The organism is Micromonospora sp. NPDC048830 (genome assembly GCF_043198215.1).
Lineage (GTDB): Bacteria > Actinomycetota > Actinomycetes > Mycobacteriales > Micromonosporaceae > Micromonospora.
Window position 1 is genome coordinate 282,117 of record NZ_JBICUP010000001.1, and the last position, 55,192, is coordinate 337,308.

At 73.3% G+C, this 55,192-nt stretch carries 55 protein-coding genes, 1 tRNA gene, 1 pseudogene and 1 riboswitch (2 of these 58 only partly in view); of the genes and pseudogenes, 28 read left to right on the plus strand and 29 right to left on the minus strand.

The genetic code is table 11. From position 1 onward, the window contains the following. Positions 1-349, plus strand: partial view of an NlpC/P60 family protein gene (locus tag ACGFIZ_RS01355; protein ID WP_393414368.1) — the final stretch only. 668 nt of this gene lie to the left of the window's left edge; the window shows 349 of its 1,017 coding nt (coding positions 669-1,017); its start codon lies beyond the left edge, outside the window; the stop codon is at positions 347-349. A 63-nt stretch (positions 350-412) separates the two neighbouring features. Here ACGFIZ_RS01355 and ACGFIZ_RS01360 read toward each other — a convergent pair whose 3' ends face one another. Beyond that, on the minus strand, positions 413-1,495 hold the full coding sequence (locus tag ACGFIZ_RS01360) for an N-acetylmuramoyl-L-alanine amidase (RefSeq protein WP_393414371.1): 1,083 nt from the start codon (positions 1,493-1,495) through the stop codon (positions 413-415). Beyond that, positions 1,492-1,848 carry a hypothetical protein gene (locus ACGFIZ_RS01365; RefSeq protein ID WP_393414374.1) on the minus strand — a complete coding sequence of 119 codons (357 nt, stop codon included), beginning with the start codon at positions 1,846-1,848 and terminating at the stop codon, positions 1,492-1,494. Before ACGFIZ_RS01365 ends, ACGFIZ_RS01360 begins: the two co-directional genes overlap by 4 nt. Before the next feature lie 214 nt (positions 1,849-2,062). After that, positions 2,063-2,202, plus strand: a riboswitch (cyclic di-AMP (ydaO/yuaA leader). A 66-nt stretch (positions 2,203-2,268) separates the two neighbouring features. Between ACGFIZ_RS01365 and ACGFIZ_RS01370 the strand changes: the two genes are divergently transcribed. Then, on the plus strand, positions 2,269-3,255 hold the full coding sequence (locus tag ACGFIZ_RS01370; RefSeq protein ID WP_393414377.1) for an NlpC/P60 family protein: 987 nt from the start codon (positions 2,269-2,271) through the stop codon (positions 3,253-3,255). Positions 3,256-3,306: 51 nt separating this feature from the next. Here the strand turns inward: ACGFIZ_RS01370 and dcd are convergent, their stop codons facing one another. Next, positions 3,307-3,885 carry a dCTP deaminase gene (gene dcd, locus ACGFIZ_RS01375; RefSeq protein WP_393414380.1) on the minus strand — a complete coding sequence of 193 codons (579 nt, stop codon included), beginning with the start codon at positions 3,883-3,885 and terminating at the stop codon, positions 3,307-3,309. Between the two features lie 99 nt (positions 3,886-3,984). Between dcd and ACGFIZ_RS01380 the strand changes: the two genes are divergently transcribed. Further along, a complete protein-coding gene (locus ACGFIZ_RS01380) occupies positions 3,985-4,545 on the plus strand; it encodes a pyridoxamine 5'-phosphate oxidase family protein (protein WP_393414383.1) in 561 nt (186 codons plus the stop codon). A 71-nt stretch (positions 4,546-4,616) separates the two neighbouring features. Here ACGFIZ_RS01380 and ACGFIZ_RS01385 read toward each other — a convergent pair whose 3' ends face one another. Next, positions 4,617-5,600: a zinc metalloprotease gene (locus tag ACGFIZ_RS01385; RefSeq protein ID WP_393414386.1), complete on the minus strand. Its 984-nt coding sequence runs from the start codon at positions 5,598-5,600 to the stop codon at positions 4,617-4,619. Positions 5,601-5,837: 237 nt separating this feature from the next. Between ACGFIZ_RS01385 and ACGFIZ_RS01390 the strand changes: the two genes are divergently transcribed. Then, a tRNA-Gly gene (locus tag ACGFIZ_RS01390) sits at positions 5,838-5,911 on the plus strand. Between the two features lie 52 nt (positions 5,912-5,963). Here ACGFIZ_RS01390 and ACGFIZ_RS01395 read toward each other — a convergent pair. After that, on the minus strand, positions 5,964-6,119 hold the full coding sequence (locus tag ACGFIZ_RS01395) for a hypothetical protein (RefSeq protein WP_393414389.1): 156 nt from the start codon (positions 6,117-6,119) through the stop codon (positions 5,964-5,966). After that, a complete protein-coding gene (locus ACGFIZ_RS01400; protein WP_393414392.1) occupies positions 6,119-6,526 on the minus strand; it encodes a hypothetical protein in 408 nt (135 codons plus the stop codon). The genes ACGFIZ_RS01395 and ACGFIZ_RS01400 overlap by 1 nt, the downstream gene beginning before the upstream one ends. A gap of 286 nt (positions 6,527-6,812) precedes the next feature. Here ACGFIZ_RS01400 and ACGFIZ_RS01405 point away from each other — a divergent pair, with 286 nt between their 5' ends. Next, on the plus strand, positions 6,813-7,142 hold the full coding sequence (locus ACGFIZ_RS01405) for a hypothetical protein (RefSeq protein ID WP_393414395.1): 330 nt from the start codon (positions 6,813-6,815) through the stop codon (positions 7,140-7,142). A 153-nt stretch (positions 7,143-7,295) separates the two neighbouring features. On the opposite strand, the pseudogene ACGFIZ_RS01410 reads toward ACGFIZ_RS01405, so the two are convergent. The 4 genes and pseudogenes from ACGFIZ_RS01410 to ACGFIZ_RS01425 all read right to left on the minus strand — a co-directional run bounded on the left by ACGFIZ_RS01410 (position 7,296) and on the right by ACGFIZ_RS01425 (position 9,914). Next, positions 7,296-7,624, minus strand: a pseudogene (locus ACGFIZ_RS01410) (hypothetical protein). 249 nt (positions 7,625-7,873) lie between these two features. Continuing rightward, positions 7,874-8,401 carry a tyrosine-type recombinase/integrase gene (locus ACGFIZ_RS01415; protein WP_393414862.1) on the minus strand — a complete coding sequence of 176 codons (528 nt, stop codon included), beginning with the start codon at positions 8,399-8,401 and terminating at the stop codon, positions 7,874-7,876. Positions 8,402-8,607: 206 nt separating this feature from the next. After that, complete coding sequence (locus tag ACGFIZ_RS01420) at positions 8,608-8,886, minus strand: hypothetical protein (protein WP_393414398.1); 279 nt, start codon at positions 8,884-8,886, stop codon at positions 8,608-8,610. Positions 8,887-9,557: 671 nt separating this feature from the next. Then, complete coding sequence (locus tag ACGFIZ_RS01425) at positions 9,558-9,914, minus strand: VOC family protein (protein ID WP_393414401.1); 357 nt, start codon at positions 9,912-9,914, stop codon at positions 9,558-9,560. Between the two features lie 366 nt (positions 9,915-10,280). On the opposite strand from ACGFIZ_RS01425, the gene ACGFIZ_RS01430 reads away from it, so the two are divergent. Then, entirely contained in the window at positions 10,281-10,745 is a 465-nt protein-coding gene (locus tag ACGFIZ_RS01430; protein ID WP_393414404.1) for a PH domain-containing protein, read from the plus strand. 103 nt (positions 10,746-10,848) lie between these two features. Here ACGFIZ_RS01430 and ACGFIZ_RS01435 read toward each other — a convergent pair whose 3' ends face one another. Then, positions 10,849-11,148: a hypothetical protein gene (locus ACGFIZ_RS01435; RefSeq protein ID WP_393414407.1), complete on the minus strand. Its 300-nt coding sequence runs from the start codon at positions 11,146-11,148 to the stop codon at positions 10,849-10,851. Between the two features lie 191 nt (positions 11,149-11,339). Here ACGFIZ_RS01435 and ACGFIZ_RS01440 point away from each other — a divergent pair, with 191 nt between their 5' ends. The 3 genes from ACGFIZ_RS01440 (at position 11,340) to ACGFIZ_RS01450 (ending at position 13,098) form a co-directional block, all read left to right on the plus strand. After that, the gene (locus tag ACGFIZ_RS01440; RefSeq protein ID WP_393414409.1) at positions 11,340-11,900 is read left to right on the plus strand and encodes a GNAT family N-acetyltransferase; all 561 of its coding nucleotides are present in this window, start codon (positions 11,340-11,342) and stop codon (positions 11,898-11,900) included. Positions 11,901-11,966: 66 nt separating this feature from the next. Further along, positions 11,967-12,176 (plus strand): hypothetical protein, encoded by a 210-nt coding sequence (locus ACGFIZ_RS01445; protein WP_393414412.1) that lies wholly within the window; start codon positions 11,967-11,969, stop codon positions 12,174-12,176. Between the two features lie 31 nt (positions 12,177-12,207). Beyond that, on the plus strand, positions 12,208-13,098 hold the full coding sequence (locus ACGFIZ_RS01450) for an LLM class flavin-dependent oxidoreductase (RefSeq protein ID WP_393414415.1): 891 nt from the start codon (positions 12,208-12,210) through the stop codon (positions 13,096-13,098). Between the two features lie 73 nt (positions 13,099-13,171). Here the strand turns inward: ACGFIZ_RS01450 and ACGFIZ_RS01455 are convergent, their stop codons facing one another. From ACGFIZ_RS01455 to ACGFIZ_RS01465, 3 genes are all read right to left on the minus strand, one after another. Next, positions 13,172-13,591: an ASCH domain-containing protein gene (locus ACGFIZ_RS01455; RefSeq protein WP_393414418.1), complete on the minus strand. Its 420-nt coding sequence runs from the start codon at positions 13,589-13,591 to the stop codon at positions 13,172-13,174. Between the two features lie 285 nt (positions 13,592-13,876). Continuing rightward, on the minus strand, positions 13,877-14,170 hold the full coding sequence (locus tag ACGFIZ_RS01460) for a hypothetical protein (protein WP_393414421.1): 294 nt from the start codon (positions 14,168-14,170) through the stop codon (positions 13,877-13,879). 121 nt (positions 14,171-14,291) lie between these two features. Then, entirely contained in the window at positions 14,292-14,840 is a 549-nt protein-coding gene (locus ACGFIZ_RS01465) for a phosphoribosyltransferase family protein (protein ID WP_393414424.1), read from the minus strand. Positions 14,841-15,066: 226 nt separating this feature from the next. Between ACGFIZ_RS01465 and ACGFIZ_RS01470 the strand changes: the two genes are divergently transcribed. The 4 genes from ACGFIZ_RS01470 to ACGFIZ_RS01485 all read left to right on the plus strand — a co-directional run bounded on the left by ACGFIZ_RS01470 (position 15,067) and on the right by ACGFIZ_RS01485 (position 19,493). Further along, complete coding sequence (locus ACGFIZ_RS01470) at positions 15,067-15,696, plus strand: septal ring lytic transglycosylase RlpA family protein (protein ID WP_393414427.1); 630 nt, start codon at positions 15,067-15,069, stop codon at positions 15,694-15,696. Between the two features lie 122 nt (positions 15,697-15,818). Beyond that, positions 15,819-16,946: a PP2C family protein-serine/threonine phosphatase gene (locus ACGFIZ_RS01475; RefSeq protein ID WP_347666346.1), complete on the plus strand. Its 1,128-nt coding sequence runs from the start codon at positions 15,819-15,821 to the stop codon at positions 16,944-16,946. 206 nt (positions 16,947-17,152) lie between these two features. After that, on the plus strand, positions 17,153-19,009 hold the full coding sequence (locus ACGFIZ_RS01480) for an acyl-CoA dehydrogenase (RefSeq protein WP_393414430.1): 1,857 nt from the start codon (positions 17,153-17,155) through the stop codon (positions 19,007-19,009). Between the two features lie 214 nt (positions 19,010-19,223). Further along, entirely contained in the window at positions 19,224-19,493 is a 270-nt protein-coding gene (locus ACGFIZ_RS01485; protein WP_043961115.1) for a DUF6458 family protein, read from the plus strand. Between the two features lie 108 nt (positions 19,494-19,601). Here the strand turns inward: ACGFIZ_RS01485 and ACGFIZ_RS01490 are convergent, their stop codons facing one another. Continuing rightward, complete coding sequence (locus ACGFIZ_RS01490; RefSeq protein WP_393414433.1) at positions 19,602-20,132, minus strand: SixA phosphatase family protein; 531 nt, start codon at positions 20,130-20,132, stop codon at positions 19,602-19,604. Positions 20,133-20,248: 116 nt separating this feature from the next. On the opposite strand from ACGFIZ_RS01490, the gene ACGFIZ_RS01495 reads away from it, so the two are divergent. Next, on the plus strand, positions 20,249-20,536 hold the full coding sequence (locus ACGFIZ_RS01495; protein WP_393414436.1) for a DUF6458 family protein: 288 nt from the start codon (positions 20,249-20,251) through the stop codon (positions 20,534-20,536). A 92-nt stretch (positions 20,537-20,628) separates the two neighbouring features. Here the strand turns inward: ACGFIZ_RS01495 and ACGFIZ_RS01500 are convergent, their stop codons facing one another. Further along, positions 20,629-21,306: a hemolysin III family protein gene (locus tag ACGFIZ_RS01500; RefSeq protein ID WP_393414439.1), complete on the minus strand. Its 678-nt coding sequence runs from the start codon at positions 21,304-21,306 to the stop codon at positions 20,629-20,631. 85 nt (positions 21,307-21,391) lie between these two features. On the opposite strand from ACGFIZ_RS01500, the gene ACGFIZ_RS01505 reads away from it, so the two are divergent. From ACGFIZ_RS01505 to ACGFIZ_RS01515, 3 genes are read left to right on the plus strand one after another with little or no spacing between them, the layout of a single operon-like run. Continuing rightward, the gene (locus ACGFIZ_RS01505; protein ID WP_393414441.1) at positions 21,392-22,003 is read left to right on the plus strand and encodes an allophanate hydrolase subunit 1; all 612 of its coding nucleotides are present in this window, start codon (positions 21,392-21,394) and stop codon (positions 22,001-22,003) included. Further along, the gene (locus tag ACGFIZ_RS01510; protein WP_393414443.1) at positions 22,000-22,863 is read left to right on the plus strand and encodes a biotin-dependent carboxyltransferase family protein; all 864 of its coding nucleotides are present in this window, start codon (positions 22,000-22,002) and stop codon (positions 22,861-22,863) included. The genes ACGFIZ_RS01505 and ACGFIZ_RS01510 overlap by 4 nt, the downstream gene beginning before the upstream one ends. Beyond that, positions 22,847-23,596, plus strand: a complete 750-nt coding sequence (locus ACGFIZ_RS01515; RefSeq protein ID WP_393414445.1) for a LamB/YcsF family protein — start codon at positions 22,847-22,849, stop codon at positions 23,594-23,596. The genes ACGFIZ_RS01510 and ACGFIZ_RS01515 overlap by 17 nt, the downstream gene beginning before the upstream one ends. Before the next feature lie 28 nt (positions 23,597-23,624). Here the strand turns inward: ACGFIZ_RS01515 and ACGFIZ_RS01520 are convergent, their stop codons facing one another. Continuing rightward, a complete protein-coding gene (locus ACGFIZ_RS01520; protein WP_393414448.1) occupies positions 23,625-25,457 on the minus strand; it encodes an NHL domain-containing thioredoxin family protein in 1,833 nt (610 codons plus the stop codon). A 554-nt stretch (positions 25,458-26,011) separates the two neighbouring features. Then, complete coding sequence (locus ACGFIZ_RS01525; protein ID WP_393414451.1) at positions 26,012-26,221, minus strand: helix-turn-helix transcriptional regulator; 210 nt, start codon at positions 26,219-26,221, stop codon at positions 26,012-26,014. Positions 26,222-26,561: 340 nt separating this feature from the next. Between ACGFIZ_RS01525 and ACGFIZ_RS01530 the strand changes: the two genes are divergently transcribed. Further along, on the plus strand, positions 26,562-26,798 hold the full coding sequence (locus tag ACGFIZ_RS01530) for a hypothetical protein (protein WP_393414454.1): 237 nt from the start codon (positions 26,562-26,564) through the stop codon (positions 26,796-26,798). A gap of 170 nt (positions 26,799-26,968) precedes the next feature. Here ACGFIZ_RS01530 and ACGFIZ_RS01535 read toward each other — a convergent pair whose 3' ends face one another. The 5 genes from ACGFIZ_RS01535 to pdhA form a co-directional block, all read right to left on the minus strand. Continuing rightward, positions 26,969-29,764, minus strand: coding sequence for a hypothetical protein (locus ACGFIZ_RS01535; RefSeq protein WP_393414457.1), 2,796 nt, complete (start codon positions 29,762-29,764; stop codon positions 26,969-26,971). A gap of 344 nt (positions 29,765-30,108) precedes the next feature. Continuing rightward, a complete protein-coding gene (locus ACGFIZ_RS01540) occupies positions 30,109-30,246 on the minus strand; it encodes a hypothetical protein (protein ID WP_347666328.1) in 138 nt (45 codons plus the stop codon). Between the two features lie 220 nt (positions 30,247-30,466). Further along, on the minus strand, positions 30,467-31,939 hold the full coding sequence (locus tag ACGFIZ_RS01545; RefSeq protein ID WP_393414865.1) for a dihydrolipoamide acetyltransferase family protein: 1,473 nt from the start codon (positions 31,937-31,939) through the stop codon (positions 30,467-30,469). Between the two features lie 5 nt (positions 31,940-31,944). After that, positions 31,945-32,934: an alpha-ketoacid dehydrogenase subunit beta gene (locus ACGFIZ_RS01550; protein ID WP_393414461.1), complete on the minus strand. Its 990-nt coding sequence runs from the start codon at positions 32,932-32,934 to the stop codon at positions 31,945-31,947. Continuing rightward, positions 32,934-34,118: a pyruvate dehydrogenase (acetyl-transferring) E1 component subunit alpha gene (pdhA, locus tag ACGFIZ_RS01555; protein WP_393414464.1), complete on the minus strand. Its 1,185-nt coding sequence runs from the start codon at positions 34,116-34,118 to the stop codon at positions 32,934-32,936. Before pdhA ends, ACGFIZ_RS01550 begins: the two co-directional genes overlap by 1 nt. Positions 34,119-34,634: 516 nt before the next feature. Between pdhA and ACGFIZ_RS01560 the strand changes: the two genes are divergently transcribed. Then, on the plus strand, positions 34,635-35,243 hold the full coding sequence (locus tag ACGFIZ_RS01560; protein ID WP_393414467.1) for a hypothetical protein: 609 nt from the start codon (positions 34,635-34,637) through the stop codon (positions 35,241-35,243). 220 nt (positions 35,244-35,463) lie between these two features. Here ACGFIZ_RS01560 and ACGFIZ_RS01565 read toward each other — a convergent pair whose 3' ends face one another. Then, entirely contained in the window at positions 35,464-35,790 is a 327-nt protein-coding gene (locus ACGFIZ_RS01565; protein WP_393414470.1) for a hypothetical protein, read from the minus strand. Positions 35,791-35,983: 193 nt separating this feature from the next. Here ACGFIZ_RS01565 and ACGFIZ_RS01570 point away from each other — a divergent pair, with 193 nt between their 5' ends. Beyond that, positions 35,984-36,214 (plus strand): flavin reductase, encoded by a 231-nt coding sequence (locus ACGFIZ_RS01570; RefSeq protein WP_393414473.1) that lies wholly within the window; start codon positions 35,984-35,986, stop codon positions 36,212-36,214. A 20-nt stretch (positions 36,215-36,234) separates the two neighbouring features. Here ACGFIZ_RS01570 and ACGFIZ_RS01575 read toward each other — a convergent pair whose 3' ends face one another. The 3 genes from ACGFIZ_RS01575 to ACGFIZ_RS01585 all read right to left on the minus strand — a co-directional run bounded on the left by ACGFIZ_RS01575 (position 36,235) and on the right by ACGFIZ_RS01585 (position 41,112). Beyond that, the gene (locus ACGFIZ_RS01575; RefSeq protein ID WP_393414476.1) at positions 36,235-37,455 is read right to left on the minus strand and encodes a hypothetical protein; all 1,221 of its coding nucleotides are present in this window, start codon (positions 37,453-37,455) and stop codon (positions 36,235-36,237) included. 124 nt (positions 37,456-37,579) lie between these two features. Beyond that, on the minus strand, positions 37,580-39,268 hold the full coding sequence (locus ACGFIZ_RS01580; protein ID WP_393414479.1) for a GTPase: 1,689 nt from the start codon (positions 39,266-39,268) through the stop codon (positions 37,580-37,582). Continuing rightward, positions 39,265-41,112 (minus strand): ABC transporter, encoded by a 1,848-nt coding sequence (locus ACGFIZ_RS01585; RefSeq protein WP_393414482.1) that lies wholly within the window; start codon positions 41,110-41,112, stop codon positions 39,265-39,267. Before ACGFIZ_RS01585 ends, ACGFIZ_RS01580 begins: the two co-directional genes overlap by 4 nt. 195 nt (positions 41,113-41,307) lie before the next feature. Here ACGFIZ_RS01585 and dnaK point away from each other — a divergent pair, with 195 nt between their 5' ends. From dnaK to ACGFIZ_RS01615, 6 genes are all read left to right on the plus strand, one after another. Beyond that, positions 41,308-43,161: a molecular chaperone DnaK gene (gene dnaK / locus ACGFIZ_RS01590; protein ID WP_393414485.1), complete on the plus strand. Its 1,854-nt coding sequence runs from the start codon at positions 41,308-41,310 to the stop codon at positions 43,159-43,161. A 49-nt stretch (positions 43,162-43,210) separates the two neighbouring features. Next, positions 43,211-43,948, plus strand: a complete 738-nt coding sequence (grpE, locus tag ACGFIZ_RS01595; protein ID WP_393414488.1) for a nucleotide exchange factor GrpE — start codon at positions 43,211-43,213, stop codon at positions 43,946-43,948. Positions 43,949-44,028: 80 nt separating this feature from the next. Beyond that, positions 44,029-45,210, plus strand: coding sequence for a molecular chaperone DnaJ (dnaJ, locus tag ACGFIZ_RS01600; RefSeq protein WP_393414491.1), 1,182 nt, complete (start codon positions 44,029-44,031; stop codon positions 45,208-45,210). Between the two features lie 32 nt (positions 45,211-45,242). Then, positions 45,243-45,692, plus strand: a complete 450-nt coding sequence (locus tag ACGFIZ_RS01605) for a heat shock protein transcriptional repressor HspR (RefSeq protein WP_347666316.1) — start codon at positions 45,243-45,245, stop codon at positions 45,690-45,692. A gap of 161 nt (positions 45,693-45,853) precedes the next feature. Beyond that, positions 45,854-46,102: a hypothetical protein gene (locus ACGFIZ_RS01610; protein ID WP_393414496.1), complete on the plus strand. Its 249-nt coding sequence runs from the start codon at positions 45,854-45,856 to the stop codon at positions 46,100-46,102. A 307-nt stretch (positions 46,103-46,409) separates the two neighbouring features. Further along, a complete protein-coding gene (locus ACGFIZ_RS01615; RefSeq protein WP_393414499.1) occupies positions 46,410-49,937 on the plus strand; it encodes a BTAD domain-containing putative transcriptional regulator in 3,528 nt (1,175 codons plus the stop codon). A gap of 179 nt (positions 49,938-50,116) precedes the next feature. Here ACGFIZ_RS01615 and ACGFIZ_RS01620 read toward each other — a convergent pair whose 3' ends face one another. Continuing rightward, positions 50,117-51,325, minus strand: a complete 1,209-nt coding sequence (locus ACGFIZ_RS01620) for a cation:proton antiporter (protein WP_393414502.1) — start codon at positions 51,323-51,325, stop codon at positions 50,117-50,119. A 7-nt stretch (positions 51,326-51,332) separates the two neighbouring features. Next, entirely contained in the window at positions 51,333-51,833 is a 501-nt protein-coding gene (locus ACGFIZ_RS01625) for a cation:proton antiporter regulatory subunit (protein WP_393414505.1), read from the minus strand. Positions 51,834-51,865: 32 nt separating this feature from the next. Here ACGFIZ_RS01625 and ACGFIZ_RS01630 point away from each other — a divergent pair, with 32 nt between their 5' ends. Then, positions 51,866-52,960, plus strand: a complete 1,095-nt coding sequence (locus ACGFIZ_RS01630) for a hypothetical protein (protein ID WP_393414507.1) — start codon at positions 51,866-51,868, stop codon at positions 52,958-52,960. A gap of 363 nt (positions 52,961-53,323) precedes the next feature. Then, positions 53,324-55,192, plus strand: the 5' portion of a protein-coding gene (gene clpB, locus ACGFIZ_RS01635; protein ID WP_393414510.1) for an ATP-dependent chaperone ClpB. 723 nt of this gene lie beyond the right edge of the window; 1,869 of the gene's 2,592 nt are visible here — the first part of the coding sequence; it begins with the start codon at positions 53,324-53,326; the stop codon falls past the right edge of the window.

A 55,192-nucleotide genomic window follows, 5' to 3' on the forward strand; every position in this document is an offset into this window, starting at 1 on the left:
TGAGGCGGCCCGGATCGCCATCCGCACCGCCTGCGCCCAGGTCGGCGACCCGTACGTCTGGGGCGCCACCGGTCCGAACGCGTTCGACTGCTCCGGCCTGACCCAGTACGCCTACAAGGCCGCCGGCATCCACCTGACGCACTTCACGGGGGCGCAGTGGAACGAGGGCCGGGCCATCCCGCGCTCCGAGGCGCGTCCGGGCGACCTGGTGTTCTTCTTCAGTGACCTGCACCACGTCGGCCTCTACCTCGGCAACGACAAGATGGTGCACGCGCCCCGGGCCGGCAAGCCCGTCAACGTGAGCAGCATCAACTACATGCCGGTTGCCGGCTTCCGCCGCCCCGGCTGACGCCCACGCAACCACGGAAACGGCCCCCGCTCGAGCGGGGGCCGTTTCCGTGCGCGGTTGCGGTCAGCGCGGCGCGCCCACCGTCGCCGGCAGCACGTCGACGTCGTCCTGGTTGACGTACATCACCCGGTGGCCGAACTGGATCTGCACGTACCGGTTCTCGCCCCGGATCACCGTCCAGTCGCCCGGCGACGAGCCGTCGAAGGTGACGGCCCGGTAGTACTCGCCGGCCAGCACGCCGCCGACGGCGTACCGCTGGCCCGCCGGGAGGGTGTACTGCAGCGGCGAGATCGCCTGGTAGGGCACCCCGGCCGGGTACGCCTCCCGCTCCGGGTACGCCCGCCCGTACACCGGGATCGTGGCCTTGCCCGCCTTCGGGACCACCACGAAGCCCTGCGCCCACTTCGCCGTCGGCGCGGACGCCGGGTTGTGGAACCAGGCCTTCTGCCCGAGGTACCAGATCGCCGTCCAGTCACCCTGGACGTCCGCGAGGGCGTACGTCTGCCCGGTCGAGGCGCGGGCGCCGTGGTCGGAGATGTACATCGTGTTCGGCGTGCCGTTCGGGCGCAGCCCGCGGTCGTTCACCAGCGGCGCGTCGGCGCTCGGCGCGGTGCGCAGGACGACCGAGGACGAGCCGCGCAGCGGGCACGGCGCGATCGGCGGCGGCGGGCTCGGGACGCCGGGCGGCTGCCGGTTGCAGCCGGTGAACGCCGGCTGGTTGCTGGCGTAGTCGGGGTCGATGGTGACCAGCCCGGTGTGCGGGGTGCCGGTCGACTGGAACGGCGCCTTCAGCAGGTCGAAGTAGTGCGACCAGTTCCAGTACGGGCCCGGGTCCCAGTGCATGCCGGCCACCGTCGACGCCACCGTGCCGGGGACGTTGTCGTGGCCGAGGATGTGCTGCCGGTCCAGCGGGATCTGGAACCGCAGCGCGATGTGCCGCACCAGCTTCGCGGAGGTGCGGTACATCGCCTCCGTGTACCAGGTGCCGTGGCCGGCGAAGCCCTCGTGCTCGAGGCCGATGGACTTGGCGTTGACGTACCAGTTGCCGGCGTGCCAGCCGACGTCCTTGGCCTTGATGTGCTGGGCGATGTAGCCGTCCACCGAGCGCAGCGTGTAGTGCCAGCCCAGGTAGTCCGCCCGCTTCACCAGGTTGACGCTGGGGATTCGTCGACGTGGGCGCTGGCGGCCTCGGCCGAGGCGACCCGCTCGGCGTCGGTCAGGTGCATCGGGCCGAACCCGCCGCTCGTGCTCGGGCGGCCGGCGTGGGTGTCCCACCGGGACTCCAGGTAGGACACGCCGAGCAGGACGCTCTCCGGCACGCCGTACTCGGCCGCGGCGGCCGCGTACTGCTGCTGCCGGTCGGTGGGTGCGTCGGCGGACCCGGTGCCGAGCGGCTCGGCCGCGACGGGCCCGGCGGCGAAGGGTAGGACCGCGGTGGCCGCTGCCACCACGGCGGCGAGCAGGACGCGTCTGCTCGCCGGTAGGTTGGATCGGGGCATCGAACCTCCCGAGTGAGGGTCTGGGTGAGGCCACCCTCCCGCCGCCGCCCCAAGGGGTCAATACCTTTCCGGTTATCGATATTGCGTGAAGGAAAGCTACGGAGACCCCGGTCATACGGAGTGTCACAGCCCGTCGGGTTGCGAATCGGTAACGCCCGTCTCTACTCTGGTCAACCGTCGGCCGGTCACAGCGCCGCCCACACCGGGCGGTGACGGCCCGACACCGCCGAGTCGCCTCCGGGCGAGCCGGGGACCCAGGTACGCCGGGGTGAATCCGCAGCCTCGCTGCGGTAGGGCGCTCTCCCTTCCCGCCCGAACCCGTCAGCTAACCCGGTAGGCGGTACGGAAGAAGGAGAACGGAGCCCGGTGGCACACCATGCCCCGCGGCGCCCGTCGCGCCGGTCGGCCCACGCCGACCGGATGCCGGCTGCGCCGCGTCCACGCTGGTCACGCTTCACCACCGCCCTGGCCGCCCTCGCCGGCGCCGCCGTCGTCCTGGCCGGCGTCGCGCCCCCGGCCCACGCCGAACCGTCGGTCGCCGAGATCGAGCAGCAGATCGACCAGGACTGGAACAAGCTCGAACCGCTCATCGAGCGGCACAACGCCACCCGCCAGGACCTCGCCGCGAAGCGGAAGCAGGCCGACGCGCTCGCCCGGCAGATCGGGCCGTTGCAGCGTCAGGTGGACGAGGCGATGGCGAAGGTCAACGGCCTCGCCGTCGAGGCGTACAAGGGTGAGAATCTTTCGGCCGTGAACGCGCTGCTGGGCAGCCGCTCCGCGAGCCAGATGCTGGGGCAGCTGGAACTGCTCGACCAGTTCGCCCACCGCCAGCAGCGCGACGTCCAGACGGTCGTCGACCTGCGCGACCGGCTGGCCGCGAAGAAGCAGCCGCTGGACGAGATGGTCGCCCAGCTCACCCGCACCGAGGCCCAGCTCGCGGCGAAGCGCAAGCAGATCAACGCCGAGATCGACCGGCTGCAGAAGCTCCGGATCAAGGTGTACGGCAACGGTGGCGGCGGCTCGCTGCGGCCCGCCCCGTGCCCGGCGAGCTATCCGGGCGGCGGCGCCGGGATCGCCGTCAAGTTCGCCTGCGCCCAGATCGGCAAGCCGTACGTGTGGGGCGCCGCGGGCCCGAACGCGTACGACTGCTCCGGCCTGACGATGGCCGCGTGGGCCAAGGCCGGCGTCTCGCTGCCGCACAACGCGGCCCGGCAGCGGGCCGTGACCGCCCGGGTGAGCCGCGCCGACCTGCGCCCCGGCGACCTCGTCTTCTATTACGCCGACCTGCACCACGTCGGCATGTACGTCGGTGGCGGCTGGGTCGTGCACGCCTCCCAGGCTGGCGTCCCGATCAAGATGAAGCGCGTCGACGACGGCCAGGTCAACAGCTACGGCCGCCCTGGTTGACGGGTACGGGGCCCCTGCGGGACGGGGGCCCCTGCTCGCCGCCGGGCGGTGTCAGCGGGTGGGCCAGGTGCGCCAGTTCCGCCAGGACCGGCTCGGGGTCGGGCCGCGCTGCCCCTGGTAGCGCGAGCCGTAGACGGCCGACCCGTACGGGTGCTCGGCCGGCGACGAGAGCCGGAAGATGCACAGCTGCCCGATCTTCATTCCCGGCCACAGGGTGATCGGCAGGTTCGCCACGTTGGACAGCTCCAGCGTGACGTGCCCGGAGAAGCCCGGGTCGATGAAGCCGGCGGTCGAGTGGGTCAGCAGCCCGAGCCGGCCGAGCGAGCTCTTGCCTTCGAGGCGACCCGCGAGCTGGTCGCCGAGCGAGATCACCTCCAGCGTCGAGGCGAGCACGAACTCGCCCGGGTGTAGCACGAACGGCTCGCCGTCGGGCACCTCCACCGCCGACGTCAGGTCGTCCTGCTGAATCGACGGGTCGATGTGCGTGTAGAGGTGGTTGTTGAAGACCCGGAAGAGCTTGTCGAGGCGTACGTCGATGCTCGACGGCTGCACCAGACTCGGCTCGAACGGCTCCAGGGCGAGCGTGCCAGCGTTCAGCTCGCTGACGAGGTCGCGGTCGGAGAGCAGCATCGCAACACCATAGCGATCCTGGTGACAGCCGCTGCGACCGGTTCGGGGGACCTGCGTGTCGTGGTCGCTGATCGTACATTTGTTCGATAGGATGCCGGCATGGCTTCCTGGTCCGAATTCGCCGCTGACGAGCCACGACTCGCCGACGGGATCCGCCTCCTCATGCAGCAGTACGGGCCGGGCTTCGGCTACCTGGCCACCGTCCGTGCCGACGGCGGGCCCCGGGTGCACCCGGTGTCCCCGGTGATCACCGACGAGGGGCTCTTCTGCTTCGTCATCGACTCCCCGAAGCGGCGCGACCTGGAGCGCGACGGCCGCTACGCGCTGCACTCCTTCCCACCTGAGGACAGCGACGACGAGGCGTACGTGGCGGGGCGCGCCCGGCCCGTGACCGACCAGGCGCGGGTGGCCCGGTTGGCCGAGATCGGGCGGGCCGCGCCGCAGGTCGACTGGCGGCTGTTCGAGTTCACCGTCGACGTGGCGATGCTGACCCGGCGGGCGCACGGCGGCTCGTCCGCTCCTGGCGACGGCCCGGGCCGGCCGGCCGTGCAGGTCTGGCTGGACCCGGTGGCGGCGAGGCCCGCGGGCGGCGCCAGTGTCGACGTACCCGATCAGGGGCCGGCCCGGCGCGCGCAGGGCGCCCACCGCGCGGCGGCCTGACCCCCGAAGACGCCGGTGCCGGCCCCGTCGTAGGACGGAGCCGGCACCGGAGTGTCAGCAGCGGTGGTACGTCAGGCCGCGCGGTAGGCGTTCCACGCGGTCAGCATCCGGCTCGCCTGACCAGGGGTGAACTGGTACATGCACGAGTCGTAGGTGTAGTCCATGAAGTTGGTGATCGGGTCCAGGCCCGCCGCGGTGCAGGTGTCCCGCCCGGTGGGGCACTGGAACGCCGCCGAACCCTCGGCCGGGGTGTCGTCCACACTGTCGCCGGCGCCGGAGCAGCCGCCCTGGAAGGTGTGGTACAGGTTCAGCCAGTGGCCGACCTCGTGGGTGCCGGTGTCGCCCTGGTTGTAGTTGGTGGCGGTGCCACCCGGCAGCGACTCGCCCAGCACGACTACGCCGTCCGAGCTGCTCAGCTTCCGCTGCGGGAAGGTCGCCCAGCCGAGCAGGTCGTCGCTCAGCTCGCCGAGGTAGACGTTCAGCGTGTTCTTGCCGCCCTCCCGCAGGGTGCTCTTCATCGAGCGCTCGGCGGACGAGCCGTACACGATCGGGTACCAGGTCGGGTTGGTGACCCGGTTGATCTTCTGCAGCTGGAACGCGAAGGCGGTGGCCGCGCCGCCGGTGGCGCCGCTGTACGCCTGGTTCAGCACGCTGATCTGCTGGGTGATCATCGAGTCCGGGATGTTGCCACCGGCCCGGGTGCTGTCCCGCTGGATGACGTGGACGATGACCGGGATGGTCACGCTCGCCACCGGCGTGGCCCCGGCGCCGGGGCGGAAGTTGGCCCGCTCGCGCAGCGCGGCGGCCAGGTCCGCCTCGCGCTCACGGACCTGGGCGGAGGTCAGCTCGTTCGGCTCGTGCTTGGCGTGGCCGCCGGCCTTGATCCGGGCGTCCGTGTGGACGTCGGCCGGCTCGACGCAGGCGTCCGACGGGGCGGCGGAGAAGGCCGAAGCGGCCGGGACGACGCCCACCGCGGCGGTGCTGAGCAGCAGCGCGAGGGTCGTCGACGCGACGCCGGCGGTCCGCCGGGTCAGCAGGTTGGGACGGAGTCCCATGGGCCCACCTCTTTCTGACGACGCGACAGGGGGTATGTCACGCCGAGGCTGAAACGTGGAGGTGACGTTACATCCGATCGACGAATTTGAGAATGGGCATGTGTTGCTGGGATGAAAACTTCTGGGGGTTTTTCCTGATGGAATGTCATCTTTGGGGGTGCCGGGGGCGCCGGTGACGCGCCCGAGGGGGGTACCTGGTGCGGAGTGGCGGTGACCTCAGGTACAGTGGTGCCGCCTGCGGGTGTAGTTCAATGGCAGAACATCAGCTTCCCAAGCTGACAGTGCGGGTTCGATTCCCGTCACCCGCTCCACACACGAAGGCCCTGGCCAGGACGTCAGTCCCAGCCAGGGCCTTCGATGTTGCTACCGCTTCTTGCGCTGCCCGTGCCCGCTGCGTGCCCGATTCCGGGTCTGCTTGATCTGGGAGCTGAGCGCGTTCGCGATGTGTTCGTCACGTTCCTGCGCGGTGTGCTGGTAGATCATGGCCGCGCGGGTGGAGGCGTGGCCCATCCGGGCCATCAGGTCGGCGAGGCTGGCACCGGTGCGAGAGGCCAGGGTGTTTCCGGTGTGCCGCAGGTCTGGAAGTTGGAGCGGCGCAGGACAGCGCCCTTCGCTCCGGTGAAGATGAGCGCGTCCTGATCGTCACCGACGAAGTCGTCCAGGTGGGCGCGGATGTCGCGGCGGATCGCGTCGGGGACGGTGACGGTCCGAATGCCGGCATCGGTCTTGGGTGGCCCGAAGGCGAGGCTTCCGTCTGAGCGCTCGACCAGGGTCGCGCGGACCGTCACGGTCCTACAGCGCGGGTCGACGTCGCGGCGGCGTAGCGCGGCGAGTTCTCCGTAGCGGAGGCTCGCGAAGGCGGCGAGCAGGACCAGGGCGCGAAGCCGGCCGGGCACGATGTCGGCGAGCTGGAAGACCTGGGCCACGGTGGCGACAGGTCGCTCAGCCGCGCGCTCGATGCGGCACCCTTGATCCGACAAGGGTTGCGCGGTGGTTGCGCAGGGCCATCCCGCCAGCCGTCGACCCGGGCGAGCCGAGCAGACCACCGCCCGGCCCGCCAGCGTCCGTACGTGCGTCAAGGTCCGCTTGACGTGGCGGGCCGGGCGGCGGCCCGCTCCCCGGAGGGCGGGTCGGCGGCAGACGGGATGGCACAACCGTTGACTCGGCGTGCGACTGTGTTTGCAGGCGCCTGGGATCGGAATGGAGAGCCGCTTGGATAGCCCCGATATGTCCACGATTGTGGAGTCGTATCGATACCGTCTGTTCGTAAGAGGGATGCGCCTCGCTCTGCTCTTCCCGGTAACGCTCGTGCTGATGGTGCTTGCTCGACTCGGCGTTGCGCCGAACGTCCTTGTGCCGCTCGTGATAATGCTCTTTGTTGCCATGGCGCTGGGCATCGTTACGACGTGGATTGGTGCAGTTCTCCTGATTCGGGAGACTTCGCGCTATTCGGGCGTGACAAGCGGGAGGGTTGATGTTCAGAAGTCCTGGGATCTTATCCAGCGAGCGATTACGGATATGTGCAACTTTCGCAGATGGTGAGCGCATCTGACAGTTGAGGCTGGGTGACCAACTGGGTGACGATCGACGCGGACAGGGGTGGACGCCCGTGGGCACTTCCGGACCGCTAATCCAGGTCAGTGCCGCCAACCCCGCAGCTCGTCAACGTGTGACGGTTCCTTCACACGGAAGAGGTCATTCGACGAACCTGCCATCCGGCATCATGAGCTCGTCGCGGACCAGCGGAACGAACGACGACCAGCCCCCGTCATCCACGGCCACCCTCATGCGGATACGCCCATCGCCGTCATCGAGGGCGTAGCTGACCACGCTGTACCGCTTGCCGTCCTCGCCGACGATCTGGCGTACGTCCTTGCCGTCGAGCATCGCGCGCCACTCGCCATAGCTGACGCTTTGCCATTCAGCCAGACGTGCATCGGCGAGCCGCACTGCTGTCTCCTTGTTCAGCCCCACCTACTCAGCCTCTCACCCGGACAACGCCCGCCCTCGATCACGTGCCCGATGCGTGCCCGATACAGGCATAAACACGAGCCAACGCCGGCATCGCGGCGGTCACAACCCGAACCCTCCGTCTTCCTGTACCGGGCGATGCGGCTACCCAACGTGCAGATCAACCCGATTCCCAAGCTGACAGTGCGGGTTCGATTCCCGTCACCCGCTCCACGATCGAGGCCCTGGCCAGGACGACAGTCCCAGGCAGGGCCTTCGATATTTGAAGGTCAAAGATCATGCGGCGTGCCATTGGCGTGCCATTAGCACCTGTCATCCCCGGCCTCGTCCGGGTTCGCTGAGCGCTTCTTGCCCTTCTTGCCGCCCGCCTTCTTGCCGGTCGTGTCCTTGGCCTTGCCCGAGCCGTCGGCCGACTTCTTGGCCTTCTTCCGGTCGACCCGCATCGCCTCGTGCAGCGCCTGGGCGATGGCTCGATCCGCCTCACTCGTGGCGTGCTGGTAGACCAACGCCGCCTGGGATGAGTCGTGCCCCATCCGCGCCATCAGGTCGCGGGTGCTCGCCCCGGTTCGCGCGGCGAGAGTGTTACCGGTGTGCCGCAGATCGTGGAAGTGCAGATGCGGTTGCCCGATCCTCCCGACGGCCGCCTTCCAGTCGATCAGCTTGTTGAGGTTGCCGCGCCAGATCGGCCGCCCGCTCTCGGTCGCGAACACAAGCGCCTCCGGGTTGTCGTCGACCTCGGCCGCCAGGTGCTCGCGGACGACGTCGACCACGGCCGGCGGCAGGCTGATCGTGCGTCGGCTGGCGCGGGACTTCGGTGGCCCGAGGACCAGGCCGACGCCACGCTGTTCGCTGTATGCCTGCCTGAAGGTGCCTCCCGCGGATCACCTCGCCGGGCACCACAAGGGCTACCAGGCTCCCCGGACGGGGCCAAGGTCGTTCGTCCGGTAGGGGGCTCCACCTTGTCCCCGTCCGGGGAGCCTGGAAGGTCTACGACTGCCCGACGAGGAGATCCGCTCTCTTGAGCAGTCCGTGTATCTCAGCAGCGGCTACCCGGAAGCGAGTCTCCCGGCCCAGCGGCTGCACCCCGACCCCGCTTCTTGCGATCTCCGGCCGATGGCAGCGGCACCATGCGTTCCTCGTGCACCTGGATCTCTGCACGGAAGCGATGAGCGGCTGGATGCCAGATCTCCTCGAACGGACCCATGACGTTGCCGCCAATGCCCCGGCGACGGACCCGGACTGCCAGCCACGCGAGGAATCCCAAGGTGGCCGCCAAGGAGCCGACAACCAACAGGATCGCCAGAAGCTCATCCACCAACCCAAACTAGCCCGCGTAGGTCGCCGTGCCATGTACGTGCCAGTAGTCGGTACCCCAGACGGTCATCCGGCGCCCGGCCCGTGCAGTCCGCATCCAGTCCGCAAGAGGCCGACCGACAGCGGGGGAGTGATGGGAGATGCCGAGAGGCATTTCCGCTGCTAGACCGCCATGTGCCGAGGTCGGCGGGACGCGTAGTTTGATCTCGTAATGCGGAGGTCGCTGATGCAGCGTATGCCCAACGTATGCCGTGACGATCGCGGGAGAGGTTGGCCGTCGTCGAGGGCGGGGCGATCGCTGCCGCGCCGCTACGCGGCTTGCCACCGGGTAACGGGGCTCTGACCGACGTGCCATTAGCGTGCCATTGGCGTAGGCCAGCCAAGGGCAGACCAGGCCACTGAGGACCGAGCCGACCAGGCCGTGGGGCCTGCTGGCAGCCGCACATTGGCAATTCCCAAGCTGACAGTGCGGGTTCGATTCCCGTCACCCGCTCCACGAGGCCCTGGCCAGGACGCGAGTCCCAGCCAGGGCCTTCGATGTTCCAAGGTTTAAGGATCATGCAGCGTGCCATCGGGCCTCCCTGGCCGGGCAGCCCGCCGCGCCGTGTCAGACGTCGAGATCTTGTCGGCGGCTGTGGGGTGGCGGCTGCGTCGATCGTTTCGGCAAGGCCGTCAGAGTGGGTCGAGGCGGCGCTTGAGCAGGCAAAACTCGTTGCCTTCCGGATCGGCGAGGACGTGCCAGGACGCCTCGGCAGGCTGACCGATGTCGACGAGTTCGGCCCCGGCGGCCAGGAGGCGCTCGAGCTCGGCGTCCTGATCGCGGTCGGTGGGGTTGACGTCGATGTGCAGCCGGGCACGCCCGTTCTTCGGCTCGTCGTCGCGGATGAGGAAGATCGTCGGCTGCGGGCCGCCGAACCCTTCGCGCGGACCTATCTCGATGCAGCCCTCCGCTTCGCGATCGAGCTCTATGAAGTCCAGGACCTCGCACCAGAACCGCGCCAGCAACTCGGGGTCGTGACACTTGAGCACGAGCTCACTGATACGGCATGCCATTGACGAGGCCTACTCTCCGCGTGGGATCTGCCTGGGCGGCCGCACGAGGATCTCATGGGCTCCCTGCAGTGGGAACAAACTCGCAACCTAACGAGCGAGGCGAGCGGGGGTCGAACCAATTTCAGGCTCTCGCCTGGCCGAGGCACCGGGCGAGGACCGTAGGGCGCGCAGTAGGGCAGTTGGCCTGCCTTGATCCACCCTAACCGCGAACGCCATGCCGTCGAGTGCGGCGCCAACTGCCTCAAACCTCGCCGCGACCCCGCCGCCAGGGGCCGTGTCCGACGCCCCAACTCGATTCCGTCACCCGCTTCGGGTTTGCCGTCGAGCCGTACGATGCGGCACATGCCGGACTGGGTGCGGCCGTACGGTTACCGAGGCGACCAGGGCGATCTCCACACCTTGCGCTACGTCGTCGCGGTCGGCGCGTCCGCCGCCGGTCTCCTTCCGCTCTGCGGCCTTCCCGGAAGCGGCGTATTTGGGGGCGTGGCCATCGGCCTCTTCGTGTCGATCTGGCAGGTGGTGCTGTGGCGGGTGACGCTGGTGGGCGTCTACGTCAGCGACCACGGCATCAAGATCCGCACGGTTTTCCGTACGCGGATCATTCCCTGGTCGCAGGTGACCCGCGTCTGGGCCGGCCAGGCCGCCCACTACGACGCCTGGCAGATCTGGCTGTCAGCCCGGGATCCGGAGCGCGACCTCGAAACGCCCATCTGGCGTCGGGGTTCCCGGGCACGCCACGGCAACCGGATCTTCCTGCCACCCGACGAGTTCGCCGCGGTCCTGGACGCCCTCAACGCGCACCGCTGATCGCCGTCCGGACCAGCGCGCCGGAACTCGGATGCCGATCCGGCGGGAACGGATACGGGGATGGCCGCAGCAGCGTGCGGCCATCCCCGGCAGAGTCGACGGTTCAGCAGGTGGTGTTGCGGGCCGGGACCCAACCGTCCAGTGCGGGGTCTTCGGCGCCGTGGCCGTAGATCCAGACGTCGTCGTCGATGCCCCATACCTGGCCGTGCCAGCGGAACCCGCGACCCGCCGTCAGCGTGCGCAGGATGAAGGAGCTCTGGGGCGCGGCGCGGAGCCAGGTGTTCTCCGTGAGGTTGCAGACGAAGCCGGGGGCGTCGCTTGCCGAGGCCGGCGGGGCTGCCACCGCCGCGCCGCCGAGGATGACGATCCCGGCCGTCAGGGCGTGCAGAAGTCGACGTTTCACTTGCGTCCTTTCGGTATGGCACGTGACGGTTCTCCATTGTGGTCGATCTTGCGCACGGGGCGGTATGGGGAACCCTTACCAGGCGACCCCCGTCGGGACCTGCTCCAGCCGGGACGGACAACCGGCGTCGCACCAGCGAGGCATGACGCGCCGGGCGGTACGGGAGCGGTCCCCGCCGGTACAGTGCGCTCGTGTTCGCGATCACTCTCGACGACGGGATCGAGCTGCGCCCGCTGGAGCCGTGGCAGGCCGAGGAGTTCCTCGCCCACATGGACCGGGCCCGTGACGCGGTGGACCCGTGGATCCCGTGGGCGAGCCGGAACACGGATCTGGAGTCGGCCCGCGCCACCCTGCAACGGTTCGCGGACCTTACGGCCCGCGACGCCGGCCGGCTGTACGGCATCTGGCTCGACGGCACGCTCGTCGGCGGGGTCATGTTCGTCTCCTTCGACGCCGCCGCCGGCAAGTGCGAGCTGGGCTGCTGGCTGGAGCCGGCCGGCCAGGGCCGCGGGCTGGTCACCCGGGCGGCCGGGCACCTCGTCGACTGGGCGGTGCGCGTGCGGGGCATCCACCGAATCGCATGGCTCTGCCGCCCGGAGAACACCGCCAGCAGCAACGTCGCCCGGCGGCTCGGCATGCGGCGGGACGGGGTGCTGCGGGACGAGTTCCTCTACCAGGGCGTCCGGTACGACACCGAGGTCTGGTCACTGCTCGCGCCGGAGTGGCTCGCCCGCACCCCCGGCGACCGCTGACCCGGCCCACTGGGCGTACCGGCGGTCTTCGCGCCGGCCCTCGGCGCGCGCCCGGCCCTGGTCACGGTGACCTCGACGGTCGGCCCGCCCGAGACCCGGCACACGGACGTGAGCCTCTGGTACGTGCTCGCCGGCGACCCCGAACAGCGGATCACCCCCGACCGGGCGGAGTTCCACGGCGTGCGGTGGTGGACGCCGCGCGAGGTGGCCGACGCCGCCCCCGGGACCGTGGAGCCGCACCTGGGGCGGATGCTGGCCAAGCTCGCCACGCTGTGAGGGGGACACCGCGGGCCGTACCCTGGCGATCATGCGGATTGGCATCGTGATCCTGCCCGACCAGCGCTGGTCGGAGTCGCAACGGCGGTGGCGGCGGGCGGAGGAGTGGGGCTTCGACCACGCCTGGACGTACGACCATCTGGGCTGGCGGGACCTGGTCGACGGGCCGTGGTTCGACTCGGTGACGACGCTGACCGCCGCCGCCACGGTGACCTCCCGCATCCGGCTGGGCACCCTCGTCGCCTCGCCCAACTTCCGGCACCCGGCGGCGTTCGCCCGCCAGGTCACCGCTCTCGACGACGTCTCGGGCGGCCGGTTCCTGCTCGGCCTCGGCGCGGGCGGCATCGGCTTCGACTCCGCCGTGCTCGGGGGCGAGACGCTGCCGCCGCGTCAGCGGGTCGACCGGTTCGCCGAGTTCACCGAGCTGCTCGACCTGATCCTGCGCGAGGACGGCACCACCTGGCGCGGCGACTGGTTCGCCGCCGTGGGCGCCCGCAGCAACCCGGGCTGCGTGCAGACCCCGCGGGTGCCGTTCGTGGTGGCCGCCAACGGCCCCCGGTCGATGCGGCTGGCGGCCCGGTACGGACAGGGCTGGGTGACCACCGGTGCGGGTGGCGACGACGTGGAGAGCTGGTGGGGGACGGTGCGTGAGCTGTCGGGCCGGATGGACCGGACGCTGGCCGAGGCCGGACGCGACCCCGCGACGCTGGACCGTTACCTCTCCCTCGACTCCGCCCCCGCGTTCTCGCTGAGCAGCGCGGACTTCTTCGCCGAGCAGGTCCGGCGGGCCGCCGACCTCGGCTTCACCGACGTGGTGACGCACTGGCCGCGCGCCAGCAGCTGGTACGCCGGGGACGAGGCGACCCTGGTGGACGTCGCCACCCGCCTCCTGCCGGAGCTGCGCGGCCTCGCCACCGCGTGAGCCCGGGGCCGGCGGGTGAGAAGGGAGTCCTTCCCCTACGTGCCGAGGACGCCCCTACGTGCCGAGGACGCCCCTACGTGCCGAGGACGCCGCCGTCGCCGGCCGAGACGAGGCGGAAGCGGACGCAGACGATCCGGCTGTCGTCCGTGACCGGGGTGCCCACCCGGGCCCAGTAGGCGGCGTGGCCGGCCCGCCACTCCTCGATCGACCGGTCGCCCTCCCCCTCCGACCGGGCGAAGTCCCAGGGGACGTCGGCGAAGCGGACCACCTCGACGCCGGTCACCTCGACGACGCCGACCAGCGTGTCGTGGTCGTCCACGAGGGCCAGTCGTTCGCCGACGCGCTCCAGTTCCTCGCCCTCGTCGGCGTACTCGTCGAGCAGGCCGGCCGTCGCCGTCTTGACGCCGTTGCGCACCAGGGTGTTGAGCCTCGCCCGCATCTTCCCGGGGGTGCCGAGGTCGAGGGTGCGCAGTCCGCCGATCCGAGGCCACATCCTGCCGAGGCTACGCGCCGGCCGCCGCCCGGGCCGGGATCGGACCCCACCGCGGGCGCCGGTGGCGTTACGGTGACGGCGAGGCCGAGGCGCTGAGCCGGGCGAGCGACCCGTTCCTGCTGGTCGGTGGCGCCGCCGACAGCCTCTGGGACGGCGCGGCGGCCCGCCGGCTCACGCCGCACGTGCTGGAGATCGACGAGGCCGACCACGGGCTGCTGGTGCCCGGCCCGCTGGCCCGCTCGGCCGAGGCGCTGGGCCGGGTCTGCACCGCGGTGGAGGAATTCGTCAGATGAGCCGCCCGGCGTGGTCGGCCGCCGCCAGCACCCGCTCGTCCCCGATGGCCGCGTGCGCGTCGAGGACCGCGTCGGCCAGCTTCACCACGTGCTCGTCGCCGTGCCGGGCCGCCCGGTCGAACACCTCGGCCGGGGTACCGGGGGCCGCCGTGGCGGGTGGCACGCCGTCCGGCGGGGCGTAGACGGCGGTCACCGCCGTCGCGGACCAGGCGGCGGTGAGGCGCGGCGCCCGGAGCGCGGGGTCGAGATCCGGCAGCACGCGCAGCACCGCCGTCGGTGCGGTCACCGCGTGTACCAGCATGACGGCGTTGCCGTGGGCGTACCGCAGATAGCCCAGGGCCGCCTGGTGCGTCAGCTCGACGAGGCAACCTCGCTTGAGGTCAATGCCCCGCGCGGAGGTCTCGCCCTCAGCCGAGCCGGGCGGCGCCGACCAGGCCGCGTACCCGCAGCTCGGCAGCGAGGTCGGGCGGACAGTCGACCACCACGGCGGACGCGCCGAGGACCTGGGCGCCCCGGGCGGCGCAGATCGCGTACAGGGCGCGGAGCTGGGCACCGGTGGCCACCCAGTCGTCGACCACCAGCACCCGGTCCCCGGGGCCGAGGTGTCGGTCCCGCACTCCCAGGTCGACCCGGCGCCCCCGGAAGTCCGGCGGGCTCTGCGCCCACGTCGTCGGCCCGGCAGGCGTCCGCCCGTCCCCCGCCTTGTACGCGGGCACGAACCCGACCCCCAGCGCGGCCGCGGCGAGCGGGCCGAGCAGCAGCCCGGTGACGGCCGGGGCGAGCACCACGGTCGGCCGGGCGTCCCGGAACGGCTCCGCGAGGGCCGGTCCGAGCCGCGCCAGCACGTCCGCGTCGCGCCACCAGCCCGAGACGTCGCTGATTAGGTGGTCGCTCTGCGCGCCGGGATCGATCCAGCGGAACAGCTCGACCAGACGTTCGCTCAGCTCGGCGGGCATGCCGACCATCGTGCGGCATCGCCGCGAGGGGGGCGGGGACGGCGCCGAAGTCCGCGCTCAGCCACCAGGGCGCGGCCGGGGCCGTGCGGCCCACCTCGCCTCGGATGATCGGGTACACGTATATGGGCAATTGCGAACATACCAGCATGATCACGTTGACTTCGGAAGTGCTTCTCTCGTTACGGTTCGGGCCGGTTTTTGCTCAGTCGACGAAAGGACCGGACCGGTGGCTGGCAGGCACTCCCGCACCCGCTTCTCCCTCTCGCCGGCCGCGATCGCGGCCACCGCCGCCGTCGGCGTCGCGCTCGTCGTCGGCGGGACCGTCGGTGCCGTGCACCTGACCTCCGGCGAGGCGTCGCCGACAGCCGTCGCGGAGACCCCGGCGGACATCCTCGCCGCCACCCCGTCGGCCTCGTCGAGCCCCAGCCTCTCGCCCAGCCCCAGCCTCTCGCCGAGCGCCACGGCCAGCCCGACGGCCACCCGGAGCCAGGCCGCGTCCCGGAGCAAGCCGCGGACCGCCGCGCCGAAGCCAACCGCCACGACCAGGAAGGCCGCGCCGACCAGCAGGGTCGTCGACAGCGGCACCTGCGGCGCGTCCTTTTACGACGAGGGGCAGATGACGGCCAACGGGGAGACCTTCGACCCGAGCGCCCTCACCGCCGCGCACAAGACGCTGCCGTTCAACACGAAGGTCCGGGTGACCAACCCGGCGAACGGCAAGTCCGTCACCGTGCGGATCAACGACCGCGGCCCGTTCGTCGCGGGCCGGTGCCTCGACCTGTCCCGCGCCGCCTTCGCGGCCATCGCGTCGGTCGACCTCGGCGAGTTGACCGTCCGGTACGAGGTGCTGGGCTGACGGGTACGCAACCGGCGATGGCCGAGGTGACCGGAGTCGATCAGCCCCGCTTCCGGGGCCGCCCGGGTAGAACATCATCGGATGACGGGCCAGGATCATTCACCCGTTCATCCGGATCAGGCATGCTGTCCTTCGTACGCACGCATGCCTTCCAGTCGGGCCGCGGCCCGCTGAGCCCAGGATCCCGCGCCGGCCTCGGCGCGGCCCTTGTCCTGCTCGCGATCGTCTCCGCGGTGGAGCTGGCGGACGGCCGTCCGGCGCACTACATCGCGCTGATGGTCGCCGCGCCCTTCCTCGCCGCGGCCCTCGCCTCCTGGCGGGTGGTGCTCGGGGTGGGCGCCGTGGCGACCGCCATCGGCTCCGCCTTCGCGCTCACCGAGCCGAGGACGTCCCTGGTCACCGCGGTCAACGTGGCCGGCATCGCGCTGGCCACCGGAATCGCGGCGGCGGTGGCGGCCGTACGCCAGCGGCAGGCCGAGCGGATCGCCGAGCTGTCCAAGCTGGCGGCGGTGGCCCAGCAGGCGGTGCTGCGCCCGCTGGGTCCGCAGGTGGGCACCCTCATGGTGGCCGGGCGCTACATCTCCTCCAGCACCACCGCGGAGATCGGCGGCGACCTGTACGAGGCCATGGACACCCCGTACGGCGTGCGAATGATCATCGGCGACGTACGCGGCAAGGGGCTGGACGCCGTCCGGCTGGCCAGCATCGTGCTCGGCTCGTACCGGCACGTCGCGTACGAGCGGGCCGACCTGCGGGCCGTGGTCGCGGACCTGGACCGGGCGGTGGCCCGCAACGTCGGCGACGAGGACTTCGTCACGGCGGCCCTGGTCGAGGAGCGGGGCGGGACGCTGACCATCGTCAACTGCGGCCACCCGCCGCCCCTGCTGCTGCGCCGGGGCGCGGTGATCCCGCTGGAGCCGCCGGCCCCGGCCCCGCCGCTGGGCTTCATGCCGGTGGTCCGGCCCCGCGTGGAGCGCCTGGAGCCGGGCGACCGGTTGCTGCTGTTCACCGACGGCCTCGGCGAGGCCCGGCGGGACGGCGAGTTCTTCCCGACGGCGGACCGGGCGTGGCGGCTGCTCGGCCACGGCACCGTCGGCGACGGCCTGGCGTCGCTGGAGACGGCCCTGGTCGAGTGGGTGCACGGCCGGCTCGACGACGACATCGCCCTGGTCCTGATGGAGTACGCGGGCCCGGTCAGCGACGCGACCGCACCCGTGCCGAGCTGGGAGCTCGGCGCCGCCGAGGGCTAGCCGACGCCGGCGGAGCCCTCGCGCGCCCGCCGCCCGGGCGTGCCGCCGGCCGGGCCCCGTCGTGCTTCGGTCGCCGGCCGCCGACGGGCGAAATCGGAATGTGTAATCGCCGTCACTTCCGCGAGCGGCTTGTCGCTTCCTACCGGTGAGTAATACAGTCTTGGTTACTGATCGGTAACACGTGTCCGGAAGCGGGGCCTGCGAGCATGACCCACTACAAGAGCAACCTTCGGGACCTCGAGTTCAACCTGTTCGAGGTCTTCGGGGCGGACCGGACGTTCGGCCAGGAGCCGTACCCGGATCTGGACGTCGACACCGCCCGCAGCTTCCTCTCCGAGGTCGACCGCCTGGCCCGCGAGGACCTGGCCGCCAGCTACGCGGACAGCGACCGCAACCCGCCGGTCTTCGACCCGGCCACGCACACCGCGCCGCTGCCGGAGTCCTTCCGGAAGTCGTACCAGGCGTTCATGGACTCCGAGTTCTGGCGGCTGGACCTCCCCGAGGCGCTGGGCGGCACCAGCGCCCCGCGCACCCTCTGGTGGTCGGTCGCCGAGCTGGTGCTCGGCGCGAACGCGCCGATCTGGATGTACGCCTCCGGCCCGTCCTTCGCCCACGTGCTGTACGCCGAGGGCACCGAACGGCAGAAGAAGTGGGCCAAGCTCCTCGTCGACAAGCAGTGGGGCTCCACGATGGTGCTCACCGAGCCCGACGCCGGCTCGGACGTCGGGGCGGGCCGCACCCGCGCCATCCCCCAGCCGGACGGCACGTGGCACATCGAGGGCGTGAAGCGCTTCATCACCTCGGGCGAGCACGACCTGTCCGACAACATCGTCCACTACGTGCTGGCCCGCCCGGTCGGCGTCGAGGGCGTGGGCGGCCCGGGCACCAAGGGCCTGTCGCTGTTCGTCGTGCCGAAGTACCACTTCGACGAGGAGACGGGCGAGCTGGGCGAGCGCAACGGCGTCTTCGCCACCAACGTCGAGCACAAGATGGGCCTGAAGGCCTCCAACACCTGCGAATTGACCTTCGGCGAGCACGGCGTGCCCGCGAAGGGCTGGCTGCTGGGCGAGAAGCACGACGGCATCCGGCAGATGTTCATGATCATCGAGTACGCCCGCATGATGGTCGGCACGAAGGCGATCGCCACCCTGTCGACCGGCTACCTGAACGCGCTCGAGTACGCCAGGAACCGGGTGCAGGGCGCCGACCTGATCCAGATGGCCGACAAGACGGCTCCCCGGGTCACCATCACCCACCACCCCGACGTGCGGCGTTCGCTGATGCTCCAGAAGTCGTACGCCGAGGGGCTGCGGGCGCTGGTCTGCTACACCGCCTCCTGGCAGGACAGGGTCGCCATCGCCGAGGCAACGGGCGACGAGCAGGCCACCAAGGTGGCCAAGCGGGTCAACGACCTGCTGCTGCCGCTGGTCAAGGGCGTCGGCTCGGAGCGGGCGTACGAACTGCTCGGCCACGAGGCGTTGCAGACCTTCGGCGGCTCCGGATTCCTCCAGGACTACCCGCTGGAGCAGTACGTCCGGGACTCGAAGATCGACACTTTGTACGAGGGCACCACGGCGATCCAGAGTCTCGACCTGGTCTTCCGGAAGATCGTCCGGGACAACGGCAAGGCCCTGCTGACGGTCGCCGGCGAGATCCAGGAGTTCATCACCTCCGAGGGCGGCAACGGCCAGCTCAAGGAGGAGCGGCAGGCGCTCGGCAAGGCGCTCGCCGAGGTGCAGACCATCCTCGGGGTGCTGACCGGCTGGCTGGGCGAGGCGCAGGGCGGCGACGCCCGCGCGCTCTACAAGGTCGGCCTCAGCAGCCGCCGGTTCCTGCTCGCTGTCGGTGACCTCGTCGTCGGCTGGCTGCTCCAGCGGCAGGCCGACGTCGCGCTGCGCGCCCTGGCCGGCGAGGTCTCGGCCGCCGACAAGGCGTTCTACACCGGTAAGGTCGCCGCCGCGAGGTTCTTCGCCCGCGAGGTGCTGCCCCGCATCGGCGCCGACCGGCGGATCATCACCAACGCCGACCTGGACCTCATGGACCTCCCGGAGGAGGCGTTCTGAGCCGCTGACGGCACCTCAGCGACACCGACGGCCGGCGAGCGGACAGCTCGCCGGCCGTCGCCGCGCGACCTTCCGTCGCGTCGCCCGCGTGCCGGTCCGCGTGGCCCGTCCCCTATGGCGGACGCCGTCCCGGGTAGTTGCCGGCCCGGGCGGGTAACCGTGGCCCGGACGTCAGTGAACGCCCAGAGCCACCGCACGGGGGAGTGCAGCGCACATGGGCATTGGTAGCGGAATCTTCCTCATCGCCATCGGCGCGATTCTGACCTTCGCCATCCGGGCCAACGTCTGGTGGGTGGACCTGCGCGCCGTCGGCTGGGTGTTCATCCTGGCCGGACTGGCCGTACTGCTCACCACGCTCTGGTTCTGGCAGGACCGGCGCAAGCGGGCGCGGACCCTGATCGTCGAGGAGAACCGGCTCTCACACCCGACGGCGATGATGCCGCCGCCGCCCGACCCGCCGCCGCCGACGGCGCCGCCGTCGTGAGCGACCCCGTGACGCAGGGGCCCCGGTCGCACCGGGGCCCCTGCCGGCTCTGCGGAGTCGACGGTGAGCCGGGCGGCCGGTGCGTCGACGAGGGCCCTTCCTCGCGCCTCAGCCGCGGGCGGTGTGCCGGGCGGTGATGTCGGCGCGGACCAGTTCCGCCCAGCGCTGCCGCGTGCGGTGCACGACCACGTCCGTGGTACGCAGGCCCTCGTCGTCGGCGCGTACCGGGTCGAGCAGGGCGGAGAGCAGCGAGACGCCCGGGTTGTGGGCGACCAGCAACACCGTCTCCGCGTGCATCGGCAGCGACCGCAGCAGCGTCAGCAGGTCCCCCGGGCGGGCCTCGTACACGGCCGCCTCGTAGCGCACCACGGGTGCCGATCCGGCGGGCCCCGCCTCGTCCGGCGAGCCGGTCATGCCCATCGCCACCCCGTGCCACGTCTCCCGCGTACGCCGGGCGGTCGAGCAGAGCACCACGTCCGGCAGGAGGGCGTGCCGGGCCAGCCAGGCGCCGGCGGCTGCCGCGTCCGCCTTGCCGCGGGTGGTCAGGCCCCGGTTTGCGTCCGGGCCGTCCCCCGGCGGCTTCGCCTTGGCGTGCCGCACCAGCACCAGCGTCCGTTCCGTGCCCCCTGGGTCCGTCATGGCACCAGCTTGCCCGATTGGCGATCACCACGCCTGGGTATGAGGTTGCGTGCCGCAACCTTCATCCATGGCCGCGGCGGGTAGAAGCGCCAGCTGATAGCCAAGGAGGCGACAAGATGGGCATCGGTGCCAGCATCTTCCTCATCGCGGTGGGTGCGATCTTCGCGTTCGCCGTGCAGGGCGACCTGGGGTGGCTGGACGTCAGCGTCGTCGGCTGGGTGCTGATGCTCGCCGGCGTCGTCGGCCTGCTCACCACCCTCTACTTCTGGAACAACCGGCGGCGCACCGTGGTCGCCACGCCGGTGCGGGAGGACCATGTGGTCGCCGACCGGGTCGTGCCGGTGCAGGACGACCGCGTCGTCGAGGAGTACCGCGAGGTGCGGCGCCCGCGCCGTACGGTTTGACTCCCCGAGCCGGACTGCGGGGGCCCGCGAGGGGGCGGGCCCCCGCAGTCACGTCCTGATCGACGGGCTCGGGCCGGAAGGGCCGCGCACAGTCAGGCGAAGAGGGCGAAGTAGATCGCGATGTGGTGGCAGATCGCCGCGACCAGGGTGCAGGCGTGGAAGAACTCGTGGTGACCGAAGACCGTCGGCCACGGGTTGGGCCGGCGCAGCGCGTAGAAGACCGCACCCACGCTGTAGACGGCGCCGCCGACCGCGAGCAGCACCAGCGCGGTGACCCCGCCCTCCCGCAGGATCTGCGGCAGCATCGTGACCGAGACCCAGCCGAGCGCCAGGTACAGCGGGGCGGAGACCCAGCGTGGGGCGTGCGGCCACACCAGTTTGAGCGCCACGCCGGCCAGCGCGCCGCCCCAGACCAGGCCGAGCATCAGCGTCGCGTGCCCGACGTCGAGCAGCAGGACGCAGAACGGGGTGTACGTGCCGGCGATGAACACGAAGATCATCGAATGGTCCATCCGGCGCATGACCTGGAAGCCGCGCTCCGTCCACACCCGACGGTGGTAGAGCGCGCTGGTGCCGAAGAGCCCGCAGACCGTGAGGCTGTAGACCAGGCAGCTCACGAAGGGGGCCCAGCCGGGGCGGGCGGCGGCGATCGAGCAGAGCACGGCGCCGCAGGCGACCGCGACGAAGAACGCGTAGGTGTGCAGCCAGCCGCGCATCCGGGGCTTACCGATGTCGACCGGCCTGAGTCGAGGCGGTGCGGGGATCGTCACGTACTCAGGTTACGACACCGTAGGTTACTGGCAGGTATGGCCATCCCCGTGCCTGGCCAGAGGGCCGATCGGGGATCATGGCGGGATGCGGATGCGGCCCGTCGGCAGGAACGCCCTGCTGCTCGACTGCGACGACCCCGACCAGGTGGAGGCGTGGCGCGCCGAGCTGTGGCACCGCCGGGCGGCCGGCGAACTGGACGCCGCCGACATCGTCCCGGCGGCCCGCACCGTGCTGCTCGACGGGGTACCCGACCCGGAGCGGGCCGCCGCGCTCGTCGCCGGCTGGACCCCGCGCCCGGCGGACCCCGCCGCGCCCGCCGCCCAGGTCGAGGTCCCCGTCACGTACGACGGGGAGGACCTGCCGGTCGTCGCCGGCCACTGGGGCGTGGACGTGCCCGAGGTGGTCGCCCGCCTCGCCGGCACGCCGTTCCGGGCCGCCTTCTGCGGCTTCGCGCCCGGGTTCGCGTACCTGACCGGACTGCCGCCGGAACTGGCGGTGCCCCGGCTGGCCACCCCCCGACCCCGGGTGCCGGCCGGCTCGGTCGCCCTGGCCGGCGAGTACGCCGGCATCTACCCCGGCGCCTCGCCGGGCGGCTGGCTGCTGGTCGGCCGTACCACGCTGACCCTGTTCGACGTACGCGCCGACCCGCCGGCCCGACTCACCCCCGGCACCCGGGTCCGCCTGGTGACCGCGTGACCCCCACCAGCCGGCTGGAGGTGCTCCGGGCCGGGGCGCTCACCACCGTCCAGGACCAGGGCCGACCCGGTTGGGCGCATCTCGGCGTACCCCGGTCGGGGGCGCTCGACCCGGCGGCCCTGCGGCTGGCCAACCGCCTCGTCGGCAACCCCGAGACCGCCGCCGGCCTGGAGACCACCCTGACCGGGTGCGAGCTGCGACTCACCCGGGCCGGCACGGTCGCGGTCACCGGCGCGGAGGCCGACGTCCGGATCGGCGACCGGCCCGGCGACGTCGGCCGCCCCCTTTCCGTGCCGGCTGGCGCGGTGCTGCGGATCGGCCCCGCCAGGCGCGGGCTGCGCAACTGGCTCGCGGTCGCCGGCGGGATCGCCGTCGAGCCGGTGCTCGGCAGCCGGTCCACCGACACCCTCTCCGGCCTCGGCCCGCCCCCGCTGTCCGACGGCGACAGCCTGCCCCTCGGCGCCCCCTCCGCCGACCCCGCGCCCGTGGACCTCGCCCTCGGGTCGCCCGTGCCGACGGAACTCCGGCTCACGCTGCGCCCCGGCCCCCGGCAGGACTGGTTCACCCCGGCCGCGCTCGACCTGCTGCGCACCACCCCGTACACCGTGAGCCCGGTGAGCAACCGGGTCGGCGCGCGACTGACCGGCGTGCCGCTGCACCGCGCGGTGGCCGGGGAACTGCCCAGCGAAGGGCTCGTGCTGGGCGCGGTGCAGGTGCCGGCGGACGGACAGCCCCTGATCTTCCTCGCCGACCACCCGACCACCGGCGGCTACCCCGTCGTCGGGGTGGTGGACGACGTGACCCCGCTCGCCCAGGCGCGGCCAGGCACTACGGTGAGGTTCCATGGACCTGAACGCTGACCTCGGCGAGGGATTCGGCATCTGGCGGCTCGGCGACGACGAGGCGCTGCTGGACGTCGTGACCTCGGCGAACGTCGCCTGCGGCTTCCACGGCGGCGACCCGTCCACCATGCGCCGGGTCTGCGCCGCCGCCGCGGAGCGGGGCGTGGCGATCGGCGCGCAGGTCGGCTACCGCGACCTCGCCGGCTTCGGCCGCCGCCACATCGAGTACGGCTTCACCGAGCTGCGCGACGAGGTGACGTACCAGATCGGCGCGCTCGACGCCTTCTGCCGCGCGTTCGGCACCCGGGTCCGCTACCTCAAACCACACGGGGCGCTCTACCACGCGGCGGCCGTGGACCAGGCCCAGGCCGCCGCGCTGGTCGCCGCGGTCAACGACTACGACCGCGAGCTGCCGGTGCTCTGCGCGCCCGGCTCGGTGCTCGCCCAGCTCGCCGTCGGCGCGGGCGTACGGGTCGTCGCCGAGGGCTTCGCCGACCGGGGCTACCTGCCCAACGGATCGCTGGTGCCGCGCACCGCCCTGGGGGCGCTGGTCACCGACCCCGACCAGGTGGCCGAGCGGGCCGTCCGCATGGCCACCGAGCGGACGGTGGTGGCGGTGGACGGCACGGTCATCCCCTGCCAGGTCGACTCGATCTGCCTGCACGGGGACACCCCCGGCGCCGTGGCGTCCGCCACCATGGTGCGCGCCGCGCTGCTCGACGCGGGGGTGCAGCTGACCCCGTTCGCCTGATCCGGCGTGGTCCGCCGGACGGTGGCGGTCAGGCGTCCAGGCCGCGCAGGACCAGCGGGAGCCGCGCGGCGGCCCCCTCGACCACCCGGACCGGTACGCCCCAGTCCTGCCGGGTCAGGTGGCAGGCCGCGTGCTCGACGTCCGCGTCGCACGTCGCCGCCTGCGCCGTCACCTGGAGCACCCCGCCCGGCACGGCGTCGTTGACCACCAGCCGGCGGGACAGCTCCGTCCCGGTGCCCGCCCCCTCCAGCAGCAGCTCGGGCGGGGACGCGGAGACCACCAGCCGAGTGGACGGCCCGAACGTGTCGTCCAGCTTCTGCCCCGGGGCCGGCGTGAAGACGACGTCCAGCGTCACCTCGCCGGCCGCCACGTCGGTGGGCTCCCGCTCCGTACGGTGCCGCGGGCCCTCGACAGTGCTCGCGCCGGCGGCGGTCAGCGCGCCCGGGGCCAGCCTGGTCAGCCGGTGCGCCGCCGACTCCACCACCAGCACCCCGCCGTCGGCGGTGAGCACCAGGTCGCTCGGCTCGGCCAGCCCGTCGGCGACCGTGCCGACCAGGTTCGTCTCCGGGTCGTAGCGGCGGACGGCGCCGTTGTACGTGTCGGCGATCAGCACCGAGCCGTCCGGCAGCGCGCAGACGCCCAGCGGGTGCTGCAACAGCGCCCGGTCGGCCGGGCCGTCGACGTGGCCGAAGTCGAACAGCCCCTGCCCGACGGCCGTGCCCAGCACGCCGTTCTGGACGTACCGGACAGCGCTGGTCTCGCTGTCGGCGATCCAGAGCCGGCTGCCGTCCGCCGAGACGGACAGGCCGGACGGCTGGGCCATCCACACCTCGGCCAGCGGGCCGTCGCGCAGCGCCTCGACCGTGGTGCCGGCGTACATGCCGGCGGTGCGCTTGATCGGGTCGAACCACCAGAGCTGGTGGATGCCGGCCATGGCGACGACGATCCGGTCGTCGTACCAGGCCAGGTCCCAGGGGGAGGAGAGGTCGACGGAGAGCGCGTCGTGGGCGTGGTCGTCGACGGTGGACCGCCACTGCCGCCCGGTGCCGGCCACGGTGAGCACCTCGCCGGTCTCCAGCCGTACGCCCCGCAGCAGGTGGTTGACGGTGTCCGCGACCACCAGGTCGTACCCGGCCACCTCCGCGACGTGCTCCGGGAGCAGGCACACCCCCTGCGGCTCGGAGAAGCCGGCCGCGCCGGCCGGGCCGTCGGCGCGCCCCCGGCTGCCCGAGCCGATCCGGCGCAGCACCGTCTCGCCGTCGGGGGCCAGCTCGACCAGCGAGTGCCGGGCCGAGTCGGACACCAGCAGATTGCCGTCGCGGAGCACGACGGCCTTGCCGGGAAAGCGCAGGGTGGTCTCCGGCCCGGGGGGCGGCACGTACGGGCCGTCGCCCCGGTGCAGGGTGCCCTTCGCCTCGTGGGTGGCGACCAGCTCGTCGATCAGCCGGGCCAGCCCCTCGGCGTGCCCCTCGCCCGCCATGGTGGCCACGACGTAGCCCTCGGGGTCGATCACGGCCAGCGTCGGCCAGGCCCGGGCCGCGTACTGCTGCCACATGTCCAGCTCGGGATCGTCGAGTACGGGGTGGTGCACGCCGTACCGCTCCACGGCGGCGGCGAGGGCGTCCGGGTCCTTCTCGTGCTCGAACTTCGGCGAGTGGACGCCGATCACGACCAGCACGTCGGCGTACTTCTCCTCGAGCGGACGCAGCTCGTCGAGCACGTGCAGGCAGTTGATGCAGCAGAAGGTCCAAAAATCAATCAGGACGCAGTGACCTCGAAGGTCCCGTAATGTCAGGTTTCGTCCCCCTGTGTTCAGCCAGGCTCGGCCCCGCAGCTCGGGGGCGCGTACGCGTGCGCTCATGACCCCATCGTGCCCCACCATCGACCCGACGGGGCGGTGGGAGAGCGTACGCGACACCGCCTCGCCGAAGGCCGGCGTGGCGGACGCCGTCTGATACCGGCCGTCTTGCAGGCGGTAGACCTCTTGGCGGGCAGGCGTGCGAACTGGTGACTCGCGCGCCTCGGCGGCGCACTGTGCCCGCCGACGTTCCTTCGCCCTGCCGGACAGCTAGTGCGAGTGGTGCCTGCCTCTCGCTTTAGCCTCGCGCGATGGGCAGACGATTCGACCCGAGCCGGATAACGATCAAGCTCAGCCCGGCATTTCTGGTCTGTGGGAAATGTGGAGAGTCGATCGTTGCCCGGCTCGAGGATGATCCGAGCTACCCAGACGGCAGGCCGGTGTTTCAGGAAAACGTTGTAATGGTCCTGTCGAGCGTTCCAGGAGAACGGCGTATGTACCCAGCCCACGACGGCTGCATCGGCTTGCAGCGGCAGTGCGGCTCCGCGGACGAAGAGTCGGCCTAGACCTCGCCAGGCTCGCCAGCGGCCCGGGGCGGCCGTACCGCGCGGCCCCGGCTAGCCCTCGGGTTCCTCGGCGAGGTCGGGCCTGTGGTCCCGAATCCATTGCTCGACGTCGTCGGCGTCCCAGACGTTCCCCTGCTTGAGTTCGGCGACAGGCTCCGGGAACGCGCGGTGCGACGTGATCGCATAGACCCGCTGGCGACTGATTCCGCCCAGGCGCACGCGGATTTCGTGCGCGCCCATGAGCCGGTACCGCTTCGCCATACGTCGACCGTAGGCACCCGTCAGGAGGGCAGGAAGCAAGATGCTTCGCACTCTTGACGCGCGACTACGGCACCGGGCAACCTGGCAGAATGCGCGTACGGAGAGCAGCCAGCCCGGTACCGTCCGACCTCGTCCATCGCCGCCGCTGGCGGTGGTCCCGCCTCTGCGTCTGTGGTCTGCCCTGGCGGTCATGTCCCGATCGCTACCGGACGGCGCCACCGGCCGAGCCTGAGCCGCGCCCAGCCTGGGCGGACGTGCCGACGGAGGTCTACCCGCAGCCCGGCCGCGCGCCGTGGCTCACGCCTGCGCAGGCGCACCGGGCGAACGGCGGGAAGCACTGGTGACCCTGCATCGGCCGCAGCGTCCCGCGTGGGTCTGCGAAGCGTGTAAACGGCCGTACCCGTGCCCGGACGCGCAGACCGCCCTCGCGGCGGGCGACCCCTGGGCGGCGACGACCTACCTCGCGAGCCTGTTCGTTACCGCTGTGAACGACCTCCCGGCGGTGCCCGTGCTCGACCTCTACGCACGGTTCATGCTCGCCGTGCCGCTACCTCGACGACGGGCGAAGCGGCGCTAGAACTCGTCGGCGGCGCAGGCAGCTCCGGAGCCCGTACTCGTGCGCTCATGCCCTCAGTCTGCCCGACGGGCGCGGCCCGACCCGCCCGCCCCCGCGGCCGGTTCGATCACACCACCCGTACGACGAAGGCGGGGCCACGGACACCGTGGCCCCGCCTTCCCCGCATCGCGTTACTTGCCCGCCGGCTTGAGGCAGAGCACCCGGTCCGCCCCGCTGCCCGGCAGGACGACGTACGGCTGCGCCGGGTCGGCGCACTTGTCCTTGTTGTCGGCCCGCGAGACCACCGTGAAGGAGCCGGCCTCGCCGCAGGTCGCCGCCGCCGCGGTGCCGCCCGACTGCTTGACGCACGAGCCCACGGCCGGGTTGAAACCCGCCGGCTTCTCGTCGCCGCCGACCTTGCCGAGCAGGAACAGCAGGCCCAGCGGCACGGCCAGGATCAGCACGGCGGCCAGCAGCACGACGGCCAGCACCCGGCCGTTGCGGACCTTCGGCGTCGGCGCCTCGGCCTTCGGCTCGGCGGCGTCCGGCTTGAACGAGTCGAACCGGTTCTGCTCCGGCTCCGCGCCCCACGGCTGGGCAGCCTGGTGCGGGGCGGCCTGGTGTGGGCCAGCCTGGTGTGGCCCGCCGGGCGGGAAGGCGGGCGGGAATCCGCCGTGGTCCGGCTCCCCGAACGGGTTCGGACCCGGCGCGGGCGCCGCGCCGTGGCCGGCGGCCGACGCGCCAGGGCCAGCGTACTGCTCACCCGGGCGTTCGGGGCCGCCGTGCGGGCGGGTTCCGTTCATCGGCCGGTTGCTGGGGACCGGGTCCGCGAACGACGGCACGCCGGGCGGGAACGCGGACGGGGCCACCCCCGGCCCGTCGCCGAAGCCGTGCTGCTGGGGTGGCTCGCCGAAGCCGTGCTGCTGGGGTGGCTCGCCGAAGCCGTGCTGCTGGGGTGGCTCGCCGAAGCCGTGGTGTTGGGCCGGCCCGTCCCCGAAGCCGTGCTGCTGCGGCTCGTCGAACCGCAGCGGTCCCCGGTCGTCGTAGCGGCCCTGCGCGCCCGGGTCGTCGTACCGGGCCGGGGGCGGGTTGTGGTCGGTGTGGAACGCGGGCTCCTCCGCATGCGCCGGCTCGTCGACCGGCTCCGGACGGGCGGGGCGGCCGTAGACCCGGGGCTGGGGCGTGGGCGTGCCACCAGGGTGGGCCGGGTGGTCGGTCGGGGGCACCACCCGGCTGGCCATCGGCACGGAGGCGCTCGCCGAGACGCCCCCGCCGGCCGGTGCCTCGCCGCCCGACCCGGGTACGGCGACCCGGGCGGACGCGCCGGATTCCGTCGAGGCCCGCGGAGCGGGCACGAGCGGGCCGGCCGGTGACTGGGGGTCCTCCGCCCGGCCCCACCCGGCGTCGACGCCGGCCGACTCCGTTCCCGGCTGCTCGGCGCGCGCCAGCGGCTCGCCCCCCGGGGCGAACTGGGCCGGCGGCGCGTAGTCGGCCGGCATGGCGGCGGCCAGGCTGGCGCCCGGCACGCGCTGCTCCTGTATCGGCAGCGGGACGGCGTTGGCCGGCGAGACCCCGGGCGCCGGAGCCGGCTGGTACAGCGGCCGGTTCTCCGGTTGACTGGGCTCCCACCCCCCGCCGGCCTGCTGCGCTGCGGGTTCGGCTTCGGCGCGGCCCCATGCCTCGCCCGGCGCCCACGGCTCGACGTCCGGTACGGCGGGCCGCTCGGCCGACCACGGCTGCAGGTCCTCCGCCGGGGCGCCCCAGGCGGGTGGCCCGTCCACGCCGACACTGGCGCTGGCGCGGGCCGGCGGGACGGAGGTGGGCTCAGCCGACGCCCAGCCGGGCGCCTCCGGGCGAGCGTCCTGCTGCTGCGCAGGTGTTTCCGCTGGCCAGCCGCCGGAGTGGGCGGGGTCGTCCTGTTGGGTTGCGTTCCAGCCGCCGGAGCGGGCGGGGTCGTCGGGGTTGTGCCACGCCTCCTGCGGCGGGCTGGCGGGGCCGGGGACGGGGACGCGGGCGGCGCCGCGGGCGGCGGGCTCGGCCTGGCCCCAGGCGGGAGGGGCCTGCTCGGCCGCCCCGGGCTGCTGCTCCGCCGGCGGGCCCGCCGTCCAGCCACCCGAGCGCGCCGGGTCGTCCTGGGCGGCAGCCGGGGAGCCGGCGACCAAGCCGCCCGAGCGGGTCGGGTCGTCCTGCTGCTGGGCAGGTGTTTCCGCTGGCCAGCCGCCGGAGTGGGCGGGGTCGTCCTGCTGGGTTGCGTTCCAGCCGCCGGAGCGGGCTGGGTCGTCGGGGTTGTGCCAGGCCTCCTGCGGAGGGTTGGCCGGGCCGGGGACGCGGGCGGCGCCGCGGACGGCGGGCTCGGCCTGGCCCCAGGCGGGCGGGGCCGGTTCGGCCGCTCCGCCCCAGGCGGGCGCCGGCTGGTCGGGCTGCGCCCCCCAGTCGGGCTGGGCGTTGCCGTTCGGCGCGGGCTGGCCGGGGGTCCAGGCGGGGGTGCTCTGCTCGCCCTGGCCGGGGGTCCAGGCGGGGGTGCTCTGCTCGCCCTGGCCGGGGGTCCAGGCGGGGGCGCCCTGCTCGCCCTGGCCGTACGCCGCCTGGTCGGACTGGGTCCAGGCGGGCTGCGTGGCGGCGGGCTGCTGCTGCCCCCAGGCCGCGGGCTCGCCCGGCTGTGGCTGTGGCACCTGGGCGGCTCCCCGGGCGGCGGCCGACGGCTGGTCGCCCGGCGGCATGGCGCCCCACGGGTTGCCCTGCGGCGCGGGCCACGCGGCGGTCGGGGGCTGGTCGTTCTGCGGGACTGGGACGGCGCCCCAGGCCGCGGTCGGCGGCTGGTCGTGCTGTGCCGCCCAGGCGGGCGCGGGCGGGTTCGGCCGGGCGGCGGGCGGTGGGGGTGCCCAGCCCAGGTCCGGGTTGGCGACGCCGTACGGCGCCGGTGCGCCGGCGCCCGGCGACACCTCGTCCGGCTGCTGGCCGGGGTGGTGCGGGCCCTCGGACGTCATCGGTGCGCCTCCTCCATGACATGTTGGCCGCCGATGCCGACCCGGTGCGTCGGCGAAGCCGGCGCCGCCGGGGGTACCGGCCGTGCGGGCTCCCCGCACCGTATCCGGTGGCCGTCCATGGCGTCCGGGGAGCACCGGCCGTCACTCCGCGTAGTCGGACGGTGTCGAGCAGCTTTTGTCGAGCGCGACGGGTCCGGGTGGGCGGCCGACGACCGAGCCCCAACCGTACCGGGCGGTGTCGCGAGGCGGAATCCCGGTGTCAATCGGTCCGAAACGCCGATGGCCCGCCCGGGGTCCACCGGGCGGGCCATCGAACTGGAGGAGGTGAGGAGAGTCGGTGTGAGTCAGCTCATGTGACGCTGGGCGATGGCGAGAAGCTCCTCGCGAACCGCGGGCGAGGTGGCGGAGCGCAGCGCGTGCTCGATGGCACGGGCGCGGCGGTTGGCGTCGCGGCGGTTGCGGATTCGCTCGATCATGCTCATCTGGGTCTCAGCTCCTGGCTATTCGGTTGTCGGCCCCTGATGTCTCTATTCAAGCGCATCCCGATCCGAACTTCCATCGATTATTAGGTGAGCTCCGCCACCTGCCTAAGGATCGTAGGCTCACAGGGCCTGATGGCCGACGTTCTTTCCCCAATGGACACGGCCGGTGTGCCGGGCGTTCACCCGTGGCACACCGGCCGTGGTTGGTGCTCCTCGACCGTCAGGTCCAGGCCAGCAGCGCCGCCTCCGGGTCGGTCAGGAAGTCCCCGACGTCGCGTAGGAACTTCGAGCCCAGCTCACCGTCGATGATCCGGTGATCGAAGGACAGGCCCAGCGTGGTGACCTGGCGGGGGCGGACCTTCCCCTTGTGCACCCAGGGCTGCTCGCGGACCGCGCCGAAGGCCAGGATCGCCGACTCGCCCGGAGGCAGGATCGGCGTGCCGGTGTCCACCCCGAACACCCCGACGTTGGTGATCGTCAGGGTGCCGGCGGACATGTCGGCCGGCGAGGTGCGGCCGGCCTTCGCCGTCTGCACCAGGTCGGTCAGCGCGTCCGCCAGCTCCCGGAGCGAGAGCCGGCCGGCGTCTTTGATGTTCGGCACGATCAGGCCGCGTTCGGTGGCCGCCGCGATGCCCAGGTTGACGTACTCCTTGACGACGATCTCGTCGCCGGCCCAGGTCGAGTTGACCATCGGGTGACGCTTGACCGCCAGCAGCACCGCCTTGGCGACCAGTAGCAGCGGCGAGATCCGGACGTCGCGCCACTCGCGCCGGCCGCGGAGCCGGTCCAGGGCCTTCATCGCCCGGGTCACGTCGACGGTCAGGAACTCCGTCACGTGCGGGGCGGTGAACGCCGAGCGGGACATGTTCTCGGCCGTGAGCTTGCGTACCCCCTTGACGGGGATGCGCCGCTCGCGGTCCGCGCCGAAGCTCGCCGCGGCGGTGGCCGGGGCCGCGGCCGTCAGCGGCTCGGCCGCCGTCGCGGGGGCGTCCGCCGCCCGCTGGACGTCCTCCCGGGTGATCGAGCCCTGCGGGCCCGACCCGGTCAGCGCGGCCAGGTCGACGCCGAGGTCCTTGGCGAGCTTGCGCACCGGTGGCTTGGCCAGCACCAGCCCGCCGCCACCGTCGACCGACGGCGCGGCCGGCGCGGGAACGACCGGGGCCGGCACGGGCGCGGCCTGGACCGGGGCCGCACCGGCCTGGACCGGGGCCGCGGTGGCCTGCGCCGGGACGCCGCCCTTGCGGGGCCGCCGCTTCGCCGCGGTGGTACGCGGGCCGTAGCCGACGAGCACGGCCGTCCGCCCGCCCGGGGCGACGCCGCCGATCAGGCCCGGCTCGACCATGCCCTCGGTCGGGGCCACCTCGACCGCGGCCAGCGACGCCGCCGACGGGGTGGGCAGGTCGGAAGCCGGGGCAGCGGTGGTCGACGCCTCGACCGGCCCGGCGCCCGGGTCGGTGTCGATCGCGATGATCGGGGTGCCGACCTCGACCGTGCTCCCCTCCGGGTGGAAGATCGCGTGCACCTGGCCGGCCCACTTCGCCGGGATCTCGACGGCCGCCTTGGCCGTCTCCACCTCGACGATGGGCTGGTTCAGCTCGATGACGTCGCCGACCTTGACCAGCCAGGCGAGGATCTCGCCCTCGGTCAGGCCCTCGCCCAGGTCGGGAAGGTTGAACTCCTTGATCCGCGACATGCCGCTCACCAGCCGAAGGTGCGGTCGACGCCGTCGAGCACCCGGTCGAGGTCGGGCAGGTACTCCTCCTCCACCCGGGACGCCGGGTAGGGGGTGTCGAAGCCGGTCACCCGCAGCACCGGGGACTCCAGGGAGTAGAAGCACTCCTCGGTGATCCGGGCCGCGATCTCCGCGCCGAGACCCAGGTTGCTCGGGGCCTCGTGGACCACCACGCAGCGGCCGGTGCGCCGCACCGACTCGTACACGGCGGTCAGGTCCAGCGGGGAGAGCGTACGCAGGTCGACGACCTCCAGCTCCCGGCCGTCCTCGGCCGCGGCCGTCGCCGCGTCCAGGCAGGTCCGCACCATCGGCCCGTACGCCAGCAGGGTGGCGTCGGTGCCGGGCCGCACGACGCGTGCGGCGTGCAGCGGGTACGCCTCGGACAGCGGGGCGTCCAGCTCGACCGGCCCCTTCTCCCAGTAACGCCGCTTCGGCTCCAGGAAGACGATCGGGTCGTCCGAGGCGATCGCCTGCTGGATCATCCAGTACGCGTCCTGCGGGTTGCCGCAGCTCACCACCTTCAGGCCGGCGGTGTGCGCGAAGTACGCCTCCGGCGACTCGGAGTGGTGCTCCACCGCGCCGATGCCGCCGCCGTACGGGATGCGGATGACCATCGGGATGTTGAGCTTGCCCCGCGAGCGGTAGTGCATCTTCGCCACCTGCGACACGATCTGGTCGTACGCGGGGTACACGAAGCCGTCGAACTGGATCTCGCAGACCGGGCGGAAGCCGCGGATGGCCAGGCCGACCGCGGTGCCGATGATGCCGGACTCGGCCAGCGGGGTGTCGATCACCCGCTGGTCGCCGAAGTCCTTCTGGAGCCCGTCGGTGATCCGGAAGACGCCGCCGAGCTTGCCGACGTCCTCGCCCATGATGACGACCTTCTGGTCGTGCTCCAGGGCCCGGCGCAGGCCGGCGTTGAGGGCCTTGCCGAGGGTGAGCGTCTCCGTGGCCATCAGTGGGCGCTCCCCTCGAACGAAGCCAGGTAGGTGCCGAACTGCTCGCGCTGCCGGTCGAGCTCCGGCGAGCCGTTGGGGTACACGTGGTCGAACAGCGTCAGCGGCTCCGGGTCGGGCATGGCCAGCACCCGCTCGCGCAGGTCCACGGACTCGGCGCGGGCCTGCTCGTCGACCTCGGCGAAGAACGACTCGTCGGCGATCTGCTGCTTCGCCAGGAACGCCCTCATCCGGGCGATCGGGTCCTTGGCCTGCCAGGACTCGACCTCGCTGGCGATGCGGTACCGGGTCGGGTCGTCGGAGGTGGTGTGGGCGCCCATCCGGTAGGTGTACGCCTCGATCAGGCTCGGGCCCTGCCCGTGCCGCGCGTTGTCCAGCGCGTGCCGGGTCACCGCGTACGAGGCGAGCACGTCGTTGCCGTCCACCCGTACGCCGGGGAAGCCGAAGCCGCCCGCCCGCCGGTAGAGCGGTACGCGGGTCTGTCGCTCCAGCGGCTGGGAGATGGCGTACTGGTTGTTCTGGCAGAAGAACACCAGGGGGGCGTTGAAGACGCTGGCCCAGACGAACGACTCGTTCACGTCGCCCTGGCTGGTGGCGCCGTCGCCGAAGTACGCGATCACCGCCTCGCCCTCGTCACCGCCGGTCTTGCCGTCCATGGCGACGCCCATGGCGTATCCGGTCGCGTGCAGGGTCTGCGCCCCGATCACGATCGTGTACATGTTGAACTTGAACTCGTTCGGGTCCCAGCCGCCCTGGTCGACGCCGCGGAACAGGCCGAGCGGCATGATCGGGTCGATCCCGCGGCAGTAGAGGACGCCGTGCTCCCGGTAGGTCGGGAAGGCCATGTCCTGCGGCCGTAGCGCGCGGCCGGAACCGACCTGCGCGGCCTCCTGGCCCAACAGGCTGGCCCACAGGCCCAGCTCGCCCTGCCGCTGCAACGCGGTGGCCTCGGCGTCGAGCTTGCGGACCAGCACGAGGTCGCGGTACAGCCCGCGGTACTCCTCGTCGGTGAAGTCGACGCGGTACTCGGTCCCGTCGGGGCCGAACGCGTTCTCGATGCGTTCGCCCTCGGGTGTGAGCAGTTGTACGAGCTCCGGGTCACCGGTGCTCGCGGTGGCCTTCGGCTTGGAACGGGGTGCAGCCCGCCGGCCGCGGGTGGTGACCCCGGGATCGCCCTTTGCCATCCGTCTCTCCCTGTCGTGTATGCGTCGGCGCCGGGGGTGACCCGTCCGCGCAAGTGGTGGGCCGCCCGGCCGGGTGCCGGGCGGTTCCTGGCGGCCGCGCCTAGCCCTGGTCGGGGTTGCCGCGCGGCGTGAGCCGGGCTCGGGGGAACCCGGTTCGGGAGCGCCGGCGCTCAGCCGTGCCTGCCGCCGGGGGTGCGCGGAGGTCGCGGCTGCGTTGCCGTCGTGGTCCATATTCGCAGAGGCAGGTGAGGCGGCACACAGTACGCCCGGCCTGTCCCAGGCCGTTGTCGGCTTGACAGCCGATCGGGGTCTTTGTCGTATATCGGCACCCAGGCCTCCCACCAGGCCGGACAAAATGTGTGTCGACACGCTGTGGCGCCTGGTGGACTGGGCGTCACTGGTCCAAGCTGAATGCAGCCTAACGAGGCATTTAGGTAGTTATGTCCGCTTGATCCGGCCGCTTCGCGCGACGCCGCCGCCGGACGGGCAGTGGCCGCCGACGAGAAGGAGGGGCGCGTGTCCGAGCCAGGTGAGGAGCCCGCCGTTCCGTTCCCCGGCCGGCACCGGGCCGCGGCCGGCTACCGGCGGGTGGTCGGGGCGCACCGCGCCGCCGGCACCGGCGCGGGCCGGGGATACCTCCTCACCGTCGCCCTGCTCGCCGGCACCGCCTCCATGCCGATCCTCGCCGCGATCAGCGCCGGCTCGGCCACCGTCGGCAGCAGCGCCCTGCCGGACAGCAGCACCCCGTTCATCCCCACGCCGTCGGTGGGCCCGGTGGTCGTCCCGGTGCCGGCGACCGACCAGCCCGCACCGGCCGCCTCGCCCGCGCGGATCCAGGCCACCACCGTCCCGCGCCGCCCGCGGCCGGCCGCTCCCGAGCGGCCCGCTCCGGAGACGGCACGTCCCAGTACGTCCCCCACCGCCCGCCCCGCGGAGCCGTCGCCGTCGCCGCGGTCGCCGCGCCCTGCCCCGACACAGTCGCCCTCGGCCACCGACCGGCCGACGCCGGACCCGTCGCCCACGGCCGCGCCGCTGCCCATCCCGTTGCCGCTGCCGCTGCCCATCCCGCTGCCGTTGCCGTTGCCATTGCCGTTGCCGCTCGGCACCGGCCTGCCCATCGATTGACGCTGGCCGCCCCGGAACGGGCGCCCATAGCGGATCTTGGTGCGAACCGGCCCCTATAGGGGCCGGAATCGTCCAAGATCTGCGCCGGGTGCATGGGCCGTTCCGGTGAGCGGGACGCCGATGGGAGTCGTCGAGGAGCCGTCTGCTGCGGCACCTCAGCCCGGCCTGCGGGCGGCCGGCTGGTCACCGAGCTGACCGCGCCCGCCGTGCTGATCGATTGTCAGTCTCGCTGGGGGCTCTGGGCGTCCGTCCAGAGCGCCTCGAAGTGCTCCACGTACCGGTCGAAGGGACCGCCCGCCTCGCGGCGGCGGAAGTGCAGCGTCACCGAGTCCTGGCCCAGTCCGGCGCCGATGTGTGTCGCCACGATCGCCTCGTCGTCGAAGACCCAGACGGACATGGCGACGTGTCGGTCGGACAGTCGTACCGGCAGCGGCGTCGGAGACTTGGCGATCTCGGCCCGGGTCGTGGCGATTCGCGTCGCAAGAGTCAGCGGCGTGGCCTCGATGCGTTCTCGCTCCGTGGTGACCGGGCTATCCGGATCACCCAACAGGAACCGTATGTCTGCACCGCTGCCGACCTTCTCACCCAGCGTGGCCGCCGCGTTGGGCACCTCCAGCCAGATCGGTCCCTACCTTGACCGTTCGGCGAACAACTTCGGGCCACAGCACATCAACATCCTGACCCAACACCCCGGCCGCCCGCACTCGGGAACGCGGGGCTCGCCGCGTGAGTGTGCCAGCGTGAGGCGGAGGGAACACCTGCCGAGCCGCCCCACCTGGCGCTGCCAGGCGTGCGGGATCGCCTGGCCCTGCTCGTCGGCGAAGCTGCGTCTTCTCGCCGAGTACCGCGAGGACCGGCCGGCCCTGATGATCTACCTGGCGACCCTTCACACGGAGGCCGTCGAGCACCTGGCGGAGCTGGACAGCGCCAACCTGGCCGAGCGCTTCACCGGCTGGGCCCGCGCCCGGTGAGCCCTCGCGTCGGCTGCCGGTCAGGCGCCGTCGTCGGCGAGTCGGTGGCGGTTCGCCTCGATCCAGGCGTCCAGGGCGGCCGGGTCGTCCGGGTCCACCCCGTCAGCCATGAGCTGGGCGACCGCCGCCGTGGCCGGGCTGCGCCGCTCGCCGGTCGAGTAGAGCCGCGCGAACTCCGGGATCATCTCCTCGATCGCCGTGTCGGTCCGGGCCGCCGCCGTCGCCGGTAGCCCCTTGCGCCGGGCCGCGTACGCCGCCCAGCCGCGCAGCACCCGGGGGAGCATGGCGGCGTCGTCCATGTCCAGCACGGCCCGCCGGTGCACCCAGTCCAGCAGGAACAGCTCCGCCACGGTGGGACTCCAGCGCAGCGGGTCGGCGTCCGGGAAGCTCGCCGCGTGGTCCAGCAGCAGGCTGAGGCAGAAGTGCAGCGAGGCCAGGCCGGCGTCGTCGGACGGGTCCAGGGCGAACCGGGCCGCCTCGGGCGAGGCGAGGAAGGCGCGTACCAGCTCCGTCCGCTCGTCCGCGGAGAGCGGCAGGGCGTTTCGGACGGAGTCGGCGGCGGGTGGGGGCAGCAGCGCCAGCCGGGCGCCGGCCAGGGCCCGGTCCGTGGCGAGCGACCCCTCGGCGGGCAGTTCGCCCAGGGCGTCGGTGACGGCCAGGTGCCGCCCGACCTCGGCGCGCATCCGGGCCGGATCCTCCTTCCGGAACCAGGTCAGCTCGTCGGTCCCGACCAGCTCGCGGACCTGCTCGACGATCCGTTCCGCCGGGCCGCCGACGAAGACGTCCTTGGCGATGCCGATGTTGTGGTCCACCAGGGCCACCACCGCGTGCTCCGGGCCGCCGGCCGCGTCGTCGTAGGCGAAGGTGGCCAGATAGGACGTCTGGTCGCCGTACACGTCGCCGTACGACCAGGTGCCGGTGAGGTGCACCCGGCCGAGCTGCTCGGCCCAGGCCGGGGCGAGCGTGCCGGGGCGTACCCGGGCCGCCCCCTCCGCGTCCGGCACGAGGGACGCGAAGACCGAGCGGATGGTCCGTGCGGCGCCGCTGCGGCGGCGGGAGGTGGCGGCCAGGAAGCCGGCGACGAACTCCCGGACCGCCGTCTCGCGGTCGGTTTCGGCGACCGCGTAGACGCTGCCGAGCAGTGCCGCGCCGAGCATCTCGGCGTCGAGGGCGGTGTCGAGCCTGGTCACGTCGCGTGCGGCGTGCAGCACCGCGTCGTAGGGGGTCTGAGGCGTGGCCATGCATCGACCCTACGCCCGCGGAGGGACCCCGAACAGCGAAGGCGAACGCGCCGCGCCCGGCACGCCGTGGCGGATCGTGAAAAGGAAGCCCTCTCCCGCGGGGGCGCTGAGAAGGGGCTCTTCCTCACCCCGCGGCGTCGTGCAGCGCCTGCCTCGCCCGTCCGTAGCGGGCCAGCACGTCCTCGGCCGGCGCGACCACGTACTCCCGGCCGACCGCGCCCACCGCGGCGACCAGCCGCCGTTCGGCCCGGCGCCGGGCCCGGCGGGCCGCCCACCGCACCACCGGCCGGGCCAGCGCCGCCACCAGCAGCCCCGCGAGCAGGCCGCCGAGCAGCAGCACGGTGGGCAGCGGGACCACGCCGACGCGCGGGGGCTCCAGGGGCGGCAGGCCCAGCGCGCGCAGCGCGTAGCCGAGCGCGAGCCAGCCGAGGCCGGCGACGGCCGCGACGGTGAGCAGCCACTGCAGCCCGCCGACGACGCGCCACCAGGCGGGGCGCCGGTCCATCCCCAGGTCGGTGCCGGCCACCGCGCGGTCGAGCGCGTCCGGCAGGTCGCCCATCCGGGATCGTGCGGCGGAGCTCACCGCGCCCGCCCACGGCGCCGGCAGGCCGGTGCCGGCCCGGTCGGCCAGCGCCCGGACGGCCAGCCCGAGCGCGGCGCGCTGCGCGGCGGTCGGATCGGGTACGGAGGTGGCGGCCACCAGGCTCTCCGCCGGCTCGCCCGGCTCGGCGTCGGCGGCCGGACCGGGCAGGTGCAGCCGGCGCAGCGGGTCGGGGCGCAGCCGCCGCAGGCCCCGCACCAGCGGCCAGCCCGTCGCCCCGGCGGCCCGGTGCCGGTACGCCGCCTCGACCGCGTCCGCCACCGCCGGCACGCCGGCCGCCCCGGCCAGCGCCCGGTTCAGGCCGGCAACCGTCTCGGCGTCCGGCCCGGCGGCGGACGCCTCGGCGGTGACCAACTCGTCCAGACCGGCGACGACGTCGTCCACGTCCCCCGCGAGGCGGCGCAGCGCGGCCTGCCGCTCGGCGACCGTACGCTCCAGCGCCCCGCGCAGCTCGACGATCCCGGACGGGTCGACGGCCGCGGTGGCCAGCAGCGGTACCTGCTCCAGCCCGTCGGCGTCGAGCAGCCGGCGCAGGTCGGCCAGGACCCGGGGCAGCTCGGCCGGGGGCAACCGGTCGGCCTGGTTGAGCACGACCAGCGTCACGTCCCGGTGCCGGTGGAACTCGCGCAGGTAGCTGGTGTGGATCACCCGGTCGGCGTACTTCTGCGGGTCGACCACCCAGACCACGAGGTCGACCAGGCCGAGCAGCCGGTCCACCTCCAGCCGGTGCGACCACTGCACCGAGTCGAAGTCGGGCAGGTCGAGCAGGACCAGCCCGTGCAGGTCGCGCTCGTCGTCGCCGTCCAGCACGCTCTCCCGGACGAACCGGTGCCGGGGCAGCACGCCGATCCAGTCGAGCAGCTGGTTGGCCCCGTCGAGCGGGCCCCAGACGCAGGCGTGCGCCACGCCGGTGGTGGGGCGGCGCACGCCGACCGGGGACAGCTCCAGCCGGGCGAGCGCGTTGAACAGGCTCGACTTGCCGCTGCCGGTGGCCCCGGCGAGGGCCACGACGGTGTGGTCGCGGGAGAGCGCGAGCCGGGTGCCGGCCCGCTCGACCAGGGTGTGCGCCGGCACCAGCCGGGTGTCCGGCAGTTGGCCGTCCACCGCGTCGAGGAACCGGCGGACCGCCTCCAGGCGGGCGACGAGCGCGTCCGCGTCGACCCGCTGGTCGCCCCGGAACGCCTCGCGCATCCGGCCGACGATGCCGGTCATGAGGCACCGCCCTCCCCGGCCGGCGGTGGGGGCAGCGGTGCCGCGTCGGCCCCCGCCAGGCCGCTGCGCTGCCGGGCCGCCTCGACCAGGTCGGCCGCCGCCCGCAGGGTCTCGCCGGTGTCCGCCGCGGGGCGGGCCTCCTCCGTCCGCGCGAGGAAGCGGGCCGCGTCGGCGTGCAGCAGGTCCCGGACCCGCTCCAGCAGGTCGCCCCGGGCCTTGCCGGCCAGCGTACGCACGGCCTGGTCGCCGAAGATCGCCTGGAGCACGGCCTGCGCGGCGACCGTCGTGCCGGCTCCGGTGGCCACCTCCAGCCCGGTCGGGATGAACGCGGTCGAGGCGAACACGGCGATCATCACGGCCAGCCCGGTGGCGTTCACCGCGTACGCGGCCGTCCGGGCCACGAACCGGCGGTCGCCGCCCTCGGCCCGGACCAGCTCCAGCACCCCGCGCTGCCAGTCGCGGACCAGCCGCTCGGCGCGCTCGGGGAAGTCGTCGGCCGGGTGGGCGAGCGCCGGGTCGAGCAGCGCCGCCCCGGCCGGATGGGCCCGCCACCCCGTGTACGCGTTCTCGGCCGCCTCGGCGGCGACGCCGCGCAGCAGCGTGACGAGCTGCGACTCGATGGCGGTGCGCAGCTCGGCGGCGGGCGCGGGCCGGCCGGTCACCGCCGCCACCAGCCTGTCCCGCAGCCGGCCGATCCGCGCCTCCAGGGTGCGGAAGAACTCCCCGGTGCCGACGAACTCCTGCCACCGGGCGAGCACCTCGCCGCGCAGCAGCCGGCCGTCCGAGAGCCCCTGCTCGACGGTCCGCTCGGCCCCCCGGTACGCGGCCCGGACCCGCTCGTCGAGGGCCCCCGCGGCGGCCTCCTGCTCGTCGGCGGCCTCGGCCAGCCCGGCGACGGCGGGGTGCAGGGCGGCCAGGGCTCCGTCGAGGGTCTGCCGGACGACGGCGGCCCGGGCCTCGGCGTCGGCGGCCAGCCCGGCGAACCAGGCGCTCAGCGGCGCGGTGACCTTCTCCGGGAGCAGCCCCTGCCCGTCCACCGACATCTCGGGCAGGACGAACAGCGGGGCCGCGCCGAGGCCCTGGTCGGTGAGCATCTCCGCCAGGTGGGCCGCCACCTCGTCGGTCGCCTCGGCGGGCACCCGGTCGAGCACCATGGCGATCACCACGCCACGGGCGCGGGCGGTGTGCAGCAGCTCCCAGGGAACGGCGTCGGCGTACCGGGCGGCGGTGGTGACGAAGAGCCAGAGGTCGGCGGCGGCGAGCAGCTGGCCGGCCAGCGCCCGGTTGGCGTCGACCACCGAGTCGATGTCGGGGGCGTCGAGGAACGCCAGGCCGGGGGGCAGCGCCGGGGCGGTGACCAACTGCAGGGTGCCGGGATCCTCGCTGGGCTCGTTGGTGCGGGTGAGGCCGGGCAGCAGCTCGCCCTGGCGGAACCAGGCGGTGTCCGCCGGGCTGCACACCAGCACCGGGGAGCGGGTGGTCGGCCGGAGCACCCCGGCCGCGCTGACCCGGGCCTGGACCAGGCTGTTGACCAGCGTCGACTTGCCGGCCCCGGTGGAGCCCCCGACCACCACCAGCAGCGGCGCGTCGAGCCGGGCAAGCCGGGGCAGCAGGTAGTCGTCGAGCTGCGCGGTGACGGCCGAGCCGGCCTGCCGGGCCGGCTCGGCCGAGGGCAGGGCGAGCGGGAAGCGGGCCGCGCCGGTCGCGGCCCGCAGGCCGGCGAGCGCGGTGGGCAGGCCGTCTCCGGAGGGGACGGAGGAGCCCTCCCCGGCGTCCCCAGGGCTGGTGCGGTCGGCGACGGCGGGCGCACCGGTGCGGGTGGCGGGATCACCGTGCGTCGTCACCGCTAAAGCGTGCCCGACCGACGCAAGGGAAGACAACCGGACCTGCCGTAGGCGAAGTTGCGTCGGGTCCGCTCAACCCGACTTGACGATTGCCGCAGGCGTGGCACTATTGAGTCCGGTTCACTCAACTTGTGGCGAGTGTGTGCAGGGGTGGCCCCCGCCACCTGCGCCAACGTAAGAAGCGAGGAAGCGAACATGGCACGTGCGGTCGGTATCGACCTCGGCACGACGAACTCCTGCGTCAGCGTTCTCGAGGGCGGTGAGCCCACCGTCATCACGAACGCCGAGGGCTCGCGGACGACCCCGTCGATCGTCGCGTTCGCCCGCAACGGCGAGGTGCTCGTCGGTGAGGTCGCCAAGCGTCAGGCGGTGACGAACCCGGACCGGACCATCCGGTCGGTCAAGCGGGAGATCGGCACCAACTGGACCGTCGACATCGACGGCAAGAAGTACACCCCGCAGGAGATCTCGGCGCGCACGCTGATGAAGCTGAAGCGGGACGCCGAGGCGTACCTGGGCGAGCAGATCACCGACGCGGTGATCACCGTCCCCGCCTACTTCAACGACGGCCAGCGCCAGGCCACCAAGGAGGCCGGCGAGATCGCCGGCTTCAACGTGCTGCGGATCGTGAACGAGCCGACCGCGGCCGCCCTGGCGTACGGGCTGGACAAGGGCTCCAAGGAGCAGACCGTCCTGGTCTTCGACCTCGGCGGCGGCACCTTCGACGTGTCGCTGCTGGAGCTGGCCGAGGGTGTCATCGAGGTCAAGTCGACCAGCGGTGACAACCACCTCGGCGGCGACGACTGGGACCAGCGGATCATCGACCACCTGGTGAAGACCTTCCGGGGCGAGCACGGCATCGACCTGGGTCAGGACAAGATGGCCCTCCAGCGGCTCCGCGAGGCGGCCGAGAAGGCCAAGATCGAGCTGTCGGCGGCCACCACCACCAACATCAACCTGCCGTACATCACCGCCGGCGCCGCCGGTCCGCTGCACCTCGACGTGACCCTGAGCCGCGCCGAGTTCCAGCGGATGACGCAGGACCTGCTGGACCGCTGCAAGGGCCCGTTCGAGCAGGCCGTCAAGGACGCCGGGATCAAGGTCTCCGACGTCGACCACGTCATCCTGGTCGGCGGCTCGACCCGGATGCCGGCCGTGACCGACCTGGTCAAGCAGCTCACCGGCAAGGAGCCCAACAAGGGCGTCAACCCGGACGAGGTCGTCGCCGTCGGCGCCGCCCTCCAGGCCGGCGTGCTCAAGGGTGAGGTCAAGGACGTCCTGCTGCTCGACGTGACCCCGCTGAGCCTGGGCATCGAGACCAAGGGCGGCATCTTCACCAAGCTCATCGAGCGCAACACCACCATCCCGACCAAGCGCTCCGAGATCTTCACCACCGCGGACGAAAACCAGCCGTCGGTGCTGATCCAGGTGTTCCAGGGCGAGCGGGAGATCGCGGCCTACAACAAGAAGCTCGGCACCTTCGAGCTGACCGGCCTGCCCCCGGCCCCGCGCGGCGTGCCGCAGATCGAGGTCACGTTCGACATCGACGCCAACGGCATCGTGAACGTGCACGCCAAGGACATGGGCACCGGCAAGGAGCAGAAGATGACGATCACCGGCGGCTCCTCGCTGCCGAAGGACGACATCGAGCGGATGCGCCGGGACGCCGAGGAGCACGCGGAGGAGGACAAGCGCCGCCGCGACGAGGCCGAGACCCGCAACCTGGCCGAGGCGCTCCAGTGGCAGACCGAGAAGTTCCTCGCCGAGAGCGGCGACAAGCTGCCCGGCGAGAACCGTGACCAGCTCAACGAGGCCCTCGGCGAGCTGCGCTCCGCGCTCGGCGGCCAGGACATCGAGAAGATCAAGGCGGCCCACGAGAAGCTGGCGCAGGTCTCCCAGCAGGCCGGTTCGCTGCTGTACGCGTCCCAGCAGGCCGAGCAGGGCCAGCAGCCGGGCGCGGCCGGCGCGGGCACCGGGGCGGCCGGCGGCGCGCAGGCCGGCGCCGACGACGTGGTCGACGCGGAGATCGTGGACGAGGACAAGAAGTGACGATCCGCCTCGGACGCGTTCCCACCCGCGGAAGGGATGAGGTGACCGCATGACGGAGAAGCCACGAGCCGCCGACCCGGGCTCGACCGGGTCGGCGCCGGGTGGCTCCGCGGCCGCCGGGCAGGCCGGCGGCGACGAGCCGCGGGTCGTCATCCGCGACAATCGCAAGATCAAGGAGGCCCCCGCCGCCACCGACGCCGGGGCGGACACCCCGGCGGAGGGCCTGGTGGAGGAGGCCGAGGTGGTGGTCGACGAGATCAAGGTCGAGGCGACGGTGGAGGGGCCGCCCGTGGTCGACGCCCCGGCGGAGCCCGTCGAGGGCGAAGCCGCCCCGGCCGCCCCCGGTCCGCTCGGCGCCGAGCTGGAGGCGCTGCGGGCCGAGCTCGACGAGCGGACCCGGGACCTGCAACGGGTGACGGCGGAGTACGCCAACTACCGCAAGCGGGTGGACCGGGACCGCAGCCTGGTCCAGGAGCAGGCCACCGGCTCGGTGCTGGCCGCGCTGCTGCCGATCCTGGACGACCTGGACCGGGCCCGCGAGCACGGTGACCTGGTGGGGCCGTTCGGCACGGTGGCCGAGCAGCTCACCACGGCACTCGGCAAGTTCGGCCTGACGGCGTTCGGCGAGCAGGGCGACCCGTTCGACCCGACGCGCCACGAGGCGGTGGCCCACCAGACCTCCGCCGACGTGACCGAACCGACCTGCGTGCAGGTCATGCGCCGGGGCTACCAGCTCGGCGAGCGGCTGCTGCGACCCGCCATGGTCGCGGTCGCCGACCCGGAGTAAGTGCCGACCCGCGACGTCCCGCCCGCCCGCACCGGGCGGGCGGGACGACCGGGGTACGTCCCGTGGAAGGGGGTGGACCGGTGAGTGCCAAGGACTGGGTCGAGAAGGACTACTACGCCACGCTGGGCGTGCAGAAGTCCGCCTCCTCGGACGAGATCAAGAAGTCGTACCGGAAGCTGGCCCGGGAGTCGCACCCGGACCACAACCCCGGCGACCCGAAGGCCGAGGAGCGGTTCAAGGCCGTCTCCGAGGCGTACGCGGTGCTCGGCGACGAGACCAAGCGCCGCGAGTACGACGAGATGCGCTCCCTGTTCGGCTCCGGCGCCTTCCGGCGCAACGCCCGTGGCGCGGGCGGGCCCGGCGGGCAGCCGTTCGACGTCTCCGACCTGTTCGGCGGCGCGGCCGGCGGCGGCCGCTTCGGCGGTGGTGGCGGCTTCCAGGACCTGTTCAGCTCGATGTTCTCCGGCGGCGGAGGCGGTGGCCCGGCCCGCCCGCGCGGCCCGGCCCGGGGCCGGGACGTCGAGACCGAGGTGGCGCTCGACTTCGGCGACGCCGTACGCGGCGTGACGCTGCCGCTGACCCTGCGCGCCCCCGGCGTCTGCGACACCTGCCACGGCAACGGGGCGAAGCCGGGCACCCAGCCCGCGACCTGCCCCGCCTGCCACGGCGCCGGGACGACGACCCGCAACCAGGGGGCGTTCAGCTTCTCCGAGCCGTGCCGCAACTGCCAGGGCGTCGGCACGGTGGTCGTGGAGAAGTGCCCGGAGTGCCAGGGCACCGGCGGGGTCACCAAGACCCGCACGCTGAACGTCCGCTTTCCTGCCGGGGTGGCCGACGGCCAGCGGATCCGGCTGGCCGGGCGCGGCGAGCCGGGCGAGCGCGGCGGACCGGCCGGCGACCTGTTCGTGCACGTGAAGGTGCGCCCGGATGAGCTGTTCGGGCGTACCGGGGACGACCTGACGCTGACCGTGCCGATCACCTTCCCGGAGGCCGTGCTCGGCACGGACCTGCGGGTGCCCACCCTCGACGGCGCGGTCACCCTGCGGGTGCCGCCGGGCACGCCGAGCGGGCGGGTGCTGCGGGCCCGGGGCAAAGGCGTGGTGCGCCGGGACGGCCGGGCGGGCGACCTGCTGGTCACCCTCGACGTGGTGGTCCCGGCGCGGGTGTCCGACGAGGCGCGGGCGGCGCTGGAGGCGTTCGCCGAGCAGACGCCCCCGGCGGGCCGGGAACATCTCGACGCGCGGGTGCGTCGGATCAGTTGAGTTCGCTGGAGTGCGTGCGGAGGTGAGCGGGGATGTCGCCGGAGTTCATCGGCTCGGATGACCCTGCCTACGAGGCCAAGGTGCTGATGATCTCGGTCGCGGCGCGGATGGCGGGGATGCACCCCCAGACGCTGCGCCAGTACGACCGGCTCGGGCTGGTGCAGCCGGGGCGGGCCGCCGGTGGCGGGCGACGCTACAGCGTCCGGGACGTGGTGCTGCTGCGCGAGGTGCAGCGGCTCAGCCAGGACGACGGCATCAACCTGGCCGGGGTCAAGCGCATCATCGGCCTGGAGCGCCTGCTGGAGGAGGCGCAGCAGCGCATCGCCCGGCTGGAGGCGGAACTCGACGCCGCGTACCGGCGGGTGGCCGAGCTGGAGTCGCTGGCCCGGTTCCCCGGCCGCGACCTGGTGCCCACCAACCGCACCTCCACCGCCCTGGTGGTCTGGCGTCCCAGACGCGCCGGCGGCGAACGCGACCGCTGATGACCGTCCCGCCAGTCCGGACCGCACACCGGCCCGACCCGCTTTCCCGGAATCCCGGCGCGGGCCGGGCCGGTTTCGTTAACCTCGGGATCAGGGTCCCGTACGCGTGACACGGATTCCGTCACACCGGGGTGGATCGACCGCGCGGGCGAGGGAGAGCCATGTCGAAACCGGGCGAGAAGGTGGCGCGGCAGGCGGAGGAACGACTCAACCGGGTCGCCGAGTCGGTCCGGGAGAAGTTCGACGAGATCACCGAACGACGGTTCAACGACAAGATGAGCGACAGCCGGTTCGCCGAGAAGATCAAGAACGGCCTGTTCGCCGACCAGGTCGACCACGGCGTCGACAAGGGGCGGATCGACGCGCGGCGCCGGCAGGAGGAAGCGCGGCGGGGCGGATCACCCGCCTGACAGCCGGTACGCCGACGGGCCGGGACCCACGGGGGGTCCCGGCCCGTCCGTCGTGTGCTCCGGGTGATCCACCCCATGTCGGCGACATGGGGGTGTCCGAGCGCTCGGATGCCCCCATGTCGCCGACATCGACAGCCAGGGCGGCGTCCGATCTCGTACCGTCCTACTTGTCCTGCTGACCGACCTGCTGCGGGTGACAACCCGGATCACCCGTCAGCCGGCCCGAATGGTCGAGTCGCTCGGGCGGCCCACCGTGGCAGCACGCCTCCGGCGTGCCGGTTTGCGCGCGACCGGCGGGAGGAGCGAGGTGGACGGGGTGGCTGGGCAGCGGATCGGTGCGATCGAGTTCCGCGTGCTCGGACCCGTCGAGGTGCGCGTCGGGAACGCGCCGCTCGACCTCGGCGCCGCCCAGCTGCGTACGCTGGTCGCCGCCCTGCTGCTCGACGCCAACCGGGTGGTGCCCGCCTCGACCCTCGTCGACCGGCTGTGGGCCGACAAGCCGGTGGCGAGCGCCCGGGGCAGCCTGCAGGCGTACGTGTCCCGGCTGCGCCGGCTGCTCGACGGGGCCGGCGTACCGGCCGCCGAGATCCTCGCCACCCGGCCGTCCGGATACCTGCTGGCCGTACCCGAGACCGCTGTCGACGTGACCGGCTTCGAACGGGCCGTACGCGCCGCCCACGAGCTGCGCGACGCCGGCCGGCCCGCCGACGCCCGACAGGTCCTCGCCGAGGGCCTCACCCTGTGGCGTGGTCCGGCCTACGCGGACATCTCCGTGCCCGCCGTACGCGCGGAGGCGGTGCGCCTGGACGAGGGGCGCTGGTCCGCCCGGGAGTTGGCGGCCGAACTCGACCTCGCCCTCGGCCGACACGCACAGCTCGCCGACGAACTGCTCGCCGCCGTGGCCGGGGCGCCCCTGCGGGAGCGGCTGCGCGGCGCGCTCATGCTCGCGCTCTATCGCAGCGGCCGGCAGGCCGACGCGCTCGCGGTGTACGTCGAGGGTCGCACGCTGCTCGCCGAGGAACTCGGTGTCGACCCGGGCCGGGAACTGCAGCAGCTCTACGAACGGGTGCTCCGCCAGGACCCGGCGTTCGACCTGCCGGTCGCCGCCGTGACCGCCGCCCCGGTCCCCGCTCCGCGACCCGCCGCGCCGGCCGGGCTGGCCGCCCCGGTCCCCGCTCCGCGACCCGCCGCGCCGGCCCGGCTGGCCGCCCCGGCGCCGGCCAGGCCGCCGGTGGTGGGGCGCGACGAGGAACTGGCCCGCCTCGACGCCGCGCTCGCCGCCGCCCGGGCCGGCGTCCCCACCGTGGTGACGCTGACCGGCGAGGCGGGCATCGGCAAGACCCGGTTGGCCGAGGAGGCCGCGGCACGCGCCAGCGCGGCCGGCGCCCTCGTGGTGTGGGGCCGCTGCTGGGAACACGAGGGCGCGCCGGACCTGTGGCCGTGGACGCAGGCGCTGCGCGAGATCGTCGAGGACGGCCCGGACGGGCGGGAACTGCTGTCCGGTCGTGCCGCCCCGGCGGCGCTCCTGCTTCCGGACCCGGGCGGACACGGCGCGAGCCTCGACACGACCAGCCCGGCCCGGGCCCGCGCCCAGCTCGTCGACGCCGTGGCGGCGCTGCTCGCCGCCGCGGCCCGCCGCCGGCCGCTGCTCGTCGTGCTGGAGGATCTGCACTGGGCCGACCAGGAGTCGTTGCACCTGCTCGAACTCGTCGCCGCGCACCTGCGCGACGCGCCCGTCGCCGTCGTGGCCACGGTACGGCTGCCCAACGACGTCACCGAGGACCCGAGCGGGTACCTGCTCGCGGGTCTCGCCCGGATCGGCGCCCACCGGGTCACCCTCCACGGCCTCGGCGTCGACGACGTGCGCACGTACATCACCGAGGCGACCGGCAGGCCGGTGTCGCCGGAGGTGGCGAGCGCGGTGGCGGCGCGTACGGACGGCAACCCCTTCTTCATCACCCAGGTGGTCCGTCTCGGCGGCCCGGACGCGGTCCTCGACGGCGGCGTCGTGCCGGCGGGGGTCCGGGAGGCGGTGGCCCGGCGGTTGCGCCGGGTCGAGCCGGCGGACCGGGCGGTGCTGGAGGCCGCCGCGGTGGCCGGGCGGGTCTTCGACCTGCCGCTGCTGGGGGCGGTCGCCGGGGTGCCCGCGCCGACCATCGACGCCGCCGTGGACCGGGCCCTGCGCTCGGGTCTGCTCGGCGAGGAGCAGGCGGCGGTGCCGCGGTTCCGGTTCGCGCACGCGCTGGTCCAGGAGACGCTGCTCGCCGAGGTGCCCCGGGCCCGCCGCGCCCGGCTGCACGACCGGGCCGCCGAGCTCGTCGACGCCGAGACCGGCGAGGTGGTGGAGAACGGCAAGCGGCTCGACGTCCTCGACCCGGGGGAGAGCCTGACCCGCCAGTTCCGCTGGGACACCGTGGGCCTGGCGTGGAACCGCGACGGCAGCGCCCACCCCGACCCGCGGCGCCTGATCGTCCGGCTGCGCGTGTCGGACAGGGTCCGCGACGCCAGGGAGATCCCGCTGCTGGTGAAGCCGCGGCCGGTGATCCTGGTCCACGGCTACAAGAGCAACGCCGCGTCGTCCTGGGGCAAGTACCAGCCGTTCCTCGAATCGGCGCACCCGCTGCTGCACGGCTGGGCGGTCGGCGACAACCAGGAGGCGGGGGTGCTCAGGACCGGCTCGCTGGACGCGCCGTTCGAGCGTACGAACACGATCTCGGAGAACGCGCGGCAGGAGGCGGCGTACATCGACGGCGTCCGGGCGCGGACCGACGCCTGGCACGTCGACGTCGTCGCCCACTCGATGGGTGGCCTGATCTCCCGCTGGTACGTGCAGGAGCTCATGCCGGAGTCGAAGGACTCCCGCCCGGTGGTCAACCGGCTGATCATGATGGGTACGCCCAACATGGGCTCGCCCTGCGCGGACCTGGTTCTCGACACCGCGGCGATCGCCGGTGAGGAAGCCCCGCTGATGCCCGCCACCCAGCAGCTCAGCACCGCCTACGTCGCCACCTCGTTCAACCCGAACATCACCGACCGGCGCGGGGTGACCTTCTCCAACATGGTCGGCGTGGGGCACGTGGTGCCGTGCTACTTCCACGGGGTGGGCGACGGCGTCGTCACCCGGGACAGCGCCCGGTACGTCTTCGAGGACGTGCCGGAGTCCGACACCTTCCACACCTCGATGACCGAGGAGCTCGCCGACTTCACCTCGTACGTCCTGCCGCGCCTGGCCCGCGACCCCCGGCCGAACGACACCCCGGACCGCACCAACCTCGTACCCGGGGAGGAGCAGGCCCCGATCGTCGCCCCGCAGGGGATCGGCGCCGCGGTTCCGGCCGTCCCGGCCGGCGCGACGGTCGACGTACCGCTCGACGTGCCCACCGGCGAGCAGGCCGGCGTGGTCGCCATGGCGCCGCCGTCGGTCGGCCTCACCCTGCTCGACCCCTCCGGCGCCGAGCGCGGCAGCTCCCCGGCCGCGGCCGACGCCGACCAGCCCTTCCGCGGGCTCGTCGTCGACGACCCCGCCGCCGGTCGCTGGACGCTCCGGCTGACGAACACGGGCACCGGCGAGGCGCGGGTGCCGCTGAGCGCCTGGATCGCGGGCAACCCGCTCACCGTCGAGGCGACGGCGGCGCAGGTCGCCCCGGACGGCACCGTGCGGGTGTCCGCCCGGCTCGACGACGACGGCAAGGCCGTGCCGGGGGCCGACGTCGAAGCGGTGGTGCTCGGTGAGCGGGGCGACCGTGCCGAGCTGACCCTGCACGACGACGGTGCCCCGCTGACCGCGGATCCGACCACCGCAGTCGACGGCGGGAACCTGGTCGTGCACCCGTAGCGGGGTGTGCGACGGACTGGCGGGGCGCACCGGAGGGGGGTGCGCCCCGCCAGTCGTTCGGTACTAGGCGGCGGTTCTCCCGTACCAGGCCGCCCTCGCACCAGTCCCGGTAGGCGAAGAGGTCCGGCCGGGCCGACCGTACGGTCGACCCGGCCCCTGTGCGGTCCGGCGGTCCGGCGTCAGTCGGCGGCGCTGACCGCCGGCTGCGTCCGCTGGCGGACTGCCCGCCTCCGCAGCCACCGCTTGAACCAGGCGAAGTCCGGCAGCCGGGCCAGCATCGGCCCGGTCACCACGGTGATCAGCACGTACGTCGTCGCCAGCGCCGCGAGCTTCGGCTCGACGCTCCCGGCGGCCACGGCGAGCCCCGCGATGACGATCGAGAACTCCCCGCGCGGCACCAGGGCCAGGCCGGCCCGCCATCGACCGGGCTCCTTGATCCCCACCCGCCGGGCGGCCAGGTAGCCGGTGAGCGTCTTCGTCGCCATCGTCACCAGGGCCAGCCCGAGCGCCGGCAGCAGCACCGGCGGGATGTCCCGCGGGTCGGTGACCAGCCCGAAGAAGAGGAAGAAGACCGCGGCGAAGAGGTCGCGTAGCGGGGAGAGCATCTCGGTCGCGTGGTGCGCGACCGGGCCGGAGAGGGCGATGCCGACGAGGAACGCGCCGACCGCCGCCGACACCTGGAGCTTCGCCGCGACGCCGGCGACCAGCAGGGTCAGCCCGAGCACGCCCAGCAGCAGCGCCTCCGGGTCCTTGGCCGACAGGGCCGAGGAGATCAGGTGGCCGTACCGGATCGCGACCACCAGCACCAGCAGCACCGTGCCGACCGCCACGGCGAGCGCGATGCCGCCGCCCAGCAGGCCGCTGCCGGCGAGTACGGCGGTGAGCAGCGGCAGGTAGAGCGCCATCGCCAGGTCCTCGATGACCAGCACCGAGAGGACGACCGGGGTCTCCCGGTTACCGAGGCGGCCCAGGTCGGCCAGCACCTTGGCGATCACCCCGGACGAGGAGACCCAGGTGATGCCGGCCAGCACGACGGCGGCCACCCAGTTCCAGCCGAGCAGTAGGGCGAAGGCCGCGCCGGGCAGGGCGTTGAGCAGCCCGTCGAGCAGACCGGCGGGCGCCGCCGAGCGGAGGTTGCCGACGAGTTCGCCGGCCGAGTACTCCAGGCCGAGCATGACGAGCAGCAGGATCACGCCGATCTCGGCGCCGACGGCGAAGAAGTCCTCGCTGGCGGCGAGCGGCTCGATCCCGCCGTGCCCGAAGACGAGCCCGGCGAGCAGGTAGAGCGGAATGGGCGAGAGGCCGATCCGGCGGCCGAGCCGGCCGAGGAGCCCCAGCAGGAACAGCAGGGCCCCGACCTCGATGAGCAGTGTTGTGGTCTCGTGCATCCGCGCCTCAGCCGTCCGGGTCGCTGTCGGCCAGGATGGCGCTGACGCCGTCGAGCCCCTGGCGGGTACCGACCACGACCACCACGTCACCGGCGTCGAAGCGGAAGGTGGGGCCCGGCGAGACGATCACCTCGCCGTGGCGCAGCACGGCCACGATCGAGGCGCTGGTGCGGGTGCGCGCCTTGGTGTCGCCCAGCCGCCGGTTGACGTACTTCGATCCGGCGGGGATGGCGATCTGCTCGGTGAGCAGCCCGGCCGCCTGGTCGCGCAGGCCGGAGAGCTGCCCGAGCATCAGCGAGGCGCCGAGGATGTCGGCCAGCGCCTCCGCCTCGTCGTCTGTCAGGGGTATGTCCGCCTGACAGGAGTCGGGATCGTCCGGGTCGTACAGGACGAGGTCACGGCGGCCATTGCGGTGGGAGACCACGCCGAGCCGGCGTCCGGATTCCGTCACCAGGTCGTGGCGCACGCCGATCCCGGGCAGGGCAGTCTGTTCGACACGTACTCGCACGTCGGCAAGGGTACAGAGGGAGGAGAAGGTCGATGACCGGTCGTCTTCCACGCGGGGTGGTCGCGCTGCTGCTCGTACCGCTGCTGGCCGGCTGTTCGGTCGGCGACGTCCGCCGCCGGCCGCCGGACCGGTCGGCGCCCTCGCCCGCGCCGTCCGCGCCGGCGCCGTCCCCCACGGCCGCCGCCGTCGAGGTACGCGAGGTGCGCGTCGCCGTCGGCCGACGGTACGACCCGCCGTTCGTCGAGTTCGTCACCGCCGACCGCGGGTACGCCCTCTTCGCCGCGTGCGACCAGCGTCCGCCGGGCCGGGACTGCCCCGCGCGGCTCTACTCCACGGTCGACGGCGGGCGCTCCTGGCGGCACCTGCGGCATCCCCGCCCGGTAGCCGACGGCCACCAGCTGTACGCCACCGGGGACCTGCTGCTCCTCTCCGCGGGGCCCCGCCACTGGTACACCTCCACCGACGGCGGCGCCACCTTCACCCACGCCACGGGCGAGCGGGCACCGGCGGACTGGCTGGCGGCCCAGGGCCGGTTCCAGGTGGACGAGGGCTCCGGCCGGGTGGTCCGCTGGTACGGCCGGCGGGCGCGGCCCCTGCCCGTTCAGCCGCCCGTACCGGGCCTCAACACCGTCGGCGAGGCCGGCGGCCTGCTGGTCGCCGCCGGCGTCCAGGACGGCCGATCGCACGCCGCCGTCTCGATCGACCGCGGCCGGACCTGGCGGAAGACGCCCGTGCCCGGGCCGGCCACCGACCTGCACGTGCTGTTCGTGCGGCGCGACCCGGACGGCCAGGCGTGGCTGGTCGGTCACCGCCCGGACCGGGGCGGCTTCCCGTCGGTCTGGCGGTTCCAGGGCGAGTGGACGCCGGTGCGCGCCGACGGGCACCCCGAGGCGATCTTCTCCGTCGCGCCGATCGGCGGCGGCCTGCTCGCGGTGAACGGCCCGGCCGGCACCGGCGTGGTCGGCGAGGACCGGTACCACGCCCTCGGCTGGCCGCCGGGGCGCGACCACTACCTCACCGTCCTGCCCGACGGCACGATCGCCGCCCGCGGCCCGGCGGATTTCCTCCTGGCCACCGGCCGGTACGCGGACCGCCGCTGGGTGCGGGTGGCGCTGGAGGCGGCCTGACGCGGCCCCGGGGCCGTAAGGCCGTCGGGCGCGTTGGTGCCCTGGACCCATTCTTCCGCCCTGTGGAGCTGCCCCGTTCGTGCTATCGAGGCGGCGCGGCGAGGGAACGCGCGGCGCAGGGCCTCGCGGCGAGCTCGGTGGTAAGGGCTGCGGGTCCGTGTCTCCGCTCGCTCTGCGTGCCGGCCAAGGGCGCCGGGCCGGCGGGCGATAGCACAGGCGGGGCAGCTCCACAGTCGCCGCAGCACCCTTCCGCGCCCGCCGCGCCGGCCGACAAGTGACTCAGCTCACAGTCCCAAGGTTGAGCGGAATAGGCTCAACTCTGGTTGTGTCGTTTCCAGTGGACACGCCGATCCGGGGGAGCCCATGAACACGGAACGTCTCACCACCAAGAGCCGCGAAACGATCACCGGTGCCGTCGCGCTGGCGAACCAGCGCGGTCACGCCACCGTGGAGCCCTGGCACCTGCTGCTGTCGCTGCTGGACACCGAGGGCTCGACCGCCGCCGGCCTGCTGCGCGCCGTCGGGGCCGACCCCGCCGAGCTGCGCCGGGTCGCCCAGCGCACGGTCGACGCCCTGCCCGCGGCGCGCGGCTCGAGCATCGCCGAGCCCACCCTGGCCCGGGAGTTCGTCAACGCCATCGGCGCCGCCGAGCAGATCGCCCGCCCACTGGGGGACGAGTACACCTCGACCGAGCATCTGCTGGCCGGCCTGGCCCGGGTCGGCGGCGCGGTGTCCGTCGCGCTGCGCAACGCCGGCGCGACCGAGGAGAACCTGGTGGCCGCCTTCCCGACCGTCCGGGGCGGGGACCGGCGGGTCACCAGCGCCGATCCCGAGCAGACCTACCAGGCCCTGGCCAAGTACGGCGTCGACCTGACCGCCAGCGCCCGCGAGGGGAAGATCGACCCGGTGATCGGCCGGGACTCCGAGATCCGCCGGGTGATCCAGGTGCTGTCCCGGCGTACCAAGAACAACCCGGTGCTGATCGGAGAGCCCGGTGTCGGCAAGACCGCGATCGTCGAGGGCCTGGCCCAGCGCATCGTGGCCGGCGACGTGCCCGAGTCGCTGCGGGACAAGAAGCTGGTCTCGCTCGACCTCGGCGCGATGGTGGCCGGCGCGCAGTACCGCGGCCAGTTCGAGGAGCGGCTGAAGTCCGTGCTGGAGGAGATCAAGAACTCCGACGGGCAGGTCATCACGTTCCTCGACGAGCTGCACACCGTGGTCGGCGCCGGCAAGGGTGAGGGCTCGATGGACGCCGGCAACATGCTCAAGCCGATGCTCGCCCGCGGCGAGCTGCGCATGGTCGGCGCGACCACGCTGGACGAGTACCGGGAGCACATCGAGAAGGACCCGGCACTGGAGCGCCGCTTCCAGCCGGTGCTGGTCGGCGAACCGACGATCGAGGACACCATCGGCATCCTGCGCGGCCTCAAGGAACGCTACGAGGTGCACCACGGCGTACGGATCACCGACGCCGCGCTGGTCGCCGCCGCCGCCCTGTCCGACCGTTACATCGCCGACCGGTTCCTGCCCGACAAGGCGATCGACCTGGTCGACGAGTCGGCGTCCCGGCTGCGCATGGAAATCGACTCCCGTCCGGTGGAGGTCGACGAGATCGAGCGCGCCGTGCGCCGGCTCGAGATCGAGGAGATGGCGCTGGCCAAGGAGCCGGACGCCGCCTCCGCCGAGCGGCTGGAGCGGCTGCGCAAGGAGTTGGCCGACAAGCGCGAGCAGCTCACCGCGCTCTCCGAACGTTGGCAGCTGGAGAAGAGCCACATCACCAAGCTCTCCACCGCCAAGGAGGAGCTGGAGCGGCTCGGCGGCGAGGCCGAGCGGGCCGAGCGCGACGGCGAGCTGGAACGGGCCGCCGAGCTGCGGTACGGCCGTATCCCGGCGCTCAACGCCGAGCTCAAGCAGGCCGAGGAGGAGCTGGCCCGGCTCCAGGCCGACGGCGCGATGCTCAAGGAGGAGGTCGGCGCGGACGACATCGCGGCCGTCGTCGCCTCGTGGACCGGCATCCCCGCCGGCCGCCTGCTGGAGGGCGAGACCGCGAAGCTGCTCCGGATGGAGGAGTCGCTGGGCGCCCGCGTGGTCGGCCAGCCCGAGGCGGTCTCGGCCGTCTCCGACGCGGTCCGGCGCGCCCGGGCCGGGGTCGCCGACCCGGACCGCCCGACCGGCAGCTTCCTCTTCCTCGGGCCGACCGGCGTCGGCAAGACCGAGCTGGCCAAGGCCCTC

Coding starts and splice junctions, on each gene's coding strand:
- ACGFIZ_RS01365 (WP_393414374.1), bottom strand. CDS start 1,848: ATGCCCCGATCCAACCTACCGGCGAGCAGACGCGTCCTGCTCGCCGCC.
- ACGFIZ_RS01370 (WP_393414377.1), top strand. CDS start 2,269: ATGCCGGCTGCGCCGCGTCCACGCTGGTCACGCTTCACCACCGCCCTG.
- dcd (WP_393414380.1), bottom strand. CDS start 3,885: ATGCTGCTCTCCGACCGCGACCTCGTCAGCGAGCTGAACGCTGGCACG.
- ACGFIZ_RS01380 (WP_393414383.1), top strand. CDS start 3,985: ATGGCTTCCTGGTCCGAATTCGCCGCTGACGAGCCACGACTCGCCGAC.
- ACGFIZ_RS01385 (WP_393414386.1), bottom strand. CDS start 5,600: ATGGGACTCCGTCCCAACCTGCTGACCCGGCGGACCGCCGGCGTCGCG.
- ACGFIZ_RS01395 (WP_393414389.1), bottom strand. CDS start 6,119: ATGGCCCGGATGGGCCACGCCTCCACCCGCGCGGCCATGATCTACCAG.
- ACGFIZ_RS01430 (WP_393414404.1), top strand. CDS start 10,281: ATGCCGGACTGGGTGCGGCCGTACGGTTACCGAGGCGACCAGGGCGAT.
- ACGFIZ_RS01450 (WP_393414415.1), top strand. CDS start 12,208: ATGCGGATTGGCATCGTGATCCTGCCCGACCAGCGCTGGTCGGAGTCG.
- ACGFIZ_RS01455 (WP_393414418.1), bottom strand. CDS start 13,591: ATGTGGCCTCGGATCGGCGGACTGCGCACCCTCGACCTCGGCACCCCC.
- ACGFIZ_RS01465 (WP_393414424.1), bottom strand. CDS start 14,840: ATGCCCGCCGAGCTGAGCGAACGTCTGGTCGAGCTGTTCCGCTGGATC.
- ACGFIZ_RS01475 (WP_347666346.1), top strand. CDS start 15,819: ATGCTGTCCTTCGTACGCACGCATGCCTTCCAGTCGGGCCGCGGCCCG.
- ACGFIZ_RS01480 (WP_393414430.1), top strand. CDS start 17,153: ATGACCCACTACAAGAGCAACCTTCGGGACCTCGAGTTCAACCTGTTC.
- ACGFIZ_RS01485 (WP_043961115.1), top strand. CDS start 19,224: ATGGGCATTGGTAGCGGAATCTTCCTCATCGCCATCGGCGCGATTCTG.
- ACGFIZ_RS01490 (WP_393414433.1), bottom strand. CDS start 20,132: ATGACGGACCCAGGGGGCACGGAACGGACGCTGGTGCTGGTGCGGCAC.
- ACGFIZ_RS01495 (WP_393414436.1), top strand. CDS start 20,249: ATGGGCATCGGTGCCAGCATCTTCCTCATCGCGGTGGGTGCGATCTTC.
- ACGFIZ_RS01505 (WP_393414441.1), top strand. CDS start 21,392: ATGCGGATGCGGCCCGTCGGCAGGAACGCCCTGCTGCTCGACTGCGAC.
- ACGFIZ_RS01515 (WP_393414445.1), top strand. CDS start 22,847: ATGGACCTGAACGCTGACCTCGGCGAGGGATTCGGCATCTGGCGGCTC.
- ACGFIZ_RS01520 (WP_393414448.1), bottom strand. CDS start 25,457: ATGAGCGCACGCGTACGCGCCCCCGAGCTGCGGGGCCGAGCCTGGCTG.
- ACGFIZ_RS01525 (WP_393414451.1), bottom strand. CDS start 26,221: ATGGCGAAGCGGTACCGGCTCATGGGCGCGCACGAAATCCGCGTGCGC.
- ACGFIZ_RS01535 (WP_393414457.1), bottom strand. CDS start 29,764: ATGACGTCCGAGGGCCCGCACCACCCCGGCCAGCAGCCGGACGAGGTG.
- ACGFIZ_RS01540 (WP_347666328.1), bottom strand. CDS start 30,246: ATGAGCATGATCGAGCGAATCCGCAACCGCCGCGACGCCAACCGCCGC.
- ACGFIZ_RS01545 (WP_393414865.1), bottom strand. CDS start 31,939: ATGTCGCGGATCAAGGAGTTCAACCTTCCCGACCTGGGCGAGGGCCTG.
- ACGFIZ_RS01550 (WP_393414461.1), bottom strand. CDS start 32,934: ATGGCCACGGAGACGCTCACCCTCGGCAAGGCCCTCAACGCCGGCCTG.
- pdhA (WP_393414464.1), bottom strand. CDS start 34,118: ATGGCAAAGGGCGATCCCGGGGTCACCACCCGCGGCCGGCGGGCTGCA.
- ACGFIZ_RS01575 (WP_393414476.1), bottom strand. CDS start 37,455: ATGGCCACGCCTCAGACCCCCTACGACGCGGTGCTGCACGCCGCACGC.
- ACGFIZ_RS01580 (WP_393414479.1), bottom strand. CDS start 39,268: ATGACCGGCATCGTCGGCCGGATGCGCGAGGCGTTCCGGGGCGACCAG.
- dnaK (WP_393414485.1), top strand. CDS start 41,308: ATGGCACGTGCGGTCGGTATCGACCTCGGCACGACGAACTCCTGCGTC.
- grpE (WP_393414488.1), top strand. CDS start 43,211: ATGACGGAGAAGCCACGAGCCGCCGACCCGGGCTCGACCGGGTCGGCG.
- ACGFIZ_RS01605 (WP_347666316.1), top strand. CDS start 45,243: ATGTCGCCGGAGTTCATCGGCTCGGATGACCCTGCCTACGAGGCCAAG.
- ACGFIZ_RS01610 (WP_393414496.1), top strand. CDS start 45,854: ATGTCGAAACCGGGCGAGAAGGTGGCGCGGCAGGCGGAGGAACGACTC.
- ACGFIZ_RS01620 (WP_393414502.1), bottom strand. CDS start 51,325: ATGCACGAGACCACAACACTGCTCATCGAGGTCGGGGCCCTGCTGTTC.
- ACGFIZ_RS01630 (WP_393414507.1), top strand. CDS start 51,866: ATGACCGGTCGTCTTCCACGCGGGGTGGTCGCGCTGCTGCTCGTACCG.